The sequence below is a fragment of the uncultured Methanobrevibacter sp. genome, assembly GCF_902764455.1.
Taxonomy (GTDB): Archaea; Methanobacteriota; Methanobacteria; order Methanobacteriales; family Methanobacteriaceae; genus Methanocatella.
In genome coordinates, this window is record NZ_CACWVY010000022.1 from 1 (window position 1) to 46,057 (window position 46,057).

Here is a 46,057-nt window from a genome sequence, read left to right on the forward strand (position 1 = left end):
TTGCAAAGAACAAATTCAAATGTAAAATAAAAAGAACAATAACATGTCAAAATCAAAAACAAAGAGAAAATATCACTTATTTAACAAAAACAAGCAAAACATCGATATTCACTTAAATTTTGACATGGTTTCTACAAGGTTTATTTTTTCATATATACATAGCTTACTGGATTGTACTATTTTTTATTTCTGCATTCGTTTACTTTCATAAGGGGCTGTTTATTCAACTGTTTTTGGAAGCAACTATCAAAATATTTATGAGTTCTTTTTATTATTGTGGAGTTTGTTTTGATGGTCGAAAGTGTTATTATTTAATTTGTGTAATAAATAGTATTAACTAGTATGTTTATTTGGAGGAACTGGTAATGGAAAACAAAAATATAATCATAATATTACTTGCAATAATTGTTGTTCTTGCATCTGCAATAGGAGTAATGTTTTTAAATCCAATGCATGCTAAAGAACCAACAAAAATTAAAATTACAAGTGATAATGAGCAAAATGAAGGTGGAAATCTATCTGTTAAATTAACTGATTTAAACAATACTCCAATATCAAAACAGGCAATTAATGTTACAATTACCAACAGCAAAGGCAAAGTGATTACTGATGAGATTATTAAAACCGATTCCAAAGGAAAAGCTAAATTGGATTTTGATTTAAAGAAAGGCAAGTATAATGTAACGGTTAGCTACGGTGGAAATGAGAATTATACGGGAAACAACACAACACAGAAATTGACTATTAAAGAAGAAGTTATAGAAGCCCAAAATGATTACAGTTCTCAATCTCAATCTGAATCTCAATCTTCATCAGGCAATCCGTATGATGTCAATAATCTTCCTCCAAGCAATGATCCTTATCGGGAAACCAGCAGAGAGCAAATTGATGAAAATTATGTAATGCAGAAATATGAAGACGGTTATATTAGTTATGTTGATTTAAGAACTGGGGAAAGAAGAAGCGGAGGATTTTACAAGTAATAATGAGTACATAAAAACAAAATAATGCTGTCTAATCAAGTTACATAAGGGTGTATGATTAAATTGATAATATTTTTGTGAAGTATTATTAAAAAGAGAGATAAATGGTGTTTAACCGACTAAATTAAACACCAGTGTTTTTTTGAGGAAAATTAGTGTTTGGCAGATTTTTAATTTTCCAACGACTTGTTTCAAATTAGGGAAAATTGTCAAAAATATAATTTAAGACGATTCTAATTTTGGAGAGTTTTTGTATTTATTTTGGACGTGATATTGAATATTTAGGTATACCTAAATTTCATCACCAATTATACTGTTGTTGTAACTAGTATATAAATGTTACTATTTTTTAGGTATGCCTAAAAATATCTCCGAAAAAATAAAGTAATGCAACCAACATAGTATATCCAGGACTTTAGGTTTTTGGTGATTTAATGTTTGAAAATGTGACAAAAGCTAGGGCATATGCATATTTGGCGGGAGTATTTTGGGCATTCATGATCATATCTAATATACTGGCCACCAGAACATTGGAAATAGAATTTATAGTGTTGCCGTGTTCAATACTCACATTTCCGGTACTGTTCATTGTAAATGATATTTTGTCGGAGATATACGGTTATAATATGACAAAAGATATTATTTATTTGGGTTTCATAATCAACACTTTCGCAATTGTTCTCTATCATATTGCAATGCTTTTCCCTTCAAACAGTCCTAATGCAGATGCATTTGCAATGCTTCTGTCAACTACTCCCAGACTGTTTGTTGCAGGACTTATCTCATATATGCTTGGTAATCTATTGAATTCAAAAGTTCTGGTTGTGCTGAAAGAAAAATACAGTGATGGGTTATTTGTACGTTGCATACTCAGTACTGTAATCGGTGAGACTGTTGATTCTATTATTTTCATTTCAATTTCATTCATCGGTGTTTTGCCGAGTGATGTGGTATTGACCATGATTTGCTGTCAAATTGTATTTAAATCTTTATATGAAATATTGGCTTATCCGGTAACCAGAAAAGTAATTTTTCGTCTGAGAACTTTGGATGATGGAGAATTGAAAGGTCAAATTTAAAAAAAGAGTATATTGGAAACTCATTTGAGTTTCCCTAAATTAATTTTTGAATTTCTTCACGAACAATCTTGTTAACCATACCACCGTCGGCTTTTCCTTTAAGTTGTTTCATACACATTCCCATTAAAGGACCCATTGCACCCATTTGACGTTCTTTAACCATTGATTCATTGTTTGCTACAATTTCAGCAATGATTTTTGCCACGTCATCTTCACTGAGCATGGTTAAATTGTTTTTCTCTGCAATTTCAGCTATTTCAACGTCAGGAGTTTTGATTGTTTCAACCGCAAGTTTTCTTACACTGTCTTTAGCAATTTTACCCTCTGCCAAAAGAGAAAATATTGCTTTGTAGTGATCAAGGGTCAGTACATCAACATCAAATCCTTCCCTTTTGATTTCTCTTAAATCATATGCAAGAAGTGAAGCGACCGGTGTTGCATCAACATCAACCTCAGCTAAAATTGCTTCAAACATGTCAGCTTCCTGCCTTTTGACAAGCTGTGTTGCCAGGTCTTCACTTAAATTGTACTCTTCAATGATTCTGGCCTGTTTGACATCAGGAAGTTCCGGCAGATTATTTGCAATAGGTTCAATTCTGTCATTGGTAATCTTGAATAAGGGAATATCTGTTTCAAGATACATCCTGTTTGCGGTTGGAAGAGGTCTCATGTATTCTGTGTTACCGTCATCAAGGGCTTTACGGGTTTCTTCAACAACACCTTCAAGACCTAATTGTGCTCTTCTTTTAACTTCTTCCAAAGCGGATACTGCAATGTCTTCATCGTGAGCTACAATGATAAATGCGTCCTCATCACCAACATTTAAAAATTCAGTGACTTTATCAACTTCATCTTGAGTAATTCCGTAAGCAGGCAATTCATCTGAATGGAATATTCCTGCAACGCCACGTTTTTTAGCATAGCTTGCAATTTCAGTACCGAATCTTCTTCCAGGTTGTACTTCACGACCAATCAAACTGTCATAACCTTTCAAAACAACCGCTTTAATTGTTTGAGCAGATTTCAATATTTTTGATTCTGTATCTTCGAGAAGTTCATCCAAATCATGAATCTCTTCTAAAACTTCAGCATTTCTTGCATTAAGTTCTTTTTTAATTTCAATTAAAGCTAATTGTCTTTGAACTTCACGGTTTACAATTTCAGCCATCAAATCAAGATCCTGAACACCTTTGATTTCTACACGTGCACCTTCTGCTATGGAAATGTTCAAATCCTGTCTGATTGTACCGAGACCTCTTTTAACGTTGGTACTTCTTAGAATCTGACCGAGCATATATGCAACTTCACGAACCTGGTCCGGATGATGCATTGAAGGGTCAGTTGTAATTTCAGCAAGAGGTATTCCCAAACGGTCCAGTCTGAATTCTGTGAATCCGTCTTTGGTTTCAACTCTTCTTGCAGCATCCTCTTCAAGACCTAAACTTTCAATAACAACTCTTCCGTATGGAGTGTCAAGATATCCGTCGGTTGCAACCATACCTGTTCTCTGGAATCCTCCTGTATTACTTCCGTCGATTACCTGTTTTCTCATTGTATGGAATTCATCAACAATGTGCATATTCATTAAACATGCGATTGTAATACAAATATCCAATGCTTCTTCATTCAGGCTGTGAGGAGGTTCATCATCGTTTTCAACCAAACATGTATGTTTTGCAAAGTTTTCATATTTGAAATTCAGACCCCTTAAGGATTCCTGCAGTGCCGCACGGTCAATCTCACCAAGTTCGGACTGTGTCGGCCTTAGTTTTCTTTGAACCAGTTCATCAAAATCATCATCAACAAGCTCTGTTTTACATGGACAGAATAGCTTATGCTTACTGTTTAACTGCTGGTGAATTTCAAGTCCCATCATTAATCCTAATTTTTCATAATCCATGCTATCACCTTAATTCAAGAAGTCCTCAATTGTGGATTTTTCTCCAAATTCACCTGCAACGTTTGTTTGCATAATCTCTTTTACTTTTGCATAATCGTCACTTTGACCTAAAGCCCAGCATAACTTGACATATGTTGTTTCAGGGGTCATGTCAATTCCTGAAATTACTCCTGCATCAATGATGTTACGTCCTGTGGAGTAAACGTTCATGTTGACTCTTCCGTAAAGGCACTGTGAGGTCATGATTACTGGTATCTTTTCATCTTCTGCTCTTTTAAATGAGTCGATAATGTCATTTGGAACATGTCCAAGTCCTGTTCCTTCAATTACAAGGCCTTTATATCCTTTGTCAATGTGATATTCGATGAAGTCAGCAGATATTCCTGGAAAACTTTTGATAAATCCGACTTTTTCCTCAATGGATGTATTCAATTCCAGTTCGTTTTCACCACGTTTTGTGTATGCGTAGTCTGGATTAACTGTAACTTTTCTGTTTTGGATTTTAGCTATAGGCTGAGCGTTGATGCTTCTGAATGTGTCTCTTCTTGAAGTGTGCATTTTTCTAACCTTTGTTCCTTTGTGAAGGTATGTGTATTCATCATTCAGGCTTCCGTGCATACACACACAAACTTCTGCAATGTCTGATTTCGCAGCAACCACTGAATCAATCAGGTTGATGTTTGCATCACTTGAAGGTCTGTCTGAACTTCTCTGTGCGCCTGTAATAATTATAGGAACCGGTGTTTTAAGCATAAAACTCAATGCAGCTGAAGTGTAGTGCATTGTATCGGTACCGTGAGCTATTACAACTCCATCAGCACCTTCTGAAATGTCATTGGCAATTTCTTCTGCTGCCTTTGCCCAGTATTCAGGCTTCATGTCTTCACTTAATATATTATATAAAGCCTTAACGTTGTAGTTTGCATAGTCCAAAAGTTCAGGATTTGCTTTTACAAGATCTGATGCGGTAAATGCAGGGTGAACTGCTCCTGTTCTGTAATCAATAACAGATGATACTGTACCTCCGGTTGAGACAATTGAAATGTTCTGTTTGGAATCGTCATGGGGAATTTCAGTTTCTCCAAATCCGATTTTTGGCTTTTCACCTTTTTCAACAAGTTCTGCGGTAGTATTATCAATAGCTACGCCAATGTTATATCCGCTTGATAATTTAATAACAAGATAGCCGTCATCAGCATCTTCAGGCCTGTCAAGAAGGATACCTGTATAGGAGATATCTTCCTTGTTGACTTTGATTTTATCTCCTATGCCCAGACCATACTTTTCTATATAATTTTTTGTATTTTCTTTGTAACTCATCAAATCACACTATGAATTGTTTTTAATCCATTCAGCTCCTGCTTTTAAAACTTCAATGTTCACATCAATGACTTTAGGTTTTGATGCAAACATTTCACGGATTGCATTTTCATAAGATTCGCGTTTTAAAACATCACCAAGTTCTGTTAAAGCACCTAAAAGTGCAGTGTTTGCAGTTCTTGCATTTCCATGCTCTTCTGCAATATCCACACATGGCATTGCAATGACTTTAACGTCACGGTCTGTTTTAAATTCACCGATTTTTGAATCGTAAAGTATAACTCCTCCCTCTTTAACATCCTGTGAGAACTGTTCAAGGGAAGGTTTGTTTAAAGCAATAAGAATGTCAATGTCATCAACGACAGGAGTTCCTATGGTTTCATTGGATATTACAACTGAACAGTTTGATTTTCCGCCTCTCTGTTCTGGTCCGTAACTAGGATACCATGAAACATGTTTTCCTTCAGCACATGCGGCCTGAGCTATTGTAAGTCCTGCACTTAAAACTCCCTGACCTCCGAATCCGGACACTTTAATGCTTACCGGTTCGATTTCATCATCGATATAACCTGAACCTTCGCCTCTTGTAACATTGAATATTTTATCTAATGATTCTGTTGAAAAGTCACTTGCAGGTCTTTTTACAGGCTCTTTTGTGTACATATTGTTTCTGAAGTTTTTGACAGGGAATTCTTTTTCCATCTGTTCTTCAATGAATTTTTGAGCACTTACAACATCCTGTTTTAAATTGGTAGGACAAGGTGAGAGAACTTCAACAAATGAATATCCTTTTCCTTCTTTCTGAACGGTCAGTGCCTGTTTTATGGCGAATTTTGCAAGTCTGATTTTTAAAGGATTTGCAAGGGATACTCTTTCAATAAATACAGGTGCCTTTAATGTGTTTATCAGTTCACACATATGGGTAGGATGTCCTGCATAGTCAGGGTCTCTTCCGGTTTGACATGTTACTGTTTTTTCACCAATAAGGGTTGTTGGTGCCATCTGTCCTCCGGTCATTCCGTAAACAGTATTGTTCACGAAAAATACTGCAATTTTTTCACCACGGTTTGCAGCCTGAAGGGTTTCATTCAATCCGATGGATGCCAAATCCCCATCTCCCTGATAGCTCATAACAATTGCATTGTCTTCTGCTCTTGAAATACCTGTAGCTACTGCAGGTGCTCTTCCGTGAGCAGTCTGGAAGTTTCCACAGTTAAAGTAGAAATATGCATATACTGAACATCCGACAGGTGAAATCATGACACATCTTTCCTGGATTCCAAGCTCGTCCATACATTCAGCAATTAATTTATGTAAAATTCCGTGTCCACATCCTGCACAGTAGTGAGTTGACTGAATATTTGTTCCTTTTCTCGGATACTCTTCTAGAAGGGATTGTGGATTTCTACGTATTTGCACTTCATAATCTTTATTTTCTTTTTCACTCATTTTTCCACATCCTCTTAATCAATTATATTTGGACTTGCCTTTTCATCGCTTCTTTCGGATAGGTCAATGTCCTCATCTTCAATGCCGGCTATTTCATAAATTTTAGCAAGAATCTGTTTTAGTTCAATAAGGTTTCCTCCCATTCTGTTTACAAGATGGGTGTCCTCTTTTCTTAAAGCAGCAAACTGCACATCAGCCAATAGCTGACCGTTGCTCATTTCAACTGAAATAAAGCTAACTCCTTTGTCTGCGAGTTCTTTAACTTTATCAACAGGGAAAGGTGATAATGTAATTGGTCTTAAAAGTCCTACTTTTATTCCTTTTGCACGGCTTTTGTCAACTGCTGATCTTGCGATTCTTGAACTGATACCGAATGACACAAGAACGATATCTGCATCTTCAACTTGATATTCTTCGTATATTACTTCTTCAGCTTCGATTTTTGCATATTTTTCCTGAAGCTTGTAGTTGAAGTCTTCCAGTTCATTAAAGTCATTGTAAATTGAAGTGATAAGATTGTCCATGCTTTCTTTATTTCCTTTTACTGCCCATGGCTTATCATTTTTAGGTTCAATTGCCTTTTCAGGAAATACCAACGGTTCTGCCATCTGGCCGAGGGTACCGTCAGCTAAAACCACTACCGGGTTTCTCCATTTGTCTGCAAGTTCAAATGCTTTCATTGTCAAGTCACACATTTCCTGAACGCTGTTCGGTGCAAGAACGATATTTTTATAGTTACCGTGACCTCCGCCTTTAACGACCTGATTGTAGTCTCCCTGTTCAGGTCCAATATTACCCAGTCCAGGTCCTGCTCTCATGATGTCTACAATAACTGCAGGAAGCTCTGCACCTGCAAGGAATGTAAATCCTTCCTGCATTAAACTGATACCTGGTCCTGATGATGAGGTCATGACTCTGTGTCCGGTTCCTGATGCACCGTAAACCATATTGATGGACGCCTCTTCACTTTCGGCCTGTACAAAGTTTCTTCCAACCATCGGGAAGTATTTTGATGCTTCGTGTAAGATTTCACTTGCAGGAGTAATAGGGTATCCAAAAAAACAGTCACACCCGGCATACATTGCACCAATGACAACTGCAGTATTTCCTTTTACCATTTGATTACTCATTTAGTTTCCCCCTTGATTAGTTGCCTTTGCTTTAATCATTCTTGCAACTGAATCGTTTACAATCTTTTTATACTGATGTACTTCCAGCGCCAATGGTTCAGGACATGTAAAGTAACAGTCTTTACATCCTGTACATCCATTTCCGCTGTAATATGCAAACTGATATCCTGCATCGTTCATGTCATCACTGAGTATGATGGCATTTTGAGGACATCCTGTTATGCATCTTTTACATCCTTTGCATAATTCTTTATTAATAACGGGATAAGATATCTCTTCTGTCATTTATATCATCTGATTAATTTTTATTATCATTTTCTCTTATTTCAACTCTTCTTATTTTACCGCTGATGGTTTCAGGAAGTTCATCAACATATTCAACCATCCTTGGGTATTTATAAGGAGCTGTAACTCTTTTAACATGATTTTGTATGTCTTTAGTTAATGAATCTGATGCTTCGAAGCCAGGCTGCAGTACAATACTTGCCTTTACGATTTGACCTCTGACTTCATCAGGATAAGCGGTAATTGCACAGTGTGCCACTGCTTCATGGGATAAAACTGCACTTTCCACTTCGTAAGGTCCGATACGGTAACCTGAAGATTTGATTATGTCGTCATTTCTTCCAACAAAGTGAACATATCCTTCTTCATCTACCCATGCGGTATCTCCGCAGTGGTAATATCCGTCGTGGATTTGCTGTCTGTATTTCTCATCATCATTTACATAGTCTTTAAATAATCCAGGAATAGGTTTGTCTCCCATCTTAAAACAGAGTTCTCCTTCCTCACCGATTTCAACTTCATTGTGGTCTTCATCAAGAAGATGTAAATCAAAGAGAGGAGAAGGTTTTCCGATGGATCCTACCTTTGCATCAAGCCATATGAATGTTCCGATTGATAATGTGGTTTCGGTCTGTCCGAATCCTTCTTTGATTCTTAAGCCTGAAAGGTCATAGAATCTTTCGGATACTTCGGGAGGCAAAGGTTCTCCTGCGGTTGTAACGTATTTCAGATTTGAAAGGTCATATCCTTCAATATTTTCTTTGATGATGAATCTGTAAATTGTTGGAGGAGCACAGAATGTGTCCACCTTATTTTCAATGATTTTGTCAAGGAGTTTCAATCCGTTGAATCTGTCGTAATCGTAAATGAATATACTTGTTCCCGCAATCCACTGGCCGTAAAGGTTTCCCCATACTGCTTTTCCCCATCCGGTATCTGCTGCTGTGTGGTGGATTCCGTCTTCTACAACATTATGCCAGTATTTGGCTGTAGGAATATGTCCTAGTGAGTAGGTATGCTTGTGTGAAACCATTTTCGGAAGTCCGCTGGTTCCTGATGTGAAATAAATAAGGAATATTTCTTCTGCATAAGTCTTATCATCACCGGTTGGTCTTTCAAATACTGCACTTTCCTTTTCAATAGCTTCATTGAAGTTAATCCAGCCGTCCCTATCAGTTTCGATAACAAGCTTTTTCAATTCAATTCCCAGTGATTTTTCAGCTTCCTCATAATCAGGTAAAAGTGAATCCTCTTCGACTGAAACGACCATTTTGGCATTTGACTGCTGTATTCTGAAGTCAATATCATGGAGTTTCAACATATGGGTTCCGGGAATTGCTATTGCACCTATTTTATGAAGTGCTACCATACAGAACCAGAATTCATATCTGTTTTTTAAGGTCAGTATTACACTGTCGCCTTTTTTAATACCTAATCTTTTAAATAGGTTTGCTGTTCTGTTTGAATATTCTTTCATTTCTTTGAAAGTGAATGTGTGGTTTTCATCATTGTCATTTGTCCAGATTAATGCTATTTTATCCGGATCTATTTCTGCATATTTGTCCACTACATCAAATCCAAAATTATAATCCTCATTGTATTTTAATTTGAAATTTTCATGAAAATCTTCATAAGAGTCATAATCCACTCTTTCTACAAAATCCTGTATAACTGATGTCATTTGATAATCTCCTGTAAATATTATATGATTACTGCTAAAAATTTAGCCGGTTTACCGTTAAGTGCTACCATTGCATGGCGGTGTGTTGAATCGAAGAATATAGAATCTCCTTCGTTTAACACGATTTCGTTGTTGTGTATATAAATTTTTAAGGAACCTTCCAGAACATAATTGAATTCCTGACCGGGGTGTGAATTAAGTGAAGGAACCGGATTCTTTTTAGGGTCTACTGTAACAAGGAATGTTTCAGCTTTTTTGTGAATGAATTTGGAACATAAGTTTTCATGAGTGTATTCCTTGCTTCTGTCGATTGATATTCCTTTGTTTGCACGTGTAAGGTCGAATATGTTCATTCTGCTTTCTTCACCAGTCAATAATAATCCTAAATCAACTTTAAAAATATGTGCAAGTTCGTATAAAAAACTTGCTGGAATGTCTATTTCGGCGTTTTCATATTGGATGTAAGTTTCTTCGCTAATATTCAATTTTTCTGCAATTTCTTTAATTGTAATGTCTGATAGTTCTCGCAATTCTCTAATTCTCTTTCCAATATCTTTGTTGTATTCATTCATTAATAAACACCTTAATTTTTTCATTCATTATAATTATAATATATAATATTATAACATATTCTAATTTTTGAATTTGAAGTTATATAAACCTTATTAAAAATCGTGATAATTCATTATAAATTGATGTTTTTTAAAATTTTATTATTGATTTTTTGAATGAAATTTGGGAAAATTTTAAATACTTCAAATATATAATTGTAAAAATAATTGAATGAGGGGGAAATAAAATGTCATCCAGTGAAATAGGTACTAATGTTATTTTCAAAAAACAGTTAGGACTGAACTATGAAATCGACCAGAAATATGTTGGTTTAAAAATGAAAGAAAATAATGTGTTGTCTTTTAATTTCAGAGTGCCTCAAGAATTAATAGGTGAAATTGAAGCATATTTCAAAAGATTTAAATTAGGAGAGCCAATAATGGTCGATATTGGTGGAACAGGAGATATCAAATGTGACTTTAAGGGAGTATCTCCGGTATTGAAAAATAAGAAGGATTCTAACCAGTACTTTATCTCAGCTACTCTGCAGGAAGATAAACAGTATGATCCTTTAGAAGAAGAAAAATGTGAAACCTGCAGCGGATGCGGATTCCACTAACTTTTTTATTTTTTTTTAACTATATCTATTTTTCAGCAGGATTGTTTCCTGTATTATATATTTAATTAACAGAACTGTTGCTATTAATGTTATTATTGTTGCAGGGATTAACCATGGCATTTGCCCAATTATATAATCAATTTGGGTAAATTCAAGCAATGTCGCCACTACGTTGTTTAGGAAATGAACGCTCATCGGAACAAGTATATTGTCTGTTTTCATGTATATGATGCACATGCAGATTCCAAACAGAAATGCACTTGTTATTCCTCCGAAATTATGCCCTATTGCGAATAAAAATGAAGAGAGTAACATTGCAGGAATAATTCCTATTCTTATTTTCAGTCTGTTGAAAAGCACTCCTCTAAATACCAGCTCCTCCAGAACAGGGGCAAATATTACTGAAGCTATTATGTCCAGAAACAGGACTCCTCCGGCAATGTCGACATTGTCAATGTCAAAGCCTGTCACCCAGCTCGGATTGTAAAATCCGATAAGCAGGTCTATTCCTGAAACTATGCATGTAAAAAGGAATGCAAAAAGCAGATTTATTGCAAAGACATATAAAATTTCATTTCTTGTTTTAACTTCCAGTATCTGCTTGAAGTTTTGTGATAATCCTGAAGTGCCTTTTAAACACCATGCAAAGAAAATCAGTATCATTGTTAATAATGTGATGAAAAACAGATCTTCGTTATCAAGAACCTCCGGGAAAATAGCGGTCAATACTACCATAAGTATTATACAGATTATTATTGCGACAAATAATTCTCTAAGTCTTATTGTTCTTAAACGAATATTAAAATCGCTTACGCTTTTATCCATATTTTCAGTTCCTATAATATGGTTTTAAACCAGTTGATGGTTTCTTCAAGCTGACTTTCAAATTCGTTGGAGTCAACATTGAAATTGATTTCACTCATTTTTGTAGTATCTGCCAGGGAATGTTTAATATCTCCCTGTCTTTCAGGCAAATAATTTGGCTCAACATCGCTTTTGAGTGTTTTTTTGACGATTTCAAATAGCTGATTGATGCTTAACTTTTCACCTGATGCAACGTTCAGCACTCCATTGTAATCTGATTTGGCGGCGTTAATGTTGGCTTTAACAACATCATTTACATAAATGAAGTCTCTGGTCTGTTCACCATCTCCATAAATTTCCACAGGATTTCCTTCAAGAATTGCACTTATAAAATTCGGAATCACTGCAGCATACTGTGAATTCTTGTCCTGGTTAGGTCCAAAGACATTAAAATATCTCAGTGCAGTGTAATTCAGGCCGTAACTTTCATAAAAAGTTTGCAGATACAGCTCACAGCTTGCCTTGGATGCAGCATATGGTGACATCGGCATCAGAGGTTCGCTTTCCTTTAAAGGCATGTTTCTGTTTTGCCCGTAGACGGCTGATGAAGATGAAAAGACGATTTTTTCTATGTCATTGTCAACGGCAGATTTCAGAAGTTTTATAGTGGCATTAAGGTTTATGTCATTGCATTCAACTGGATGGTCTATACTTAGAGGAACGCTTGCCATTGCAGCAAGATGGAAAATATAATCAATTCCTGAGGTCAATTCATCAAGATCGGTATTACGAATGTCTTCTTTGATGATTTTTAAATTTTCATTATGGGCATCTTTTAGGTTATTTATATTGCCTGTGGACATATTATCAAGAATAACGACTTGGTTTTCTTTTAATAATTCATTTGCAATATGTGAACCTATAAATCCAAGGCCACCAGTTATTAAAATATTTTTATTCCTCATTAAGCCACCATTTTATAACTTTCATAATGTTTAAGCTATTATTATTAATTTTTAAGTAACAACATTTATATATTTTTATATAATATAATTATTATTTAAGAGGAGTCTAATAATATGTTTGATTTGGTTTACAATACCATATTTTTTGCTTCATACAGCAATTTTTATGGGCTCGGTAATATAACACTCGGTTTATTTGATGTTATATTAGCTTATATTGTGACTATTATTGTTTCTATTCTAGTTGCATTAGTTTTGAAAGTCCCATTATTGCCAAGCAAACCATATAGGTATTCTTTTGATGTTAGTGCAATATATCCAACTCCCATAATAGCTATAGGTATACTTTCTATTTTTTTAGTTTTAAATTATACTTTCATGTATAACGGAATAGTTTTAGCTGTTGTCATTGGTATTTTATCTGCATTATTTGTGAAATATTTATTTGATTTTGTATTTCCAAAGCCTTTAGACGCTGATGAGGGGGAGGATATGTGATGAATGAAGTAATTGGAATTATAATTGCTGCAATTCTCTGTTGGTTGAATTTTGTTATTGTTGATACATATTTCGGACTTCCTGAGCAGCCTGGTGTTAAAGGTGCTAGGATTATTGGTGAAAATGTTGAAAAAAGAGGAGGAGATATTGCTGGCGGTTTCTTCCAAGGAAACATCGTTTGTTCCCCGGATGCTTCTGCCGGTACATTAATAGCTTCTATTGGATATTTGCTTTTAGGAATTCCTGGCGGAATCATAGCGGCATTTTTAGTATTTATTGGAAATAGATTATGCGCTGATCCGGGTTATGCAGGAACTGTAGGAAGCCTAACAGCCACTGTTATAATTTTTATCTGTTCATTTGTCGGTTTTACTCCGGAAATGTTTATTGTAGGTATGGTTATTGCAATATTGACTGTTCAGGGTATTGATCACAAAAGAGCTTCTATCCTTTTGGGTAAAATAGCTGAAAAATTCAATAGGCATGCTTGAGAGGGGTAAAAATATGTACGTTGAAATTATTGGAGTTATAGTCATTTTTGTAGCATTAAGAGCTTTAATAACTCGAAACAGGGCTGAAAGGTTATTGTATTTGAATGTTATCGGTTTTGGAGTTTCAGCCATTATTGCTTTAGTTATTAATACTCCATTTGCTCTTGTTGTTGCAGCTGCATTCTTTATTTGTTCTACAATCAGTGCGAATGCAATTGCATATACATTGAAAAGACTTGATGACGAGATACTGTTGGAGTGATGCAGAATGGAGTTTTTCGTATCAATAATTGCAATTGCTTTGATGGTAATCGGTGCATTTGGTATTATATTTCTTAAAAAACCTTTAGATAAGGTCATAATGTTTACAATACTTGATGCAGGATTCATTCTGGTCGTTGTCTTGTTTAAATACCTGGATGTGGCAATGTTTGCGGCATTGGTTGATCCGTTATCAACTTTAGTATTCATTTTAGCAATTGTGAAAATTAATGAGATTAGAAAGAAAAAGCTGGAAAGTGGTGATTTGAATGATTAGCGTTCCATTATTCTTTTACTTTGGAATATTTCTGGCTATTGTAGGAAGTATTGCCACTGCATGGGGTCCTGGAGTAAACGACCCTATAGTAAGGACATTCAACACTGAAGTTGCATCAATAGGTGTCTGTCTGGTATTGCTGTGCTATAATCATGTTTTGGCATTACTGACATTGCTTGCAACTACTGTTGTCATTACATTAATTTTATTTAGAGCTATTATTCGTTTAGAAGAAATGGGGGCAGACGTATGAGACTAGGAGTTTTATGGAATAAGCTTGCTGACCCTAAAAACGTTCCACGTTTATTTGCTTTTAGTTTGGGAGTAATTTTAATCATAGGTCTGATTGTACCTATGGCATTAAATCCAGATCAATTATATGTTAGACCCGCTCCCCAAGAGCAAGTAGATGAAGGATTGGCCATTGCCCCTTATGACAGGGGTGGTGAAGTCTTAACTCAGCCTGGAATTATCAATCCTCAGTATCCTGATAATGCGGCAAGTCTGGGAATGATTACAGGATATATGTCACCGATTGCTGAGTGGATATCTGCGATTTCCCCTTACTTTGGAACCTCAATCTATTCATCTCCTGGAGGACTCATAGATGAAATATTATACTATACAAGAGGTTTCGATACAATTCTTGAGTCAAGCATACTGATGATGTCATTCATCATAGCTTCATGGCTGTCAATCAATTACACCATGAACCGTAAAAATGATGAAAATGAGATAAGACAAGACGTCAAAAAAGCCATTTCCGATTCAGCAAAAGTAGCTAATGAAATTAAAGCCAGTGATGAAAAGGCAAGGGCTAAACAGTTAAGGAGGGATAACTGATGGTATTCATACCTCCATATGTTCCTGATGCATTCCTATCAATGTACCTGCCGGCAATCTATGCGGGTCTTATCGTTGGATTTATAGGAACAATGGCAATTGCATTGAAAAGGGAAGAGATTCACATACTTATCCTGACTGATTTGGTTGGCCTTGCAATGATATTTGTTGTCTCTGCAGTTGGAACTGACCTTGCAGAAGCATTGATTTTACCTGGTCTGGTTGTAGAGCTTGCTGAAACATTGGCAATTTCTGAAATACTGATTACAAGAGAAATGCGTATAATCGAACAGGATCCAAGAAGAAACTTAACCAAATCCTCTTCATTGTTCCCTCAGCCTTTCACATTGAATATGGAAATAATGAATACTGCTCCTAACTTTATTGCGTTAGTTTTAATAGGATACGGTATTTTCCTTACCGGATTTACAGGAGGGGCAGTAGCAGGCGGAGGAATAGTATTGTATGCATTGTCCAAAAAAGCAAGAGGCCTTCCTGTATTGGTACTGGATGGTCTTGCAGGAGTTTCCGGAATAACCTGGTGTTTATGGATTTTAGGTTTCCTTCTGTTCTTTGTAGCACCTCAATACTGGTTATTAAGTTTATTCCTGGCAGCATGTGGATTATTATTAAAAGTAGCTTCAAAAGTTGGTTTAATTGGACTGCTTATGAGAGAGGATATTGATAGGGAGTAGTGATAGAATGGATTTTGTTACACCTGGGGGAAATTTACTTGGAATAATTCCGCTTGGAGATATCGTATTATACCTTACTCCGTTTAACCTATTCCTGTTTGCAGTTTTAATTGGTTTTACTATTTTAATTGCATTGAGTAAGCCTGAAACTCAAATAGAGGCTACAATGCATTATTTGAATAATACTGAAGTTAAAGTCGGTCCAAAGGAATTCAAGCAAAGAAGATTTTTATCTATAATTTGTGGTCTTGCATCAGCTGGAGCCATGATTACTGGAGATTTATTCAATTTTACTCTGTTCATGGCATTGGTTGGTATTTTAAACATTGGTATTGTATCTGCTGTTAAACAGACTACTGTATTGAACTCTGCATTCAATTACGGTTTGATTGCCATGATGTGCAGTCTGCCTTTATTTGGTGGAGCTGCAATAATTCTTGCAGCAACCGGAACATTGTCACTGGCAGTTTTATCCCAAATGCCTGCCAGTCCGATGGTTGTATTTGGTGCAGTACTGATGTTGATTGGTATCTTGGGTGAAAGTGGAGTCGCACCTTTCTTTGCAAGTAAAGCAGAGATGTTCAGAACTGCGGGATCTCCATATATTGTAATTATTCACTTAAGTTCATTGTTTATTATTGTAAGAGCTGTTGAAATTTTGTTAATGGTATTGTGGTAGATGGTAGTATGGTTAGTCAAAAAATTACATGTGGTATATTACTGGCATTATCAACAATAGCTATTCTCGCATGTCTTGTAATAAACTTCGAGGCATGGATTGTTTATGCGGTAGCTATATTTGGTATTCCATTATGGATATTATCTTTAGGTTTATTGACAATGGCTAAACCAAAACCTGAAGATGCGGAAGAAAGGGTGAAAGAGCCATTTACTGGGTATTAGAGTGGTATTATGAATTTAATGGCAGAAATATTAATTCAAGTTGTTATTGCATTCCTGGCGGGAAGCCTTCTTCTAGGTCTGCACAGAAAAGTTATGGCCCGTGTTCAGAAACGTCCGGGACCGCCTATTGTCCAGCATCTGATACACTCTTTGAAATTTTTCTTTAAGGAAACCGCAATTCCAAAAACAGTTTCAAAAGTATTTTATATCGGTATTGTATTTATATTATGTTTAATATGGATTGTTGGTGTTATCGCAGGTCCTGTAGCTCATGATTCATTATTAATACTCTTTGGTGTTTATGCAGTTTACAAAATTGTTGAGCACAACTCAGGATCAAGTTCGGGTTCTCCGTATGGTAAATTAAGCTGTGTAAGGGCTGTTCTTTCAGCGGCAACAGAACTTCCATTGTTTGCAGCTATCGTATTTGTCTATATGGTAACTGGCACAATGAATATTGGAGAAATAATTGCCTATCAGTCAGTACACGGACCTCTGGTATTTACAATTCCTCTTGCGGCACTGATGTTTTTCATGCTCATAATTACCAAATCCCCATACTCTCCATTTGCAATAACAAAGGATAAAGTATTGATTTCAGGATTTGAAACTGAACATTTCGGGCTTTTAAGGGGATTCATGCACTTTTCAGAGTCAATCGCATGGTATGTGATGCTTTGGGTATTTTTAACAATATTCTTCGGTCCGTTGAATGCTGTCGGATATCTCATTGGAATGATTGTAATCACATTTATAACAGGTTTTATCAATGCGACAACCCCGATATTCAGTCCAAACCATTCAGTCATGACTCAAATTACTATAGGTGCAATATGCTTCTTTGGAACTGTATTGATGATATTTAGCGGAGTGGTAGCATGAATAGTGAAGATGTAATAGTTTATTTCACTGCCTTAGTTGCTGTAGGTGTTGTAATTGTCGGATGCTTAGCAACAGGATTGCATTCAACTCTCCTAGCTCCGATTATTGTCATAGGGCTGATTGCAACAATATTCGCGCTGATGTCCAGAGGCAATTTTGCACATAAGATAGAAAGTATAGAGAAATTATGTTTTATTATAACTTTTATAGCAATACTTTGCTCATTCATATTACTTTATAAACCGATGTAGGAGATATTATGTTAGATTATATGATTTATATACTTACATTTGCAGTCGGATCAATTCTTGGTTTGCTCTACAGCTACAAACAGCATGGGGAACCATTTGTTGCAGTAACTGACTTAAACATTCCATTTACTATAGTTTCAATTGTGGGATGGGTTTTAGGTTTCTGTTCCGGCAACATTATTTTATCAGCTGTTGGTTTTCTTTTGGCAGGATTTGTAATGGGAGAAAGACCGGGATACGGTAGAAAAGAATCTGCTATCGGTTTAATTGTAGGAATAATTGTATATGTAGTGTTAAAATTCAATTGTATGATGTGATTGGAATGGATGATAATGAAAAATTAAGATTGATGCAGACAAGAATCATAAAAAGTTATGCTTGGCAGAGAGACGTTATAGTTCCGCTTTCCAAAGATTTCGATTGTACTGTTGAAGAGCTTGAAGAAGTGTTTTTTAATCTGTTTGATATGGACACTCTTGAAGCAATGCACGGAACCTATGAATCCGCAACCGATATCTGTTTATATCAGAAGTTTAATGCTGATTTAAGATTATGCTGGTTTAGCGGTACTTTAGAGGTCATTTCTCCTGAAGATGCAAAAAATTTAAAAATGAAGTTAGTCAATGAAGTTAAAAACGGAAAATCTTATGAAGATGCCCTGAAGGAAGGTCATTTGGAATTATTCGAACTATTGAAAAAAGAAGCGATTTATTAATCATGTTTATTATTAATTACAAAATAAAAGAGGGAGTACAATGTTAGATGCTATAAGGGATGTTGTGAGAAAAAGCTCAATACATGTCTGTATCGTAAATTGTGGAGGATGTAATGGATGTGACGTTGAATGTGTCGCACTGTTGTCTCCTAGATATGACCTTGAGCAGTATGGTATTTATGTTCACAATAATCCTCGTGAAGCTGATGTTCTGTTGTTGACTGGTGCTGTTACCGAACAATGGAAAGATAACTTAAAAAGAATATATGATAAGGCTCCTGAACCAAAAATAGCAGTAGCGGTAGGAAACTGTCCTGTATCCGGAGATGTATTTAACCAAGAGGGAGGCCATGTAAATGCGCCTGCATCTAATTTCATTCCGGTTGCTGCAGAAATTCCTGGCTGTCCACCAAGGCCTAATGAAATACTGGAAGCTATTTTGGCTGTTGGACCACAAGCTATTGCCGATCGTGGGAGGGAGCAACAATGATAGTGCCTATAGGTCCGATTCACCCTGCTTTAAAAGAGCCTATCAGATTGAAACTTCAAACTGAAGGTGAAAAGGTTGTTAAAGCAGAAATTGAATATGGATATGTTCACAGGGGAATCGAAAAGATAATCGAAGGACAAACCTGGCAGAAAGGAATCTATCTTTCAGAAAGGGTATGTGGAATCTGTTCATATGAACACACCCAGACTTTTGCAGAAACAATTGAAAAGATTTCCGATGTCGATGTGCCTTTAAGAGCCCAATTTTTAAGAGTCATTGCAAATGAGCTGGACAGAATTCAAAGTCATTTCCTTGCAAACTCAACATTTTTCAAATCAATGGATCATGAAACATTGTTCATGCATGTTCTGGAGTTAAGGGAATATGCAATGGATTCAATTGAACTGTTAACTGGAAATAGGGTTAATATGGGCTGGAACGTTGTTGGAGGTGTTAGAATGGATGCAGATGAGCGCCATTTTGAACCAATTCTCAAAAACCTTGAAAAAATTGAGGAAGGCTTTGAGATAACACGTAACCTCTTTGCTGAAGGTCCTGCATTGGCTTTAAGATGTAAGGGAATAGGATACATGTCCAAAAAAGAGGCAATTAAAGGAAGGGCTGTAGGTCCTATCGGAAGAGCTTCCGGTGTTAAAGAAGACTATCGTATAGGCCACTACACTTATGATGACCATTTTGACTTTAAGGTAATAAGACGAACTGAAGGAGATAACTACGCAAGAACCATGACTAGATTTGATGAAATACCTGAATGTATCAGTATTCTAAGACAAGCTATTGAAAATATACCTAAAGGTGAAGTCCGTACTCCTGCAAATCTAAAATCCGGTTATGCTGTTCGAAGAAATGAGGCTCCTCGTGGTGAAGTTACATACATGATTGAAACCAACGGTAACCTAATCAAGAACATTTCAATCAGGACTCCAAGTATTGCAAATATGGATTCTTGTGCAAAATATATGATTCGTGATGTTCCAACCGTTGCAGATGCCGTATCCACTTATGCATCATGTGACCCGTGTGTTGCATGTGCTGAAAGGGTAGCTATTACAAATGAAGCCGGAAAAACATCTGTAAAAGACTTTTACGAGGTGAAATAAAATGTCATCTCTGATGTGGTATGTTTATGAGTTTGCAAGAAAAGCATGGGCGGATGCCTTTACAAACGCACATTCGCTGCCTGACATATCTGAAAAGCCTGAACGTTTCAGGGATTTTCCTAAGGTAAACAAGGAATACTGTATAGGATGCGGAGCATGTACAGTTTCATGTCCTTCTCCAAATGCTATAAAGCTGGTGCGTGATGAGGATTCAGAAGAAGGGGAAGGTATGACCTATCCCGTAATTAAACCGGGTGCATGTATTCGCTGCGGATTCTGTGCAGAAGTTTGTCCGACTGACCCTAAAACATTGGAATGCGGTCAAAATCACTTAATATTACCTGAATTCAATATTATTCCATCAAAAAGACAGTACATTGTTGATGACTATCTGTGCATCAAATGTAAAAAATGTATGAAACAGTGTCCTGTCGAGGCAATCAGTCTGGTGGACGGTAAACTTGTAGTCGACCAGCTAAATTGTATATCCTGTGGTGAATGTGTTGACGTTTGTCCTGTAAATGGAGCAATGAAAGGGGTATTTGTTGAAAATCTCCAGGACCAAAAGGATTTAATACTTTTATGCGTAAATTACCTTGAAGACTACATTAACAATAAGGAAGAGGATTTAAGGGCTTTGGATGTTGATGGACTCCTCCAATATGACGTTCCTATTTCTGAAATTTGGGACGATGCCTTAAAAATCATTCCGGATAACGAAATTGCTCTTGAAATTATGACCAATGCAGTCAACAGGCTAAAAATCAGAATAATTGATTGGGACAAATCCAACTGTGAAAAATGTCAGTTATGTATTCCGGATTGTCCTACAGGATGTATTTCCTTTGATGAAGTCAATGATACAATCGTAAGAGATAAGGATAGATGTCTGCGCTGCAGCATTTGTTATCAGACCTGTCCATTTTCAGTAATCAAGTATTTCATTGCCAAATTTTCAATGGAAGATGACGAAATTATTCATGCTACAGTAAAAGCATCAAATTTAAATGAGGATTTATTCATGGAGTGAGTGTTATGATTGACAGTTATACTAAAACACCAAGACCATTAAGGCATGTTGATGTCGATTATTTTGTAGATCAGACCAAATGTGCAAAATGCAGTGAAAAACCATGTCTTCAGTCATGTCCAATTGATGCGATTTACTTTGATGAAGATGAAAATCTTGTCAGATTAAAAAATACATGCTTTGGCTGTGTACTGTGCCGTAACGCCTGTCCATATGATGCATTATCATTGGATGTCCATATGGATCCTCCTAGAAAGGAAAATGTTCCAAACATTAACACTAAGCTGTGCAAAGCATGCGGTGCATGTGTTCAGGCATGTAAAAACGGTTCCATACATATTGTAGCTGACGGAAAAAGCGAACCTCACAGTGAAATCGACAAGGATTCATGTGTCAGATGCGGATATTGTTTCAGGGTTTGTCCGACAGATGCAATCAAATACGGACAGCTGCTTCCTAAAACAGTCAAGGGAGGTAAGGCCATTGTCGTTAATCAGGATAAATGTATCGGATGTATGACATGTACAAGAGTTTGTCCGTCAATGGGTGCAATTAATGTTGCAAGAACAAACAAGCTTCCTTATATTAATCCCGGTTACTGTGCAAGATGTGAGGAATGTATGCATTCATGTCCGTCTTCAGCAATCAAATATTCTTCACGTAAAAAGGCTTACAAAATGTACAGTGAAATCAAGTCATTTGATATAGTCTCTGAAATTGCAGGCCATGACATGAAAAGGCTGTCTATTAATCTTATCAGTTTAAATAAGGTTTTGGAAAAGGTAGGTAAATCCATTGCCCTGGAATTCAATGACCAGAACTTTGAAAACTTCATTGAATGCAAGGTAAATGACATGATGGAAAGGGAATTGAAAATCAGTCTGGATTCCCACATTGAAATATCCAAATTCACAAAGCTTTTCGGTTCTTATCTGATGGATAGAAATATTGAAGTTTATGAAAACAAGTGTGTTGCATGCGGTGAATGTTTCAACGTTTGTCCGGTTCAGGCAATAGAGCTTGACGGTCCAAATCCAATTAAAATTAATGATAACTGTATCTATTGCGGAAAATGTGTGGAAAAATGTCAGTTCGATGCAATCGGCGCATATGATGATTATTTCTATAGTAAAGATACTGATTTGTATTATGCAAGGTCTTATCTGCACTATCAGAGACTTGGCGATTTTTCACTTTCAGATGAAAAATGTCAGGCCTGTGCAATATGTGTAAAGAATTGTCCGACTGATGCACTGACTCTTGCAGATGATAAGATAGACTTTGACAGTGAAAAATGTATTTATTGCAGACAGTGTGAGGCAATATGTCCTCTTGATGCAATCAGAATTGTTAACTTCAGGTGAATCATGTTTGAAAAATCATTTATTACGGATTGTGAAGGGCCTCTGACTTTAAACGATAATGCTTTTGAGTTTACAGCAAAATTCATAGAAAACGGAGCTGAATTATTCAAAGTCCTTAGTTTATATGATGATTACTTGGTTGATGTAGTCAGAAAAGAGGACTATAAGGCCGGAAACACTTTAAAGTTGATTTTACCTTTCTTTGTAGTTGAAAATCTTAAAAACAGGGATTTGGTTGATTATTCAAGGGACAATATTTATTCAGTTGAGGACTCAAAATTCCTATTGATTTACTTGAAGAATGCTATGAATACTTATATAGTCAGCACCAGTTATGGTCAATATATTGAAGCTGTTTCTGATTATATGGAAGTTCCATTTGAAAATACATTTTACACAGAAGTTGATGTAGATAGCTTAAGTTTAAATGACGAAGAAATTAAAAAAGTCAGTGAATTCAAGGATATGATACTTGAAAATCCTGATGACTATGAAATGTTTGATGATATTTTCTTTTCTCAAATTGCAAAGATGGGAATATATGAAAAAATCAGAGATATCGAAGTCGTTGGGGGACAAGGCAAAAAATTGGCTATCGACAAGATAATTGAAAGGGACAGCATTGACATTAACAATATATTATACATAGGCGACAGCATCACTGACGTTGAACCGTTGGAGTTTGCTAGAAAGAATGGCGGTGTGACCATATCATTTAATGGAAATGAATATCCTCTAAAAGTTGCCGAAATAGCAATTGTATCTCCAAGTGCAGTCACAACTGCTGTAGTTGCCAATATTTATGCAAAATATGACAAGGATAAAGTTTTAAAATTCATTGAAGATTATAATAATTTAAAAGATTATGAAGATTTATTCAATCAATATGATGTTGATTTGAAAATTAAAGAAAGATTCTTTGAAGTTTTCGAAGATGAAAAATATCCGATAATTCAAATAGTGAATGAAAATAATTTTGATGATATCCTAAAATCCAGCAAATACATGAGAAATAACATCAGAGGACAGGATATTGGAGGATTAGGTTAAATTTATACGAGGTAATAAAATGAGTTATGAAAAAGTAGATGATACATTTTTTGAAGCTTTTGAAGGTAAATACGTAAGAGCTTTAATCACAGGACCCACCAAAAAGATTGTTGAAAGGGCAGCATATGATTCAACTTCAACTCCAAGTGCAGTAATCGGAAGAGTTGAAGGAGGTGTTGAAGGATTTTTAGATGAATCACAAACTCCTGACGGCAGATTCGGTGCTGTTGTACAATACTGGTTGGGAAGTGATGATATTGATAAATTTGCTTTTGAATTGTCATACAGACTTCGTCAGGATGTTCTGGTAAAACCTTTTACACGCATATTTGACTATTCCGACAGTGACAGCGAAGAATATATTGAAATGATGGATATTGTAGGCCACTGCGGTGACGGATATGAATGGATAGTCGAAGAATACGGCAGAAAAATGATAAATGTTCCGATTGCAGTTCCAGATTTCCAGATTGAAGAGAAATTTAAGATTAACGATGGAATTATGGGAGGAAACTTCTGGTATCTGTGTGAAACCCCGGATGCAGTACTGAATGCAGGTGAAGCAATAATCGATGCAATAATGGGCATTGAAGGTGCAACCGCTCCATTTGATGTATGTTCTGCCGCTTCAAAACCTGAAACCAACTTCCCTGAAATCGGACCAACCACAAATCACGTTTACTGTCCTTCTTTGAAGGAATCTTTAGGTGATGAATCCAAGGTTCCTGAAGGCGTTAACTATATTCCTGAAATTGTTGTTAATGCAATTGATGAAAAATCAATGAATGAAGCTATTAAAGCAGGTATTGATGCTGCTTTGGAATTTGAAGGAGTAATTAAAATCTCTGCAGGTAACTTTGAAGGTAAACTCGGAGATAAAAATATTAATCTATTGGATATTTTGAAGTAGGGTTTTAGCATGGAAATATTTGACAATGATTTAAATGCAGAAGTTATAGGATTCGGAGCACTTAACGTCGATAAACTATACTCTGTAGAAAATATTGTTGGAGCAGATGAGGAAAGCTTTATAAAAAGTGAAATTGACACTCCCGGAGGCTCAGCAGCAAATACAATCATAGGTCTGGCTCGTCTGGGCTGTGACACTTCAATAATCGGAAAGATTGCCGAAGATGAAGATGGCGATTTGATTGAATACAATCTGGCAATCAACGGCGTATACACAAACAATTTGATATACTCCGATACTGGCGCCACAGGAAAATGTCTGGGTTTTGTTGACGGTGATGGTGAAAGATGCCTCTACATTGACCCGGGGGTAAATGATGAAATAAAGCTGGGTGAAATTAACCTTTTAAACATTATGAGATGTAAGATAATGCATTACACATCATTTGTCGGAGATACATTCAACACCCAGATTGAACTTTTGGAAAAGCTCAGTGAAGACACACTTTTAAGCTTTGATCCTGGAATGCTTTATGTTCAAAAAGGATTTGACGCATTAAGACCGATATTGGATAGAACCAATATTTTACTGATAAATGAATCAGAATTGCGATTATTATGTAATAACGAAGAATCCCCAATCAAAGATCTGGCCGTTTATTTCCTGGATTTGGGAATTGAAACAGTTGTTGTAAAACAGGGTTCAAAAGGAGTTTATGCGATTAATGCAACTGAAGAATGCGAAGTTGAGGCATATGAATGTGATGTAATTGATACAACAGGTGCAGGAGACAGCTTCAACAGCGGATTTTTATATTCTCACTTAAAAGGATATAACCTTGAAAAATCCTGTCAAATTGCAAATTGGGTGGCCAGCAAAGCCGTTGAAGGTTATGGAATGGAAAAATTCCCATCTTTAAAAGAATTGGAGGATTTCTTTTAAGAAATCATGTTTATTAATTTAATAAAAAGAGTTAGTTGGTAATAATATGAAGGTTACGTTTCAAAAACAGATGAAAAATTTAGAACGTGAAGTTTTATTGAAATCTGTTGATTTAGATGATGACGGTGATGATTTCCAATTTGAATTGAATGATTTCAAAGCAGATGAGGAAATTATAGCTATTGCACCTAGATGTGTAAGATGCAACACCTGCGTTAGTGAATGTCCAGTTAATGCAATCGAACCAGCTAATATATTCAGAATAGCTAAAATAACTGATAAATGCGTAAAATGCGAAATATGTGTTCAGACTTGTCCTGTTGCTGCAATCAAGTTAATTGATAATGCAGTAGTTTATGATGATGAAAATGACTTTATCGAGTATAATCTGTCTAATGTTAGCTGTTCTCATAGAGTCGTCAGAATGAATGATATTTCTGTTAATTATTCGGTTGAAAATAACTGGGACGATTGTGCAAACCTGTGTCCGACAAATGCATTTACTCTTGAATTCAAGGAGTTTTTTGATGATTTGGGCATTGATGAGGGTATTGATTTGGCGGAAGATACATTATATCCCCATGTAAATGAAAAAATGTGTATCGGATGCGGAGCATGTGTTGAAATTTCACAAAATGATGAAGCAATTGAATTGGATAGGTATCTTGGACCGATTATTCACAGCAGAAATCTTGATGTCAATCATGAGTTATGCGTAAATTGTTATCTGTGTGAAGAAAATTGTCCAACTATGGCAATAGAGTTATTGGATGGTGAAGTGGTTCTTGATGATGATAAATGTATAAGATGTGTAGAATGTACAAATCATTGTCCTGTAGGAGCACTTAAAAGAGTCAATATTGAATAAAATGAGGGTTGTTTATGAGAGCAAAAGAATTAATGGATAAAAACTTTGTATACTTGAACTGCGAAGACGATGTAATTGAAGTTTCAAAAGTAATGGAAGAAATCAGACGTTTTACCTGTCCTGTTGTAAATGATAAAAAACAATTGGTCGGATGGATAACTTCATTTGACATTACAAGAGGATTAAGGGAAGGAAACAGTAAAATATCAGAAATCATGAGTGGTTATGAAGAAGTTGCAACCGTTCATGAAGATGATCCTGCAAGAAAAGCGGTAATATTAACTGCAAACAACAAATTTGTAACCGTACCTGTTGTAAATGACGACAATCAGATAGTGGGTATGGTTCGCGCATGCGATATTGTGGAATTATTGTCTGAACTTTATGACATTAAAGTGGAAAAATTATACAAGGCAATGCAAAACCAGCTGAAAGGAGTAACATGGGAAGAGCTGATGTCTGCTTCAGCTATTGTATCTACAAAAACCACCGGTCAAAAAATTACTGCTGAAGAATACGAAGCAAATATTGTAAGTGCCACATTCGGTGAAGCTATTTGGTCTACTGGCGGTTTGGAAAAATTCTTTGCAGGCTTAATTTCTGTTGGAGAAATGGTTATTGCCCGCCGTGTTGGAAAAGCAAGAAAATAACACTAACTAACTTTCATAACTAAAAAAACCCTGTATTTTCCACACTAACTGACGTTTAAAGAAAAATAAGACCATATGTCTTATACTTTCTTTATTTTTTTTTTAATAATCTTTTTAAATGATTTTAAATAAATGTTATTCTAAGAGGTATTTTTATGAACAAAAAAATAACATTTATATTTATTTGCATTGCTTTATCACTGTTCTGTATCTCCTGCACATCTGCTGTGGACAGTAATGCGGAAAACATTACAGATAATGATTTTCAACTTAAGGAATCTCCGGTTATATCCGTAAACACTTCTTCTGTTTACACTCAGCATTCCATTGGAATTTTTCTAAAGGATTCAAATGATACTCCTTTGTCAAATCAGAATTTAACAGCGAAAATTAACAATGCGGATTATTCAATCTCCACAGGTAATGACGGTGAGGCCAGCTTATTATTAAATCTCAAACCTGCTCATTATAATTTGGACATATTTTTCATGGGCAGTGGAAATTACTCTGCCGTCAATAAGACTTTTGACATTAACGTTTTAAAACTTAAATCCACAATTACTCCTGGAAACACTACTGTTTTTAAGTATAAATATTTTTACACTACAATGACGGATAATTTTGGAAATCCTATAACTGATGAGACAGTATCCTTTTTGGTAAATGGAAATACATACACTTCAACAACTGATAAAAATGGAGTTGCATCATTTAAAAATCTTTTAAACCCTAATGCTAAATATTCTTTAAGTATCTCATTTAAGGGAAATAAATATTATAGTGCAGTTTCCAAAACAGTTTCACTGATAGTTCCTGCAACAACCTCTGTTGTCATAGGAAATAACAAACTGCTTACAAACGGGTATTTGAGAATTTATCTTAAAAGCTCCACACTTTCTGCTATCTCACAGCAAACTGTTGTAATAAAAATCGGAAATAAAACATATACTAAAACAACAAATCCTGAAGGAATAATTGTTTTTGCTCCTAAAGCAGGGACTGGTGCTTTAAATATTAGTGTAACATACGGAGGCACAGAAACAATCATAGGATCAAATGCCACAAAGAATGTTGATGGAATTTCCGGAAGCGTAAAAAATCCGTCAAAACAGAAAATTCCACTGGTCAACGGCGCTCCTGATATAGATGTAATGCCTGGAAGCTATGTAATGGCTGATGGAGATATGAAATACACTCTTTTAAAAGCACAATATCTTGAAACAATAAAAAGGGACAGCTATTATCTTTATTTATATAACAAAATGTCAAATTATGTTTTTTTCAAAACTAAAGAAGCGCCTAATCTGCAGCATGTAATTGTAAGGGAAAAATGGAACGTTATTGAAAGAGCCATCAATACCAAAGTCGTTAAGGCAAATAAGGCAGGATACTGGCCAACTCAAATTTCAGTTTCTCTTAAAGGCAAATCCTATACTTATCCTCAGGTAAGGGATGTGCAGGATACAGGATATACATGCGGACCTACTTCATCAAGTATGTGCAGTCAATTTTTGAAAAATTATTACTGTGAAAAGCAGCTTGCAATACTTTCAAAATCCACTTATCGTGACGGGTCAACTACTAAGGGGCTTAAAATTGGTTTGGAGAAATGCAACTTCAAATGTAGCTATTATTATAAATCATCCTTCAGTAAAGCAATCAATGAACTTAAGAAAGGAGGCCGTGCTTTAATTTTCCATACCTGGTATCATTATGTAGCAATCCTGGATATCAGTAAGGACGGCAAAAAGGTTTTGGTTGGAAATCCTTCAGGGGATTATGACCATGGAAGCCATGACATTCCAACAAACTGGTTGACAGTAAGTTATATGAAAAAGATGTTTAACAACTATGAAACTTCAGGTTTAATAGTAAAACTGAAATATAATCTGAAATCAACTACTAAAAATCGATTAAAATGTTCATATTCTAGTTTTGGTGAAGGATGGACAGCCCAAAATACCAATGAAAGAATTCCTCAGATTTAAGGAATTTTTTCTACTATTTTTTTTTAAATGATCTGATGCTGCTTTGTAAAATACTGAAATATTTTAGAAATTCATTTAAGTTATATAACAGAAATTAAAATTAAATAATTTATCTAAATAATGCAGGAATATTTTAACTAAGTTAAGGATAATGGCACAAAAGGGTATTATTGTTGATGTTTTTCTAATTAACTTTAAATAGAAACAATACTGAAAATAATATTGGCAATGAGAAAGTTTATAAAAACTTTTTTCAACGATAAAAAAGGAAAACATTAACATTTGAAAATTGCCAGAAACATTTTGGACAAAGGGACTATCATGGTAATCTTATACTCATTAGAGCATACAGTCCGTGAAGTAAGTATCCTCAACTTCTACAAGTTGAGTAGTTCAAATAACAATTTAAAATTAAGAGGTGAAAAAATGAATAAAAAGATTTTATTGATGAGCGTTGTTTTATTAGCATTTGCTATGTCATTATCTTTTGTTACTGCTGCAGCAGATATTAACGCTCCAGATGGATTTAAAGTTAATGAAAAGTTATCTGTTACTAACCAAACAGGTGAATTTCAGGGTAAAGAAGCTATTATAACAATTGTGGTAATGGAAAATGGAACTGATAATATAACTGCTACTACTTTTGCTGTGAATGGTGATGTTAACATGACTCCTCTACCTGATTCCCAAAATAAAACAATTAATGGTAAAGACGGAATCTTTTTGGAGAAAAATGGTCGTGCATTATTCGTATATAAAGTAGGAGAACAAATTGTAAACATTGATGCTCCAAATGAACAATTAATCGAAAAAGTTGTAGTATAAATTTCTACTTTATACTTTTTTATTTTTTTTTTTTATCGTTTTGATTGTTTAGCTGAAATTTTTGAATTTTAAATTTAGTTCTATTTTTTACTAATTTTTCTATTTTTTTTATTTGAATATTTTTTCAGAATATTCAAGTGTTAAGAATCAAATAATTTCTTCCAGCACTCATGAAAGTATTTAATAATATATTGAAATATATAATTAATCAGAATTTGTTTTAACAATATCAAAAGACAATATTTAACTTCAATTTCTTATGTTGGTGGTTGTTTTGAATTGGAATCTGATCTGGCCAATTTTAATTGTTATTCTTTCAAATACATTCTATAATATATGTATGAAGTCAATGCCGTCTGATGTCAACCCCTTTGGTGCATTGATGGTTACATATCTGGTTGCAACTGTAATATCTGCAATTATTTTTGTGTATATGGTTGGACCGTCAAATATTGCTTTTGAATTATCAAAAATTAATTTGACTTCAGTTATTCTGGCAATTGCTATTGTAGGACTTGAAGTTGGGTATGTGTTTGTTTATCGTGCAGGATGGGCTGTAAATACGGCAAGTGTGGTTGCAAATATTGGTCTTGCTTGTGTTTTAATCTTCGTAGGCTATTTCTTGTACAAGGAAAATGTTTCATTAAACCAGATTGCAGGAATTTTCGTTTGTATGGCTGGTCTGATTCTAATTAATATGTAGGTGATTTAATGAGGTGTCCTGTTTGCGGTGAATGGGTAGAAGACGGTGAGGAATACTGTCCGAACTGCGGATATGATGTTTACTGCATAGATGAGGGAGATGATTTTTAATCTATCTTGATGATTTAACCGTTCCTTGTTTTTCATTAACGATATACATAATATATCATATCTATTTTTTATAAATCTATTAAAATTATCTTTTTTTAAATAATATTGGATAATTTTTGTTATTTTTGTTAAAAAAACTATTGAATTTAAAATAGTCAATAATATATATTATTAAATTTATAAGATTATCCATAAAGATAATTTATCAATAATTACTTCTTTATAATTGAACATAAAGGAGGTGAAATATGAGTAAAAAAAGCTTTATTATTATACTAACTGTATTTGTATTATTAACGCTAAATTTTAGTGTTGCACATGAAGTTAATTCCACAGATAACAGTATTCAAACAGACAGTGGCGATACTCAAATTTTAAAGGCTTCAAATTCCGATGTTGTTGAAGCGTCATCTAAACTGAGTACACATATTGATGTAAAAAGCAATACAACATTCGATGTCATAGGAGATTATTTTAAAGTAAAACTTTCTGATGAGAATAACAAATCTGTTGCTAACGCTAAACTGACATTTACTGTTGACGGCAAAAGCTATAATAAAAATACTGATTCTAATGGTATTTCTTCACTTCAGCTTAAATTAAAGGATGGCAACTACAAAATTGTTGTTAGGTTTGCCGGAAATGCTGATTATAAGGCATCTTCTATTACAACTCATATAACAATGGATAATACTCGTGTTGTTGGAAGCGGTTTAAGTAACTCTGAAATTCAAAGCATAATTGATAATGCTAAAGTGAATAATGTGATTTTATTTAAAGGAAAAAGCTATTCTGGCATAAATTTGGTTATTACAAAAAGTTTATCATTAATTAGCACTGTTGATACAACATTAAAATCCACATCATCAAGTCCTGTAATTACAGTTAAAGGTAAAAATGCATCTTTAACATCCATTAAAGGATTTAATATTCAGGGCAACGGTGATGGAGTTAAAATTCAGGGTTCTGATTATGTAACTATTTATGCAAATGACATTACGACTAAAGGAAATGCTATTATTGCATCCGAGACAAAATATCTGAACATTACTAAAAATAATATCGTTAAAAACTCTAAAAATGGTATTGTTGTTGGAGATTCATCTTATCTTTATGTTTTTGGCAATACGATTTCCAATAACGGTGAAGTTGGACTGGGAGTTGCTAAAGTAAACCATGTCTACATTGACGGAAATACTATTTCAAATAACGCTAAACAGGGTGTATATTTAACCAACAGCATCAATGGTGTTAATTATGGTGAAGGTCCAAAAAATATCCAGATTAATAAAAATACTGTTTCCAAAAACGGAAAGGACGGTATTGAAATCAAATATGCTGGAGATAACATAAATATCAGGTCAAATACGGTTGAGGCCAATCATGAAAATGGTATTTCTTTAGGTATTGTCGGAACAAATACAATCCAGTCAAATGTAATAACTGAAAACTGGGAAAATGGTATCAGATTTTATAATAATTATGTAATGCCTAAAAATCAGGAAATCAGTTATAATGCTGTATTTAGCAATCTAGGTCGTGATGTTGAAGCAAAAGATACTTATTATCAGGAAAATGGTATCAAATTGCAGATTGGAGACAACTGGTACACTGACTATAACGGAGTATGTCCTAAAGTCAGCACTAAATATATCAAATTTTCAGTAAAACAGATTGGAGACAATAAGTTTCAGGCTTTGTTTACGGATTCTTTCGGCAATATTGCTGGTCTGCTTCCAGATAGAACATTAACATTCCAGACCAACAACGGAAAAACTGTAAGTATGACAATCAGCGGTGGAGCCGCAGTATTTACTGCGGATGCAAATGACGGAGATATTGTAAAAGCAACTGTGGACATGTCCAGAAGAGATAATGTTTATGATTCAAAAACCCAATCAAGTCCTGAAATAAATGGGGTGTCTCCGTCTTATGAGTATCCTTCAATCCCTCAATATGATTTGTATGGTGATATTGGTGGAGGAAACGGAAACGGCAATGGTGATGGCTCTGGAGGAAATGCTAATGGTGGAAATTCCGGGTCTCAGGAGGGTGAACGTAGTAACGGTAACGGTACTCACAGCCAACAGACAGATCCGTCCAGCAATTCAAATAATCCTGTAAATGATGTCTCACAAAGTTATGATACAGATACCTCCGCTCAGCAGGGAGCTTCCCAGAGCAGTAACGGTCCGGCTTCAGGCGCAGGAAGTGCAAATAGCCAGTCTGTAGTAAAACAGATTATTCTCGATGAAGATGATATTGTAAGAGTTGCTGGTATTTCATTTATTATCTTATTAATTTTATTGACAATTGCTTTTTATTATCGTGATGATATTAAACAAATGAAATCCAAAATGCAATAATCATCTTTTTTCTTTTTTTATAACAAATTATTTAATATATTTAAAACAAAAATATTTTTATCTTATCTTTGGAGGATTATTATGAATAAAAGTGATTTGAAAAGGGATTATTTTATGCTCAAAGGACCGCTGGCCAAAAAGGGTTATGACTGGTGGTGGCATTCCTTAACTGCATATAATAAAAAAACTGGTGAACCAAGGCCATTTTTTATTGAATACTTTGTATGTAATCCAGCATTAGCTGAAGAAGAACCTACCCTTGGACAATTGCCTGAAAACAAGGCTGCAGGCAAAAAACCGTCCTACTGTATGGTCAAAGCAGGAACATGGGGTAAAAATCCTAAACAGATACATAATTTTTACTCAATGAAGTACTTTGACTGTCCTGATGATGAATTGAACATTAGAGTAGGGGATTGCAGTTTAACAGAAACTCATATGAGCGGATTTTCTAGGGTGTCAGAAGAAGAAGCTCGCGAACACCCTGAATATATGTGTGATGCTGGAGAAATGATGTGGGATTTGGATATTGATAAGCAAATCACTTTTAATGTTGGTTATGGTGCCAGTTCATTATTTAGAAAATTAAATTCATTTGAAATGTTCTGGCATGCAGAAGGAATTAAAACTCAATACAGTGGATCCATCTGGCTTGATGGTGAAGAATACGAAGTGATTCCTGAAAAATCATATGGATATGCTGATAAAAACTGGGGAGGAGACTTTACCTCACCATGGCTTTGGATTTCCTCATGCAATATAACTAGCCTTAAAACTGGTAAAAAACTCAATAATTCTGCTTTTGAAGCAGGTGGAGGAAGACCAAAAGCATTCGGTATTTCAATACCTCGCAAACTCCTGATTGGATTTTATTATGAAGGAACAATGTATGAATACAACTTCGCAAGATTCTGGAACATGGTAAAAATAGACTTTGACTTTGAAGAAGGCGATGAGATTCATACATGGCATATAAATGCATCCAACAAAAATTCCAGAATGGAATTGGTACTCTATTGTAAACGTGATGAAATGTTACTTATCAACTACGAAGCTCCCGATGGCCAAAAAAGACACAACCGTTTATGGAATGGTGGAAACGGTTGGGGTGAAATCAAACTATACAAAAAAGACGGAACATTAATCGATCATGTTAAAATTGAAAATGCTGGCTGTGAATATGGGGAGTATGATAAGTAATGATATTTACTGATATCCTGGCGTTAATTGTAGTATATATTTATGTTGCTGTCATTTTTGTTGTAGCAGAAATGGTTTTAAAGACAAGACCTGAAGTTTCACGTAAATTTCTGCACATTATGGTAGGTAACATGATATTTGCCATGCCGTTTTTCTCAGATCCTTGGGTAATGGTGTGGTTTTTAACACTGCCGATTACAATTGCCCTGTTCTTTTTAACTGAATACTCACCTGTTAAAATTGAAAACAGCGTAACAGAATCCGGTCATGCTTTGGGTTTATTTTTCTATGCAGGCATCTGGACAGTACTGATTGCAGTATTTACAACAATTGCTCCTGCAAACGATCCTAAATATTTCATATGGATTGTAGCATTGGCTATTGTTCCTATGGTATACGGTGACGGATTTGCAGCATTGATTGGTCAGAAGTTTGGTAAAGTCAAATATACTGTATTCGGAGGTACAAAATCCCTTGAAGGATCTCTTACAATGTTTGTTATTACATCTGTAATGAGTGTATTTGTATGGATGGTTTTCACTTCAATAGGATGTACAATGCCTGAATTTAATATAGTTTACATATTGATGATTTCAGCTGTTGCAACAGTATGTGAAGCTTTCAGTTATGGTGGAATTGACAATTTAACAGTTCCTGCAGTAACTTCTATTTTATATTATTTAGTGGCTGTATTATAGCCGCTAATTTCAATTCTTATTTTTTGCATTTCAGTAACTAATTTTTGCATCTTGGAGATATTGCCAAATAGCCATTTATATATTATTTTTCTAATTAATATTATCGAATGGTGATAAAATGAATTTAAGAGAAGAAGCCGAAAAAAGAGTTGATGCAAAAATAAAATTCAAAGAAAATTTATATAAATATTTAATTGTAAATACATTAATAGCTATAATTTGTCACATATTTTTACATAGCTATTGGTTAGTTGCATGTGTAATGTTTTTCTGGGGAATTGGCGTTATTGATGATTTTTTCAAGGCTTATTCTCTCAGTAATCATCGTGAAAAATTGATTCAAAAAGAAATTTCAAAAATGGGTGATTAAATGAACGATAATTTACGTGTGTTAGCTGAAGAACGTGCAGATGCAAAAATCAAATTCTATAAAAGTTTTACAATTTATTTAATTGTAAATGCATTTCTGGCAATCGTCAATGCAGTATACACTCCAGAATTCTGGTGGGTACTGTTCCCTGCATTTTTCTGGGGTATTGGGGTATTTGTCAAATTTTTAAATGCATTTGTCTTTGTGAATAAATTTAATACTGTAGAGTACCGTGAACGTAAGATTAATGAAGAAATGGAAAAGTTAAGAGATTAAAATCATGAAAGTAAATCTGTTTGTTTCAAGAGATATTGAAGAGCCATATGCAGACATACACACCAATGAATTGACAGATAATATATCTAAAGCGATGTCAATTCTTGAAAGTGAAGATTCAAATGACATGCTGGCCGTTAAAAAAGGATCAGATATTGCTCTTTTGGAGTTCAGTGACGTGTATATGTTTAGGGTTGAAGATAAGCAGGTGGTTGTATACACTGAAAACAACAATTACCTGATTAAAAAGCCGTTGTATCAGGTTGAAGAGACATTAGGCAGTGATTTTGTAAGAATTTCAAAATCGGCTATTGTCAATTTAAAGAAAGTTGAAAGGGTTGCCCCTTCACTTAAGGGAATGATGTTTATACAGCTTAAAAATGGTTTAAAGGATAATATCTCAAGAAAATATTTACCTGGTTTTAAAGAGGCTTTGGATTTGTAGGTGAGAATATGAAAGTTGATTTAATGAAAAGGTTGGCATTGGGTGCTTTCGTTGGTTGTTTTATTGTAATGTTTGTCATGGTTTTGATATCTTTACAAGACGGTCCTCAAAATGTAAGCTTTAGCGGTACAACAATTATCAATGCATTTTTAGGATCAATTGTAGTCGGTTGGGGATTTTCTTTGACTGGATTAATTTATGAAAAAGAGGACATTGCATTTCCGCTTCAGGTAGCATTCCAGATGGGTATTGGAATGATTATACTCTTCATTGTTGCTATTTATCTTCAATGGATGCCTGTTAACTTGGGAATCAGCATAATTATTGAATGGATAATAATCGCATGCATATTTGCGGCAGTTTTCTGGTGCGGTTTTTACATATATTATTATATGGTTGCCCGTGATTTGAATAATAAATTAAATGTTAAAAAATAGTATAAAGTAAATAGCTTGGCTATTTACTCTTTTTGTAATCTCAACAAAAGTGGCAATCATGAAAGATAAGAAGTTAAAAGATTTTTTAACTCCTGATGGTGATGAGCTGAAGAAAACCTTAAAAAATCTATTTTATTGATTAAATTGATAGAATTGGATATTAAAAGAAAAGTATGTGTACTCCTGAAAACAAATTTAAAATTGTAGTTGTGAGGTGTTAAAATGAATGAAAAAGATTATGACGAACAATTGGCAAAGGCAGCTGAGTTTCACGGTCATGTCTGCGGTGGAATTGCCATTGGAACCAAACTTGCAATGTACGGTTTGGAATTGCTCGATATGCCTTTAAATGAAAGGCACAAAAATTTGATAGTATTTTTGGAAATCGACAGATGCATGTCTGATGCGGTTCAGTCTGTCACAGGTTGTTCTATGGGTAAAAGAACCTTGAAACAAATGTATTATGGTAAATTCGCAGCAACATTCTATAATCAGGATACAGGTGAGGCTTTAAGAATAACTGATGCTGATGCCAATAAAAAATGCAAGGATGATGAAACCAAAGAGGAAATGATTGCTCGTTTTAGAAGAGCTCCTCCTGAACAATTGTTTAAAGTGGATAAAGTTAAAATCGAGTTGGGTCCTGGAGACATGCCTGGCAAACCATACACTACTGCATTCTGTTCTGTTTGTGGTGAAAAAGTTTCTGATGGTCGCCATAAACTCATTGGTGGAAAACCAGTTTGTAAATCATGTGCTGATGGTTCCTATTACGAAATAATTGATGAATAATATTGTAGTTTTTATTCACCCTATTTTTCTTATTTTTCATGTTTTTATTTTTTTAATTAGATTGTGAATATGGTTGGAATGATGGATACTTCATTTATTTTAAATTCTATTTTTCATTTGAAGTGTCTTTATATTAATTTCAGCTTTATTTAAAGTCATGTTTTTTATTTTAACTATCAAAATTTTTAATCAAATCATTGATTTAATCAATTTTGAAACCGCATTCGCTGCAGGTTTTGCTTTGGAATTTTACAACTCCTCCGCACTCTGGACATAACCATTTTTCTCTGTCCTGAGCCATCATTCGGCCGATGCCTGTGGTTTTTATCCTTTTGGCACTGTCAAGTGTGTTTAAATCATGTCTTTTGACATATTTTTTTGAGTGCTTTTTCATCAGAGGGCATGGAAACTCGCTGCAGCGTCCGCAATAGCTGAAATTTTTAGAATCAAAACAGGTTTTAATTTTGCACTTTAAACTGGCCTTGTTTTTTCCATCATCACTTATAAGGCATCCTGCACAGGGATTTTGGTATTTTTCACAGCTAATGCAGTTAATTCCACAAGGTGCAAGTAATTTTGAATCAATTTCATCAGGCATTTTCATAATATTACTATATTTGATTTGATATTAATAATTGTATTATGTATTAAGTTTTCAAAGTAATTTCGAATGAAACAGAATATTGGAAAAGAAAATATCGGGGTAATTTAAAAATTGATTTGTCTTGTAATTATAAGTAAAAATCTCATTTTTACGATACATTTATAAATACATAAAACAAATAGTTTATTACTGTTATTTTTTAGCAGTGAAAATATACTTTTTTTGGGATAAGTTCCCATATGGATGTGGCCTTCGTGGCTGAACAAAAAGGTGTTATTTATGTATAAATATATTAGAGACGCATGGAAAAACCGGTGCAGTTCAAAGAATTGAAAGACCTACTAGACTCGACAGAGCTAGAAGTTTAGGTTACAGAGCTAAAAAAGGTTTTGTTTTAGTAAGAACCAGAGTAAGACGTGGTGGAAGAAGGAAAACCCGTCGTTTCAATGGTCGTAAACCTAAAAGAATGGGTGTAAACAAAATCACTCAAGCAAAATCCATTCAAAGAATTGCTGAAGAACGTGTAGCTAAAAAATACCCTAACATGGAAGTTTTAAACTCTTACTGGGTATGGTCTACTGGAAAACATAAATATTATGAAGTAATTTTAGTTGATCCTAACAGTCCTTCTATTATCAACGATAAAAAAATCAATTGGATTTGCTCCAAAAAACACACTAACAGAGCTCTTAGAGGCTTAACTAGTGCTGGTAACAAAGGACGTGGAATCAAATCTAAAGGAAAAGGCTCAGAACAAGCTAGAAGAAGAAAAATCTAATTTTTCTTCATTCCTTTTTTGATTAAAATGATTCATAATATCAAATTTAGAGCTTTCGTTTATGAAGATGAAAGCATTGATGATATAACTCAAGCTATTTTAAATATTCTTCCTGAAGCTGAAATTGAAGCCGAAGAAGCTGAAGGAATTCTGGAAGATAAAATAATAATTTTATCAGGTGTAGTATCCAAAAAAAGATACACAAAGACTTTTTTTAACACACTCCTCGAGTGGACTGATTTAGACAAATTAAATTCCGATTTAGAACGTAAAATGGATGAAAAAGGAAACTGGTTTTTAAGATTTGACAAAGCCGATGCTTTAGATGAAAAATGGACAATTCTGGATAAAGGGGATTCAATCCATCTCAAAGTAAAAATTGCAGCTTTCCCTGCTAAAAAGCAGATTGCAGTTGATAAAGTCCGTGAAGCTATTTTAAATGATTAATATGGAATTTAACCAGATTATTCAGGAATTTGAAGAGGCATCCAATGAAGATTTCGCCAAAAACATGAAAAAATTTGGAATTACCTATGTTAAAAGTTATGGACTCAGATTGCCTCAGATTAGAAAGATTGCAAAGCAGTGCGGCAAAAACCATGAAATGGCATTAAAACTTTGGAATTATGGCTATCATGAGACCTACCTTATGGCAACACTTGTTGAAAAACCTGAAAAGGTTGATTCGCTTCAATTGAATGACTGGGTGTATACATTCTATTCATGGGACTTGGTGGACCAGGCATGCATCAATCTTTTGAGATTCATTCCTGAGGCTATTGACAGCATTTTCATTTGGGCAGAAGCTGAAGAAGAATTTGTCAAAAGAACTGCTTTTAGCCTGATTGCAGTATTGGCAGTTCACAACAAAGATTCTGATTTTGACAGGTACTTTGAAATAATTAAGCAGGGGTCTAAAGACAATAGAAATTTTGTCAAAAAGTCAGTCAATTGGGCATTAAGACAAATTGGAAAATCCAATGTAGAAAACAACAGAAAAGCTCTAAAACTGGCTTATGAAATTCTTGAAATCGATAACAAATCAAGCAGATGGGTCGCAAGGGGTGCGATTCGTGAACTTGAAAGTGAAAAAGTTCAAAAGAAACTCATGGAAAAAGGTTAACTTTATTTTAAATTTTCTCCAATATAGTAGTAAGGTGAAATTATGGAGAGGAAAAGCTATTATCTAATAATTATTTTGATTGCTTTTGTAATTTGCATAGGGGTATTTTTATATCAGTTTAATAATAATGTGCCTACCTTTATGGTTATTAATGAAACCGAAGTCCATGAAAACTCTTCTTTTGCAGGTGTTTTAATGGATGCCTACAGTTATGGTGTTGCAAATCAAACAGTTACCTATCAAACTCCAAATCATGAAATTAAAAACGTTACTACTAATGAAAATGGGGAATTTAAGGTGGATAATGTCCAATCAGGTTCGGGTGATGCAAATTATTACAGCAGTTTCACATTTGCTGGCAATGGTAAATATCAGGCTTGTTCTTATGAAGGGAATGTTTCAGTAATCAAATAACATTCCTATTCAACTTCTATATCTATGAAAACATATTCTCCAACTGCAGTCACATGTTCATATTCTACAATGATTTTTCCCTGACTGCGAACATTTGTTTTCAAATCAATTAAAACACTATTAATTTGTCCTGTTTTTGTATTTAAATCCATATCTTCTATTTTTCCGATTTTTTCTGCTCGTTTATCAATCACATTTTTTCCAATTATGCTTTTAATGTTCATTTTATCACTTAGACTATTAAATAAGATTATTCTACTAAAAAAATAAGAGATGAAAGATGAAAAAAGTGGTGTTTCATCTATTCATTTACAGGATGACCGCATCCTGAACAGAACATGTCGTCAGGTTCAAGGGATCTTCCGCAATTGCTGCATTTTAATTCCTGATGTACTTTGTTTCCACATTTTGAGCAGAACATTGCGTCAGGTGCCAGCTTGTTTCCACATTTGGTACAGAATGATACCTCTCCTTGAGATTCATTGTTAACAGGTTGTTGTGGTGCTTGATTTACTTGTTGGGGGTTTGCTTGCTGCTGTGGTGCTTGATTTACTTGTTGCTGGTCGGCTCCGAAGTTTTGACCGCCTGCAAATAATCCTCCTGACATGTTTCCGCCAACGTTGTTTCCTAACATCTGACCGAATGCCATTGCCATAGGAAAACCTGCTACCATTCCATCAACGCCGCCTTTATTTCCAGGATTTTCAGCATATTTTTTAGCAACATCTGCCATTTGTTCATCAGCCCAATTGAATCCGAGAGTACCGTATTCCATTTTTTTGTTTAATACGGCTTCAAGTTTTTTGGTTTCCTCTTTAGGAACAACAATATTGGATATGTAGAATGTTACGAGGTTCACACCATATTCTTTGAAATCTTCTTTTAATTTTTCATGCAAAGCCTCAGAAATTTCCTCTAAATGCTGTGTAATGTTATAATAGCTTACTTCAGACATAATTTTTGACAGGTAGTTTTTGACCTTTGTGGTTATTTTGCCTTTGAAGTAATCTGTAAGCTGGTCGATGGTGTTGAATGTTTGGGTTCCCATTACGTTTACCATGAATTTTTTAGCATCATCAATAACAATATCCATAACACCTGATGCACCGACATTTATTGGTATTTGAAATGTTGGTTCAATAACAGGAAAACGGCTGCTTGTTCCCCAGATTACATTTAATGAAGTTGCCTTGTTAATAAAATAGACTTCACAGTGGAACTGGCTTACTCCTTCGGTAGGTAAATTTATCAATCCTCTCAGAATTGGTATGTTTCCGGTTTCCAATGTGTATTTTCCTGGGCCAAATTCATCCAGAGCTTTTCCGTCTTTATAGAATATAGCTACTTGTGATTCATGAACAATTAATTTTGAATGTGTGTTAAAGTCTTCTGCAGGATGTTTCCAGACTAATGTGTCCTTGTCTCCTTCAAATTTTATTACTTTTAAAAGTTCAACCATTTTATTTCCTCCATATTTTTTTTAAAGTATTCCGAATAGTTTTTTAGGTTTAGGTTTTTCATAATCAGGGTTATATTCATGAATTTTTTCAACATATCCGTCAATGTATTTGTCATGTTCTCCCTTATCAAAAAAGCTTATATACTTATACATTGGTGTGTGAATGTCAATGGAATAAATCCAGGAGTCCAAAGCATCCTGAAATGTATCGTCAGTTACGTTTTCAACCAAATCTCCATAATTATTTAACAGATAGCTTAATTCTAAAATGGTAATGAGATACCATTCATAATCTTCCACTTCTGAATATGCATATTCCAGCTGTTCAAGATAGGCATCATAAAAACTTTCAACAAGTCCGAATGTTTCATCTGTAAACATTTTTATAGCTTCATTTTTCTCTTCATCATCTTCAAGGCCTTCAACTATCTCTACTGCAGATGCAATTGAGTAATAAAGTTCATCAACTGCATTTTCATCTAAATAATCATATAAAAATGCTCTGTAGTAACCTGAATAGTACTGGGCTTCCCAGTCATTTGGATTTCTAATTAAAATTTCACTATAATATCTGTGTCCAAATTCTGCATCTCCCCTGTCACGCGCTCTTCTTGCAAGTTCATATAGATTATCTAATTCGGAAGATGAGTCATAACTGGAGGATTGCTCACTTATATTTGCAGGGTCATTTACAGGAAATTTTGTGCCGCAGGCCTGACAGACATAAAATCCGCCTTCCCTTGTAACCATGTTGCTTCCACACATTTCACACATTAATTCATTCATATAAACTACCTTTTATAAATTAATTATTCAATAATAATTATGTAAATTATTGTATTTTAAAGTATGTAATTAAAATTTTTAATCTATTGAATTTAAGTATTCAATTGATTTTTATTTAATTTTTATTTATCTTTTTTTTAATGCTTTTCATTAAAGTATCAAGCATTATTAATTAACTAAAACTCAAAATCAGTTATAATCTCTATTATGTCCTCACTTTACATCAGAAGATCGTAATTGCTTTAGAGAATCGGGATTAATAGGCAACATTGACATTTCCATTACTTATTCAAAACTACATTTCTGATATATCTCATTTTAAAATCCTATTTGATTTACAATGTGGTGTCCCTTAATGTTAATGTCAAATCATTAAATTGAATCAAAAAAAGTAGCTATTGTTTTTATCAATGATTTCTTAATGGAAAACAATAGGAAATTAAAAATAGAAAAAAAGTAGATAGAAATTATCTACTTAACTTTTACAGTTGTTTTTATTGTGTCTTTTTTGTAAGTTACTTTGACAGTGTATGTTTTACCTTTTTTGAGCTTGTTGATAACTTTTTTGTTTAATGTTTTTTGCGCAATGCCTTTTGCATTGGTTTTGACTTTGTAGGTTTTTCCATTAAACTTAAATGTTATCAGTTTTCCTTTTTGGAGTTTTCCATTGATTTTAAGAGTTGCTTTCAGGGTAAATTTTTTGGCTGTCTTTTTGACGGTAACTTTGCTTGCTTTAAGTACTTGTTTAACAGTAACAGTGTTTTTGTAGGTTTCACCCGCATATTTGGTTGTTATTGTGTATTTTTTAGGGATGTCTGTTATTTTTATTTTTGCTATTCCGTTTTTGTCGGTTGGCACTGTTTTTGTATTTTTGTTGATTGTGAAGGTGACTTTTGCACCTGCAACAGTGGTATGACCGTCAGCGGTTACAACTTTAACGGAGAAGTATTTGCCTCCATCATAGTCTACTGAAATGTTTTTATTGTTGATGATTTTTGTATCATCTTCAACAGTATAAACTTTTAAACAAGCGATATAACCTAAATCATAAGCATCTTTCCATGTTTTTCCGTCAAATGATACATATGAAATGTTTTGAACATAATGAACCCTAGTATCCTCTAAAAGAAGGTATGGCACCCAATTTGATGTTATTTCTGCTTTGAAGACATCACCTTGTTTGATTGGTATGTAACTGTCTAATTTGATAGTGTGATAACCAACATATGGGGACACTCCTTCCTGAGTCAATTTTAATTCATCGTTTACAAAAATTTTGACTGTATAATTGACGCCACTCTCATTGAAGTATGTTCCAACAGCAGCAATCAAATCATCATCCAATGCTTCAAAGGCATTCATATAACTTATAGTTCCATTACTTCGCTCAAAATTAGAAAGCCATGTAATGTCATATTGATAGTTTTTATTGTATGGCACAGTATTTTCGATTATGGCAGCGGCAGCGTAATCAGTGACCTTGCCTGGCTTATATGCAAGGAGTGATTTGTCATAATATGAAACATAGACGACTCCGTTGTCTCCCCACTCAGAACCATAACTGTTTTTGACAATCCATGCCCCATTGCCCGGAGGGGTGTATAGGAATTTTTCTTTTGGGAAATTATCATCCCATCCGATAATGGATACTTCATGGTTTGCACCTTCAGGCATATCGACATATTGTGCACAGGTTTTCGGATTATAATACTGAACTTCATCATCGAATGAAGCTTGTCCGAAAAAGGACACATCCAGAGATCCGTATTTCAATATTGCCAATTTAATTTGAGTACCGTTAGGTATTTCATTATTCGGTATGAATATCACATCCTGAACATGAATGTCATTGCCTGTTGTGGTTGGCATTGTAATTTTTCCAAGTTCATCATAAGTATCTACGCCATATGGAATTGCTCCAAGCCAGCTCAATAAATAACCAACAGAAGCAAGATTGGCTCCACCTTCAAATACTTCCATAGCTCCATAAGGTGAATATTTCATCACAGTTTTCATGTTATTCATAGAAACATTAAATGGAATTCCTGTAGCTTTTAATAATACTGATTCTAATGAACCTGACATTCCAAAAGTCCAGCAGGCACCCATCCATCCTTGGTCTCTAATAGGTGAAACCCATCCCCAGTCACGCAAATCAAATTTGGCTGGAAGAGTATCAACATTAATGTTATTGTTAACCAGAGTTAAATCCATGCCTTTTCCAACCATTATTGTTGCATAGAATGTATTATTGGTTGAAACAGTCTCATTATTTAATTCAGTGGTTGTATCTATGGTATATTTTTTAGTAAAAACACTGAAAACGGCATTTGTATTGTTTTTGAATGTTGAACCTTTAATGTTGAATGAGCTATCATAGGCATATATTGCATTACCTTCACTTGCAACATTGTTGAAGAACCTGGAGTTGGTTATGTTTAGTGTAGAGATATCTGAGAATATTGCTCCACCAGAAGTTGGATAATCCTCAATTATACCCGCACTATTTGATTCAAAAGTACAATTGTTGATTTCAGTTTCTGTAAATGAAAGGTAAATTGCTCCACCATTGAATGCAGCATGGTTGTTTATGAATTCTGTATTGTTTAGCCAGAACTGTCCGCCCAATTGGACATATGCTCCACCAAACTCAGAAGATGCATCCTTAAATTTGGAATCGATTATTGTCACATTACCCTCATTGCCCGGATTATATCCTGTAATGTCTACATAAACTGCTCCTGCATTTCTGGAAGAAGTAGTGTTTATGAATTCACAATTGCTAATGTAAAGTTCGCCGCCTTCCCTAAGGCTCATTGCACCTGCGGTAAGATTAGCTTTCAGATTAATAAATTTGGAATTAATTATTCTAATTTTGGAACCTACAAGATATATTGATGGTGAATATGTGGCAGTGGTATTGGCAAAGGTAATGTTTTCGAGATTAAATTGGGAACCTGTGGAACCCATGACCTGGCCTGCTTTAGCATATATTTTTGAGGTAATGTATGAATTGTAAAGATTTAGTTTTCCTTTCGCAACTACAAATGATGATCCGCCTTCACCAGCATAATTGTCAATGAATTTGGAATTGTTACAATTAATAGTTACATCTTCGTAGACTGCTACAGCACCACCATTTTTACTTGCATAGTTGCTAATGAAAGTTACATTGTTTAATGTTAATGGTCCTGTAGAATATATTGCTCCACCCTTTTCGGCATTACCGTTGATTAGGATTAAATCGTTTATTGTTACATTGTTTGAGGTAATGTTGAATATTCTTGATTGATTTTTACCATCAATTGTGTGGCCGTTACCGTTGAAGACAAAATTATCCTTGTTAATAACAATTCCACTACGGTTATCTGTTTCGTTGTTGAATTTGTAGTCGTGAGTTAAATCCACGACATCTTTTCCAGCTATTTCATCAGTCAAGTTGGTGAATGAATCTTCACTTGCTGTGTAGAGGTCATTCTGAGTGGTTTTAAGAATATCTGCACTGTCTTCAGTTGTGATATCCTCCTGAACCGTTTTTAATATTTCTTTACTGTCATCTCCTATTGCATTGTCGGAGATGCTTTCTGCTGCACAGACTGCTCCCACCGACATTATCAAAATAAGCATGACAATCAAAATTTTTAAAGCTTTCATAAATTATCACAATTAAATATA

Annotated in this window: 54 protein-coding genes and 1 pseudogene; 41 read left to right on the top strand and 14 right to left on the bottom strand. The window is 34.7% G+C overall.

Annotated elements, in window-relative coordinates; all coding sequences use genetic code 11:
- Nucleotides 1–365: 365 nt before the first annotated feature.
- Both QZU75_RS08045 and QZU75_RS08050 read left to right on the top strand, forming a co-directional pair.
- Nucleotides 366–983, top strand: a complete 618-nt coding sequence (locus tag QZU75_RS08045) for a hypothetical protein (RefSeq protein ID WP_296882879.1) — start codon at nt 366–368, stop codon at nt 981–983.
- 434 nt (nt 984–1,417) lie between these two features.
- Nucleotides 1,418–2,062, top strand: coding sequence for a queuosine precursor transporter (locus tag QZU75_RS08050; RefSeq protein ID WP_296882880.1), 645 nt, complete (start codon nt 1,418–1,420; stop codon nt 2,060–2,062).
- 34 nt (nt 2,063–2,096) lie between these two features.
- Here the strand turns inward: QZU75_RS08050 and gatE are convergent, their stop codons facing one another.
- The 7 genes from gatE to QZU75_RS08085 are packed head-to-tail and all read right to left on the bottom strand — an operon-like array spanning nt 2,097 to nt 10,399.
- Nucleotides 2,097–3,962: a Glu-tRNA(Gln) amidotransferase subunit GatE gene (gatE, locus tag QZU75_RS08055; protein WP_296882881.1), complete on the bottom strand. Its 1,866-nt coding sequence runs from the start codon at nt 3,960–3,962 to the stop codon at nt 2,097–2,099.
- Nucleotides 3,963–3,971: 9 nt separating this feature from the next.
- Nucleotides 3,972–5,282, bottom strand: a complete 1,311-nt coding sequence (gatD, locus tag QZU75_RS08060; RefSeq protein ID WP_296882883.1) for a Glu-tRNA(Gln) amidotransferase subunit GatD — start codon at nt 5,280–5,282, stop codon at nt 3,972–3,974.
- 9 nt (nt 5,283–5,291) lie between these two features.
- Complete coding sequence (locus QZU75_RS08065; RefSeq protein ID WP_296882884.1) at nt 5,292–6,731, bottom strand: 2-oxoacid:acceptor oxidoreductase family protein; 1,440 nt, start codon at nt 6,729–6,731, stop codon at nt 5,292–5,294.
- A 14-nt stretch (nt 6,732–6,745) separates the two neighbouring features.
- A complete protein-coding gene (locus tag QZU75_RS08070) occupies nt 6,746–7,861 on the bottom strand; it encodes a 3-methyl-2-oxobutanoate dehydrogenase subunit VorB (RefSeq protein WP_296882886.1) in 1,116 nt (371 codons plus the stop codon).
- Nucleotides 7,862–8,146: a 4Fe-4S dicluster domain-containing protein gene (locus tag QZU75_RS08075; RefSeq protein WP_296882888.1), complete on the bottom strand. Its 285-nt coding sequence runs from the start codon at nt 8,144–8,146 to the stop codon at nt 7,862–7,864.
- Between the two features lie 13 nt (nt 8,147–8,159).
- Complete coding sequence (locus QZU75_RS08080) at nt 8,160–9,827, bottom strand: AMP-binding protein (protein ID WP_296882890.1); 1,668 nt, start codon at nt 9,825–9,827, stop codon at nt 8,160–8,162.
- A 20-nt stretch (nt 9,828–9,847) separates the two neighbouring features.
- Nucleotides 9,848–10,399, bottom strand: coding sequence for a helix-turn-helix domain-containing protein (locus QZU75_RS08085; protein ID WP_296882892.1), 552 nt, complete (start codon nt 10,397–10,399; stop codon nt 9,848–9,850).
- Between the two features lie 227 nt (nt 10,400–10,626).
- Here QZU75_RS08085 and QZU75_RS08090 point away from each other — a divergent pair, with 227 nt between their 5' ends.
- The gene (locus QZU75_RS08090) at nt 10,627–10,998 is read left to right on the top strand and encodes a hypothetical protein (RefSeq protein WP_296882893.1); all 372 of its coding nucleotides are present in this window, start codon (nt 10,627–10,629) and stop codon (nt 10,996–10,998) included.
- Nucleotides 10,999–11,013: 15 nt separating this feature from the next.
- Here QZU75_RS08090 and QZU75_RS08095 read toward each other — a convergent pair whose 3' ends face one another.
- Together QZU75_RS08095 and QZU75_RS08100 are read right to left on the bottom strand one after the other, a co-directional pair.
- Nucleotides 11,014–11,823, bottom strand: a complete 810-nt coding sequence (locus QZU75_RS08095; protein ID WP_296882894.1) for a CPBP family intramembrane glutamic endopeptidase — start codon at nt 11,821–11,823, stop codon at nt 11,014–11,016.
- Between the two features lie 11 nt (nt 11,824–11,834).
- Nucleotides 11,835–12,767, bottom strand: coding sequence for an NAD-dependent epimerase/dehydratase family protein (locus QZU75_RS08100; RefSeq protein ID WP_296882895.1), 933 nt, complete (start codon nt 12,765–12,767; stop codon nt 11,835–11,837).
- A 114-nt stretch (nt 12,768–12,881) separates the two neighbouring features.
- On the opposite strand from QZU75_RS08100, the gene QZU75_RS08105 reads away from it, so the two are divergent.
- The 34 genes from QZU75_RS08105 to QZU75_RS08270 all read left to right on the top strand — a co-directional run bounded on the left by QZU75_RS08105 (nt 12,882) and on the right by QZU75_RS08270 (nt 37,218).
- A complete protein-coding gene (locus tag QZU75_RS08105; protein ID WP_296882896.1) occupies nt 12,882–13,265 on the top strand; it encodes an energy-converting hydrogenase A subunit A EhaA in 384 nt (127 codons plus the stop codon).
- A complete protein-coding gene (locus QZU75_RS08110) occupies nt 13,265–13,756 on the top strand; it encodes a hypothetical protein (RefSeq protein WP_296882897.1) in 492 nt (163 codons plus the stop codon). Before QZU75_RS08105 ends, QZU75_RS08110 begins: the two co-directional genes overlap by 1 nt.
- Before the next feature lie 13 nt (nt 13,757–13,769).
- Nucleotides 13,770–14,018, top strand: a complete 249-nt coding sequence (locus QZU75_RS08115; protein ID WP_295609489.1) for a DUF2109 domain-containing protein — start codon at nt 13,770–13,772, stop codon at nt 14,016–14,018.
- A 6-nt stretch (nt 14,019–14,024) separates the two neighbouring features.
- The gene (locus QZU75_RS08120; protein WP_296882899.1) at nt 14,025–14,294 is read left to right on the top strand and encodes an EhaD family protein; all 270 of its coding nucleotides are present in this window, start codon (nt 14,025–14,027) and stop codon (nt 14,292–14,294) included.
- Entirely contained in the window at nt 14,287–14,547 is a 261-nt protein-coding gene (locus QZU75_RS08125; RefSeq protein WP_296882901.1) for a DUF2107 family protein, read from the top strand. The genes QZU75_RS08120 and QZU75_RS08125 overlap by 8 nt, the downstream gene beginning before the upstream one ends.
- Nucleotides 14,544–15,137 (top strand): EhaF family protein, encoded by a 594-nt coding sequence (locus tag QZU75_RS08130; protein WP_296882902.1) that lies wholly within the window; start codon nt 14,544–14,546, stop codon nt 15,135–15,137. Before QZU75_RS08125 ends, QZU75_RS08130 begins: the two co-directional genes overlap by 4 nt.
- Nucleotides 15,137–15,832: an EhaG family protein gene (locus QZU75_RS08135; protein WP_296882904.1), complete on the top strand. Its 696-nt coding sequence runs from the start codon at nt 15,137–15,139 to the stop codon at nt 15,830–15,832. Before QZU75_RS08130 ends, QZU75_RS08135 begins: the two co-directional genes overlap by 1 nt.
- A 7-nt stretch (nt 15,833–15,839) precedes the next feature.
- Nucleotides 15,840–16,511 carry a hypothetical protein gene (locus QZU75_RS08140; RefSeq protein ID WP_296882905.1) on the top strand — a complete coding sequence of 224 codons (672 nt, stop codon included), beginning with the start codon at nt 15,840–15,842 and terminating at the stop codon, nt 16,509–16,511.
- A gap of 8 nt (nt 16,512–16,519) precedes the next feature.
- Nucleotides 16,520–16,735, top strand: coding sequence for a DUF788 domain-containing protein (locus QZU75_RS08145; protein WP_296882907.1), 216 nt, complete (start codon nt 16,520–16,522; stop codon nt 16,733–16,735).
- Nucleotides 16,736–16,744: 9 nt separating this feature from the next.
- Entirely contained in the window at nt 16,745–17,617 is an 873-nt protein-coding gene (locus tag QZU75_RS08150) for a respiratory chain complex I subunit 1 family protein (protein ID WP_296882909.1), read from the top strand.
- Nucleotides 17,614–17,868 carry a hypothetical protein gene (locus QZU75_RS08155; RefSeq protein WP_296882910.1) on the top strand — a complete coding sequence of 85 codons (255 nt, stop codon included), beginning with the start codon at nt 17,614–17,616 and terminating at the stop codon, nt 17,866–17,868. The genes QZU75_RS08150 and QZU75_RS08155 overlap by 4 nt, the downstream gene beginning before the upstream one ends.
- Nucleotides 17,869–17,876: 8 nt before the next feature.
- The gene (locus QZU75_RS08160; protein WP_296882911.1) at nt 17,877–18,185 is read left to right on the top strand and encodes an energy-converting hydrogenase subunit EhaL family protein; all 309 of its coding nucleotides are present in this window, start codon (nt 17,877–17,879) and stop codon (nt 18,183–18,185) included.
- A 5-nt stretch (nt 18,186–18,190) separates the two neighbouring features.
- Nucleotides 18,191–18,583, top strand: a complete 393-nt coding sequence (locus tag QZU75_RS08165; RefSeq protein ID WP_296882913.1) for a DUF1959 family protein — start codon at nt 18,191–18,193, stop codon at nt 18,581–18,583.
- 40 nt (nt 18,584–18,623) lie between these two features.
- Nucleotides 18,624–19,073 (top strand): NADH-quinone oxidoreductase subunit B family protein, encoded by a 450-nt coding sequence (locus tag QZU75_RS08170; RefSeq protein ID WP_296882915.1) that lies wholly within the window; start codon nt 18,624–18,626, stop codon nt 19,071–19,073.
- Nucleotides 19,070–20,194 carry a nickel-dependent hydrogenase large subunit gene (locus QZU75_RS08175; RefSeq protein WP_296882916.1) on the top strand — a complete coding sequence of 375 codons (1,125 nt, stop codon included), beginning with the start codon at nt 19,070–19,072 and terminating at the stop codon, nt 20,192–20,194. Before QZU75_RS08170 ends, QZU75_RS08175 begins: the two co-directional genes overlap by 4 nt.
- A 1-nt stretch (nt 20,195) precedes the next feature.
- Entirely contained in the window at nt 20,196–21,224 is a 1,029-nt protein-coding gene (locus QZU75_RS08180; protein WP_296882917.1) for a 4Fe-4S binding protein, read from the top strand.
- On the top strand, nt 21,221–22,588 hold the full coding sequence (locus QZU75_RS08185) for a 4Fe-4S binding protein (RefSeq protein WP_363139644.1): 1,368 nt from the start codon (nt 21,221–21,223) through the stop codon (nt 22,586–22,588). The genes QZU75_RS08180 and QZU75_RS08185 overlap by 4 nt, the downstream gene beginning before the upstream one ends.
- 3 nt (nt 22,589–22,591) lie before the next feature.
- A complete protein-coding gene (locus QZU75_RS08190) occupies nt 22,592–23,638 on the top strand; it encodes a hypothetical protein (RefSeq protein WP_296882920.1) in 1,047 nt (348 codons plus the stop codon).
- A gap of 19 nt (nt 23,639–23,657) precedes the next feature.
- Nucleotides 23,658–24,548, top strand: coding sequence for a formylmethanofuran--tetrahydromethanopterin N-formyltransferase (locus QZU75_RS08195; RefSeq protein ID WP_296882922.1), 891 nt, complete (start codon nt 23,658–23,660; stop codon nt 24,546–24,548).
- A 9-nt stretch (nt 24,549–24,557) separates the two neighbouring features.
- Nucleotides 24,558–25,490 carry a carbohydrate kinase family protein gene (locus QZU75_RS08200; RefSeq protein WP_296882923.1) on the top strand — a complete coding sequence of 311 codons (933 nt, stop codon included), beginning with the start codon at nt 24,558–24,560 and terminating at the stop codon, nt 25,488–25,490.
- A 46-nt stretch (nt 25,491–25,536) separates the two neighbouring features.
- Nucleotides 25,537–26,358, top strand: coding sequence for a 4Fe-4S binding protein (locus QZU75_RS08205; protein ID WP_296882925.1), 822 nt, complete (start codon nt 25,537–25,539; stop codon nt 26,356–26,358).
- Between the two features lie 14 nt (nt 26,359–26,372).
- The gene (locus QZU75_RS08210; RefSeq protein WP_296882926.1) at nt 26,373–27,008 is read left to right on the top strand and encodes an HPP family protein; all 636 of its coding nucleotides are present in this window, start codon (nt 26,373–26,375) and stop codon (nt 27,006–27,008) included.
- Nucleotides 27,009–27,163: 155 nt separating this feature from the next.
- Nucleotides 27,164–28,996, top strand: coding sequence for a hypothetical protein (locus tag QZU75_RS08215; RefSeq protein WP_296882927.1), 1,833 nt, complete (start codon nt 27,164–27,166; stop codon nt 28,994–28,996).
- 426 nt (nt 28,997–29,422) lie between these two features.
- Nucleotides 29,423–29,821 (top strand): hypothetical protein, encoded by a 399-nt coding sequence (locus QZU75_RS08220; protein ID WP_296882929.1) that lies wholly within the window; start codon nt 29,423–29,425, stop codon nt 29,819–29,821.
- A gap of 274 nt (nt 29,822–30,095) precedes the next feature.
- Nucleotides 30,096–30,524, top strand: a complete 429-nt coding sequence (locus QZU75_RS08225) for an EamA family transporter (protein WP_296882930.1) — start codon at nt 30,096–30,098, stop codon at nt 30,522–30,524.
- 8 nt (nt 30,525–30,532) lie between these two features.
- On the top strand, nt 30,533–30,634 hold the full coding sequence (locus QZU75_RS08230; protein WP_296882932.1) for a zinc-ribbon domain-containing protein: 102 nt from the start codon (nt 30,533–30,535) through the stop codon (nt 30,632–30,634).
- A gap of 248 nt (nt 30,635–30,882) precedes the next feature.
- Nucleotides 30,883–33,000, top strand: coding sequence for a nitrous oxide reductase family maturation protein NosD (locus tag QZU75_RS08235; protein WP_296882933.1), 2,118 nt, complete (start codon nt 30,883–30,885; stop codon nt 32,998–33,000).
- Nucleotides 33,001–33,081: 81 nt separating this feature from the next.
- A complete protein-coding gene (locus QZU75_RS08240) occupies nt 33,082–34,200 on the top strand; it encodes a tocopherol cyclase family protein (RefSeq protein ID WP_296882934.1) in 1,119 nt (372 codons plus the stop codon).
- Nucleotides 34,200–34,898, top strand: a complete 699-nt coding sequence (locus QZU75_RS08245; RefSeq protein ID WP_296882936.1) for a diacylglycerol/polyprenol kinase family protein — start codon at nt 34,200–34,202, stop codon at nt 34,896–34,898. The genes QZU75_RS08240 and QZU75_RS08245 overlap by 1 nt, the downstream gene beginning before the upstream one ends.
- Before the next feature lie 118 nt (nt 34,899–35,016).
- A complete protein-coding gene (locus QZU75_RS08250; protein WP_296882937.1) occupies nt 35,017–35,268 on the top strand; it encodes a 2TM domain-containing protein in 252 nt (83 codons plus the stop codon).
- Entirely contained in the window at nt 35,269–35,544 is a 276-nt protein-coding gene (locus QZU75_RS08255; protein WP_296882939.1) for a 2TM domain-containing protein, read from the top strand.
- 4 nt (nt 35,545–35,548) lie between these two features.
- On the top strand, nt 35,549–35,989 hold the full coding sequence (locus tag QZU75_RS08260; protein WP_296882940.1) for a LytTR family DNA-binding domain-containing protein: 441 nt from the start codon (nt 35,549–35,551) through the stop codon (nt 35,987–35,989).
- A gap of 8 nt (nt 35,990–35,997) precedes the next feature.
- Nucleotides 35,998–36,426 carry a DUF3021 domain-containing protein gene (locus QZU75_RS08265; RefSeq protein ID WP_296882941.1) on the top strand — a complete coding sequence of 143 codons (429 nt, stop codon included), beginning with the start codon at nt 35,998–36,000 and terminating at the stop codon, nt 36,424–36,426.
- A 222-nt stretch (nt 36,427–36,648) separates the two neighbouring features.
- Nucleotides 36,649–37,218 (top strand): FmdE family protein, encoded by a 570-nt coding sequence (locus tag QZU75_RS08270; RefSeq protein WP_296882942.1) that lies wholly within the window; start codon nt 36,649–36,651, stop codon nt 37,216–37,218.
- A 202-nt stretch (nt 37,219–37,420) separates the two neighbouring features.
- Here the strand turns inward: QZU75_RS08270 and QZU75_RS08275 are convergent, their stop codons facing one another.
- Entirely contained in the window at nt 37,421–37,822 is a 402-nt protein-coding gene (locus QZU75_RS08275; protein WP_296882943.1) for a DUF3795 domain-containing protein, read from the bottom strand.
- A gap of 279 nt (nt 37,823–38,101) precedes the next feature.
- Between QZU75_RS08275 and QZU75_RS08280 the strand changes: the two are divergent.
- The 4 genes and pseudogenes from QZU75_RS08280 to QZU75_RS08295 all read left to right on the top strand — a co-directional run bounded on the left by QZU75_RS08280 (nt 38,102) and on the right by QZU75_RS08295 (nt 40,137).
- A pseudogene (locus tag QZU75_RS08280) lies at nt 38,102–38,600 on the top strand (50S ribosomal protein L15e).
- A gap of 27 nt (nt 38,601–38,627) precedes the next feature.
- Entirely contained in the window at nt 38,628–39,047 is a 420-nt protein-coding gene (locus QZU75_RS08285; protein WP_296882945.1) for an RNA-binding protein, read from the top strand.
- The gene (locus tag QZU75_RS08290; RefSeq protein WP_296882947.1) at nt 39,040–39,723 is read left to right on the top strand and encodes a DNA alkylation repair protein; all 684 of its coding nucleotides are present in this window, start codon (nt 39,040–39,042) and stop codon (nt 39,721–39,723) included. Before QZU75_RS08285 ends, QZU75_RS08290 begins: the two co-directional genes overlap by 8 nt.
- A 42-nt stretch (nt 39,724–39,765) precedes the next feature.
- Complete coding sequence (locus tag QZU75_RS08295) at nt 39,766–40,137, top strand: hypothetical protein (RefSeq protein ID WP_296882948.1); 372 nt, start codon at nt 39,766–39,768, stop codon at nt 40,135–40,137.
- Between the two features lie 5 nt (nt 40,138–40,142).
- On the opposite strand, the gene QZU75_RS08300 is transcribed toward QZU75_RS08295, so the two are convergent.
- From QZU75_RS08300 to QZU75_RS08315, 4 genes are all read right to left on the bottom strand, one after another.
- On the bottom strand, nt 40,143–40,361 hold the full coding sequence (locus QZU75_RS08300) for a PRC-barrel domain-containing protein (protein WP_296882949.1): 219 nt from the start codon (nt 40,359–40,361) through the stop codon (nt 40,143–40,145).
- A gap of 77 nt (nt 40,362–40,438) precedes the next feature.
- Nucleotides 40,439–41,596, bottom strand: a complete 1,158-nt coding sequence (locus QZU75_RS08305; protein ID WP_296882950.1) for an SPFH domain-containing protein — start codon at nt 41,594–41,596, stop codon at nt 40,439–40,441.
- A 21-nt stretch (nt 41,597–41,617) separates the two neighbouring features.
- Nucleotides 41,618–42,382: a TFIIB-type zinc finger domain-containing protein gene (locus QZU75_RS08310; RefSeq protein ID WP_296882951.1), complete on the bottom strand. Its 765-nt coding sequence runs from the start codon at nt 42,380–42,382 to the stop codon at nt 41,618–41,620.
- Between the two features lie 471 nt (nt 42,383–42,853).
- Nucleotides 42,854–46,036 carry a C1 family peptidase gene (locus tag QZU75_RS08315; RefSeq protein WP_296882953.1) on the bottom strand — a complete coding sequence of 1,061 codons (3,183 nt, stop codon included), beginning with the start codon at nt 46,034–46,036 and terminating at the stop codon, nt 42,854–42,856.
- Nucleotides 46,037–46,057: the final 21 nt, after the last annotated feature.

Excerpts from the sequence above, each read along its gene's own strand:
- QZU75_RS08205 (WP_296882925.1), top strand. The coding sequence starts at position 25,537 with ATGAAGGTTACGTTTCAAAAACAGATGAAAAATTTAGAACGTGAAGTT.
- QZU75_RS08080 (WP_296882890.1), bottom strand. The coding sequence starts at position 9,827 with ATGACATCAGTTATACAGGATTTTGTAGAAAGAGTGGATTATGACTCT.
- QZU75_RS08090 (WP_296882893.1), top strand. The coding sequence starts at position 10,627 with ATGTCATCCAGTGAAATAGGTACTAATGTTATTTTCAAAAAACAGTTA.
- gatD (WP_296882883.1), bottom strand. The coding sequence starts at position 5,282 with ATGAGTTACAAAGAAAATACAAAAAATTATATAGAAAAGTATGGTCTG.
- QZU75_RS08295 (WP_296882948.1), top strand. The coding sequence starts at position 39,766 with ATGGAGAGGAAAAGCTATTATCTAATAATTATTTTGATTGCTTTTGTA.
- QZU75_RS08130 (WP_296882902.1), top strand. The coding sequence starts at position 14,544 with ATGAGACTAGGAGTTTTATGGAATAAGCTTGCTGACCCTAAAAACGTT.
- QZU75_RS08135 (WP_296882904.1), top strand. The coding sequence starts at position 15,137 with ATGGTATTCATACCTCCATATGTTCCTGATGCATTCCTATCAATGTAC.
- gatE (WP_296882881.1), bottom strand. The coding sequence starts at position 3,962 with ATGGATTATGAAAAATTAGGATTAATGATGGGACTTGAAATTCACCAG.
- QZU75_RS08260 (WP_296882940.1), top strand. The coding sequence starts at position 35,549 with ATGAAAGTAAATCTGTTTGTTTCAAGAGATATTGAAGAGCCATATGCA.
- QZU75_RS08290 (WP_296882947.1), top strand. The coding sequence starts at position 39,040 with ATGATTAATATGGAATTTAACCAGATTATTCAGGAATTTGAAGAGGCA.
- QZU75_RS08070 (WP_296882886.1), bottom strand. The coding sequence starts at position 7,861 with ATGAGTAATCAAATGGTAAAAGGAAATACTGCAGTTGTCATTGGTGCA.
- QZU75_RS08245 (WP_296882936.1), top strand. The coding sequence starts at position 34,200 with ATGATATTTACTGATATCCTGGCGTTAATTGTAGTATATATTTATGTT.
- QZU75_RS08310 (WP_296882951.1), bottom strand. The coding sequence starts at position 42,382 with ATGAATGAATTAATGTGTGAAATGTGTGGAAGCAACATGGTTACAAGG.
- QZU75_RS08045 (WP_296882879.1), top strand. The coding sequence starts at position 366 with ATGGAAAACAAAAATATAATCATAATATTACTTGCAATAATTGTTGTT.
- QZU75_RS08235 (WP_296882933.1), top strand. The coding sequence starts at position 30,883 with ATGAGTAAAAAAAGCTTTATTATTATACTAACTGTATTTGTATTATTA.
- QZU75_RS08100 (WP_296882895.1), bottom strand. The coding sequence starts at position 12,767 with ATGAGGAATAAAAATATTTTAATAACTGGTGGCCTTGGATTTATAGGT.
- QZU75_RS08210 (WP_296882926.1), top strand. The coding sequence starts at position 26,373 with ATGAGAGCAAAAGAATTAATGGATAAAAACTTTGTATACTTGAACTGC.
- QZU75_RS08160 (WP_296882911.1), top strand. The coding sequence starts at position 17,877 with ATGTTAGATTATATGATTTATATACTTACATTTGCAGTCGGATCAATT.
- QZU75_RS08305 (WP_296882950.1), bottom strand. The coding sequence starts at position 41,596 with ATGGTTGAACTTTTAAAAGTAATAAAATTTGAAGGAGACAAGGACACA.
- QZU75_RS08065 (WP_296882884.1), bottom strand. The coding sequence starts at position 6,731 with ATGAGTGAAAAAGAAAATAAAGATTATGAAGTGCAAATACGTAGAAAT.
- QZU75_RS08115 (WP_295609489.1), top strand. The coding sequence starts at position 13,770 with ATGTACGTTGAAATTATTGGAGTTATAGTCATTTTTGTAGCATTAAGA.
- QZU75_RS08150 (WP_296882909.1), top strand. The coding sequence starts at position 16,745 with ATGAATTTAATGGCAGAAATATTAATTCAAGTTGTTATTGCATTCCTG.
- QZU75_RS08315 (WP_296882953.1), bottom strand. The coding sequence starts at position 46,036 with ATGAAAGCTTTAAAAATTTTGATTGTCATGCTTATTTTGATAATGTCG.
- QZU75_RS08215 (WP_296882927.1), top strand. The coding sequence starts at position 27,164 with ATGAACAAAAAAATAACATTTATATTTATTTGCATTGCTTTATCACTG.
- QZU75_RS08155 (WP_296882910.1), top strand. The coding sequence starts at position 17,614 with ATGAATAGTGAAGATGTAATAGTTTATTTCACTGCCTTAGTTGCTGTA.
- QZU75_RS08265 (WP_296882941.1), top strand. The coding sequence starts at position 35,998 with ATGAAAGTTGATTTAATGAAAAGGTTGGCATTGGGTGCTTTCGTTGGT.
- QZU75_RS08220 (WP_296882929.1), top strand. The coding sequence starts at position 29,423 with ATGAATAAAAAGATTTTATTGATGAGCGTTGTTTTATTAGCATTTGCT.
- QZU75_RS08145 (WP_296882907.1), top strand. The coding sequence starts at position 16,520 with ATGGTTAGTCAAAAAATTACATGTGGTATATTACTGGCATTATCAACA.
- QZU75_RS08180 (WP_296882917.1), top strand. The coding sequence starts at position 20,196 with ATGTCATCTCTGATGTGGTATGTTTATGAGTTTGCAAGAAAAGCATGG.
- QZU75_RS08175 (WP_296882916.1), top strand. The coding sequence starts at position 19,070 with ATGATAGTGCCTATAGGTCCGATTCACCCTGCTTTAAAAGAGCCTATC.
- QZU75_RS08085 (WP_296882892.1), bottom strand. The coding sequence starts at position 10,399 with ATGAATGAATACAACAAAGATATTGGAAAGAGAATTAGAGAATTGCGA.
- QZU75_RS08140 (WP_296882905.1), top strand. The coding sequence starts at position 15,840 with ATGGATTTTGTTACACCTGGGGGAAATTTACTTGGAATAATTCCGCTT.
- QZU75_RS08230 (WP_296882932.1), top strand. The coding sequence starts at position 30,533 with ATGAGGTGTCCTGTTTGCGGTGAATGGGTAGAAGACGGTGAGGAATAC.
- QZU75_RS08195 (WP_296882922.1), top strand. The coding sequence starts at position 23,658 with ATGAGTTATGAAAAAGTAGATGATACATTTTTTGAAGCTTTTGAAGGT.
- QZU75_RS08275 (WP_296882943.1), bottom strand. The coding sequence starts at position 37,822 with ATGAAAATGCCTGATGAAATTGATTCAAAATTACTTGCACCTTGTGGA.
- QZU75_RS08190 (WP_296882920.1), top strand. The coding sequence starts at position 22,592 with ATGTTTGAAAAATCATTTATTACGGATTGTGAAGGGCCTCTGACTTTA.
- QZU75_RS08075 (WP_296882888.1), bottom strand. The coding sequence starts at position 8,146 with ATGACAGAAGAGATATCTTATCCCGTTATTAATAAAGAATTATGCAAA.
- QZU75_RS08270 (WP_296882942.1), top strand. The coding sequence starts at position 36,649 with ATGAATGAAAAAGATTATGACGAACAATTGGCAAAGGCAGCTGAGTTT.
- QZU75_RS08285 (WP_296882945.1), top strand. The coding sequence starts at position 38,628 with ATGATTCATAATATCAAATTTAGAGCTTTCGTTTATGAAGATGAAAGC.
- QZU75_RS08200 (WP_296882923.1), top strand. The coding sequence starts at position 24,558 with ATGGAAATATTTGACAATGATTTAAATGCAGAAGTTATAGGATTCGGA.
- QZU75_RS08165 (WP_296882913.1), top strand. The coding sequence starts at position 18,191 with ATGGATGATAATGAAAAATTAAGATTGATGCAGACAAGAATCATAAAA.
- QZU75_RS08255 (WP_296882939.1), top strand. The coding sequence starts at position 35,269 with ATGAACGATAATTTACGTGTGTTAGCTGAAGAACGTGCAGATGCAAAA.
- QZU75_RS08105 (WP_296882896.1), top strand. The coding sequence starts at position 12,882 with ATGTTTGATTTGGTTTACAATACCATATTTTTTGCTTCATACAGCAAT.
- QZU75_RS08240 (WP_296882934.1), top strand. The coding sequence starts at position 33,082 with ATGAATAAAAGTGATTTGAAAAGGGATTATTTTATGCTCAAAGGACCG.
- QZU75_RS08300 (WP_296882949.1), bottom strand. The coding sequence starts at position 40,361 with ATGAACATTAAAAGCATAATTGGAAAAAATGTGATTGATAAACGAGCA.
- QZU75_RS08250 (WP_296882937.1), top strand. The coding sequence starts at position 35,017 with ATGAATTTAAGAGAAGAAGCCGAAAAAAGAGTTGATGCAAAAATAAAA.
- QZU75_RS08125 (WP_296882901.1), top strand. The coding sequence starts at position 14,287 with ATGATTAGCGTTCCATTATTCTTTTACTTTGGAATATTTCTGGCTATT.
- QZU75_RS08170 (WP_296882915.1), top strand. The coding sequence starts at position 18,624 with ATGTTAGATGCTATAAGGGATGTTGTGAGAAAAAGCTCAATACATGTC.
- QZU75_RS08110 (WP_296882897.1), top strand. The coding sequence starts at position 13,265 with ATGAATGAAGTAATTGGAATTATAATTGCTGCAATTCTCTGTTGGTTG.
- QZU75_RS08120 (WP_296882899.1), top strand. The coding sequence starts at position 14,025 with ATGGAGTTTTTCGTATCAATAATTGCAATTGCTTTGATGGTAATCGGT.
- QZU75_RS08095 (WP_296882894.1), bottom strand. The coding sequence starts at position 11,823 with ATGGATAAAAGCGTAAGCGATTTTAATATTCGTTTAAGAACAATAAGA.
- QZU75_RS08050 (WP_296882880.1), top strand. The coding sequence starts at position 1,418 with ATGTTTGAAAATGTGACAAAAGCTAGGGCATATGCATATTTGGCGGGA.